The 57671-nt window shown below is 60.0% G+C and carries 50 protein-coding genes and 1 tRNA gene (2 of these 51 cut by a window edge); 12 read left to right on the forward strand and 39 right to left on the reverse strand.

From position 1 onward, the window contains the following. The 5 genes from ASD83_RS21095 to ASD83_RS05225 form a co-directional block, all read left to right on the forward strand. Positions 1-784 carry the 3' portion of a hypothetical protein gene (locus tag ASD83_RS21095; protein ID WP_162249124.1) on the forward strand. It extends 41 nt beyond the left edge of the window, so 784 of the gene's 825 nt are visible here — the last part of the coding sequence; its start codon lies beyond the left edge, outside the window; the stop codon is at positions 782-784. A gap of 133 nt (positions 785-917) precedes the next feature. Next, the gene (locus ASD83_RS05210; RefSeq protein WP_056308573.1) at positions 918-3251 is read left to right on the forward strand and encodes a DDE-type integrase/transposase/recombinase; all 2334 of its coding nucleotides are present in this window, start codon (positions 918-920) and stop codon (positions 3249-3251) included. A gap of 13 nt (positions 3252-3264) precedes the next feature. Then, positions 3265-4380 carry a hypothetical protein gene (locus tag ASD83_RS05215; RefSeq protein ID WP_056308576.1) on the forward strand — a complete coding sequence of 372 codons (1116 nt, stop codon included), beginning with the start codon at positions 3265-3267 and terminating at the stop codon, positions 4378-4380. Next, complete coding sequence (locus ASD83_RS05220) at positions 4380-6197, forward strand: TniQ family protein (protein ID WP_056308579.1); 1818 nt, start codon at positions 4380-4382, stop codon at positions 6195-6197. The genes ASD83_RS05215 and ASD83_RS05220 overlap by 1 nt, the downstream gene beginning before the upstream one ends. Before the next feature lie 616 nt (positions 6198-6813). Then, entirely contained in the window at positions 6814-7278 is a 465-nt protein-coding gene (locus tag ASD83_RS05225) for a hypothetical protein (RefSeq protein WP_056308581.1), read from the forward strand. 117 nt (positions 7279-7395) lie between these two features. On the opposite strand, the gene ASD83_RS21270 is transcribed toward ASD83_RS05225, so the two are convergent. Beyond that, positions 7396-9330: an alpha/beta fold hydrolase gene (locus ASD83_RS21270; protein WP_244489106.1), complete on the reverse strand. Its 1935-nt coding sequence runs from the start codon at positions 9328-9330 to the stop codon at positions 7396-7398. A 173-nt stretch (positions 9331-9503) separates the two neighbouring features. Between ASD83_RS21270 and hisD (ASD83_RS05240) the strand changes: the two genes are divergently transcribed. Further along, on the forward strand, positions 9504-10790 hold the full coding sequence (gene hisD / locus ASD83_RS05240) for a histidinol dehydrogenase (protein WP_056308583.1): 1287 nt from the start codon (positions 9504-9506) through the stop codon (positions 10788-10790). A 106-nt stretch (positions 10791-10896) separates the two neighbouring features. Here the strand turns inward: hisD (ASD83_RS05240) and ASD83_RS05245 are convergent, their stop codons facing one another. From ASD83_RS05245 to ASD83_RS05340, 20 genes are all read right to left on the reverse strand, one after another. Further along, positions 10897-11598: an RraA family protein gene (locus tag ASD83_RS05245; protein WP_056308585.1), complete on the reverse strand. Its 702-nt coding sequence runs from the start codon at positions 11596-11598 to the stop codon at positions 10897-10899. Between the two features lie 48 nt (positions 11599-11646). After that, a complete protein-coding gene (locus tag ASD83_RS05250) occupies positions 11647-12693 on the reverse strand; it encodes a cupin domain-containing protein (protein ID WP_056308587.1) in 1047 nt (348 codons plus the stop codon). Positions 12694-12789: 96 nt separating this feature from the next. Then, the gene (locus tag ASD83_RS05255) at positions 12790-13833 is read right to left on the reverse strand and encodes a LacI family DNA-binding transcriptional regulator (RefSeq protein ID WP_244489107.1); all 1044 of its coding nucleotides are present in this window, start codon (positions 13831-13833) and stop codon (positions 12790-12792) included. An 11-nt stretch (positions 13834-13844) separates the two neighbouring features. Then, positions 13845-14609, reverse strand: coding sequence for an SDR family NAD(P)-dependent oxidoreductase (locus tag ASD83_RS05260; RefSeq protein WP_056308591.1), 765 nt, complete (start codon positions 14607-14609; stop codon positions 13845-13847). Continuing rightward, a complete protein-coding gene (gene hisD / locus ASD83_RS05265) occupies positions 14610-15938 on the reverse strand; it encodes a histidinol dehydrogenase (protein ID WP_056308593.1) in 1329 nt (442 codons plus the stop codon). 94 nt (positions 15939-16032) lie between these two features. Then, positions 16033-17541: an amidase gene (locus tag ASD83_RS05270; protein ID WP_244489108.1), complete on the reverse strand. Its 1509-nt coding sequence runs from the start codon at positions 17539-17541 to the stop codon at positions 16033-16035. Next, on the reverse strand, positions 17542-18591 hold the full coding sequence (locus ASD83_RS05275) for an ABC transporter ATP-binding protein (protein ID WP_056308595.1): 1050 nt from the start codon (positions 18589-18591) through the stop codon (positions 17542-17544). It lies immediately after the preceding gene. A gap of 4 nt (positions 18592-18595) precedes the next feature. Continuing rightward, complete coding sequence (locus ASD83_RS05280; protein WP_056308597.1) at positions 18596-19486, reverse strand: carbohydrate ABC transporter permease; 891 nt, start codon at positions 19484-19486, stop codon at positions 18596-18598. A 1-nt stretch (position 19487) separates the two neighbouring features. Continuing rightward, entirely contained in the window at positions 19488-20519 is a 1032-nt protein-coding gene (locus tag ASD83_RS05285; RefSeq protein ID WP_056308599.1) for a carbohydrate ABC transporter permease, read from the reverse strand. 220 nt (positions 20520-20739) lie between these two features. Then, positions 20740-21975 (reverse strand): ABC transporter substrate-binding protein, encoded by a 1236-nt coding sequence (locus tag ASD83_RS05290; RefSeq protein WP_056308601.1) that lies wholly within the window; start codon positions 21973-21975, stop codon positions 20740-20742. A gap of 337 nt (positions 21976-22312) precedes the next feature. Beyond that, positions 22313-23293, reverse strand: a complete 981-nt coding sequence (locus tag ASD83_RS05295) for an SDR family oxidoreductase (protein WP_056308602.1) — start codon at positions 23291-23293, stop codon at positions 22313-22315. 35 nt (positions 23294-23328) lie between these two features. Next, complete coding sequence (locus ASD83_RS05300) at positions 23329-24195, reverse strand: sugar phosphate isomerase/epimerase family protein (protein WP_056308604.1); 867 nt, start codon at positions 24193-24195, stop codon at positions 23329-23331. Positions 24196-24326: 131 nt separating this feature from the next. Further along, entirely contained in the window at positions 24327-24566 is a 240-nt protein-coding gene (locus tag ASD83_RS05305; RefSeq protein WP_320409101.1) for a substrate-binding domain-containing protein, read from the reverse strand. Between the two features lie 465 nt (positions 24567-25031). Continuing rightward, positions 25032-26573, reverse strand: coding sequence for a hypothetical protein (locus ASD83_RS05310; protein WP_056308608.1), 1542 nt, complete (start codon positions 26571-26573; stop codon positions 25032-25034). Continuing rightward, positions 26570-27622 (reverse strand): ABC transporter ATP-binding protein, encoded by a 1053-nt coding sequence (locus ASD83_RS05315; RefSeq protein WP_056308610.1) that lies wholly within the window; start codon positions 27620-27622, stop codon positions 26570-26572. Before ASD83_RS05315 ends, ASD83_RS05310 begins: the two co-directional genes overlap by 4 nt. Continuing rightward, positions 27619-28665, reverse strand: coding sequence for an ABC transporter ATP-binding protein (locus ASD83_RS05320; protein ID WP_056308612.1), 1047 nt, complete (start codon positions 28663-28665; stop codon positions 27619-27621). Before ASD83_RS05320 ends, ASD83_RS05315 begins: the two co-directional genes overlap by 4 nt. A gap of 9 nt (positions 28666-28674) precedes the next feature. Next, entirely contained in the window at positions 28675-29814 is a 1140-nt protein-coding gene (locus ASD83_RS05325) for an ABC transporter permease (RefSeq protein WP_082560964.1), read from the reverse strand. Then, positions 29811-30788: an ABC transporter permease gene (locus ASD83_RS05330; RefSeq protein WP_056308615.1), complete on the reverse strand. Its 978-nt coding sequence runs from the start codon at positions 30786-30788 to the stop codon at positions 29811-29813. The genes ASD83_RS05325 and ASD83_RS05330 overlap by 4 nt, the downstream gene beginning before the upstream one ends. Positions 30789-30858: 70 nt before the next feature. Further along, positions 30859-32835 (reverse strand): ABC transporter substrate-binding protein, encoded by a 1977-nt coding sequence (locus tag ASD83_RS05335; RefSeq protein ID WP_056308616.1) that lies wholly within the window; start codon positions 32833-32835, stop codon positions 30859-30861. Positions 32836-33000: 165 nt separating this feature from the next. Then, positions 33001-34395: a glycoside hydrolase family 4 gene (locus tag ASD83_RS05340; RefSeq protein WP_056308619.1), complete on the reverse strand. Its 1395-nt coding sequence runs from the start codon at positions 34393-34395 to the stop codon at positions 33001-33003. Positions 34396-34527: 132 nt separating this feature from the next. Between ASD83_RS05340 and ASD83_RS05345 the strand changes: the two genes are divergently transcribed. After that, complete coding sequence (locus ASD83_RS05345) at positions 34528-35397, forward strand: AraC family transcriptional regulator (RefSeq protein ID WP_156385758.1); 870 nt, start codon at positions 34528-34530, stop codon at positions 35395-35397. A 19-nt stretch (positions 35398-35416) separates the two neighbouring features. Here ASD83_RS05345 and ASD83_RS05350 read toward each other — a convergent pair whose 3' ends face one another. The 6 genes from ASD83_RS05350 to ASD83_RS05375 form a co-directional block, all read right to left on the reverse strand. Then, positions 35417-36433 (reverse strand): ABC transporter ATP-binding protein, encoded by a 1017-nt coding sequence (locus tag ASD83_RS05350; RefSeq protein ID WP_244489109.1) that lies wholly within the window; start codon positions 36431-36433, stop codon positions 35417-35419. After that, positions 36415-37386 (reverse strand): ABC transporter ATP-binding protein, encoded by a 972-nt coding sequence (locus ASD83_RS05355; protein WP_056308626.1) that lies wholly within the window; start codon positions 37384-37386, stop codon positions 36415-36417. The genes ASD83_RS05350 and ASD83_RS05355 overlap by 19 nt, the downstream gene beginning before the upstream one ends. After that, positions 37376-38413, reverse strand: coding sequence for an ABC transporter permease (locus ASD83_RS05360; RefSeq protein WP_244489110.1), 1038 nt, complete (start codon positions 38411-38413; stop codon positions 37376-37378). Before ASD83_RS05360 ends, ASD83_RS05355 begins: the two co-directional genes overlap by 11 nt. A 3-nt stretch (positions 38414-38416) precedes the next feature. After that, positions 38417-39391, reverse strand: coding sequence for an ABC transporter permease (locus tag ASD83_RS05365; protein ID WP_056308628.1), 975 nt, complete (start codon positions 39389-39391; stop codon positions 38417-38419). Positions 39392-39525: 134 nt separating this feature from the next. Further along, positions 39526-41208, reverse strand: a complete 1683-nt coding sequence (locus ASD83_RS05370; protein WP_056308630.1) for an ABC transporter substrate-binding protein — start codon at positions 41206-41208, stop codon at positions 39526-39528. 85 nt (positions 41209-41293) lie between these two features. Further along, entirely contained in the window at positions 41294-42316 is a 1023-nt protein-coding gene (locus ASD83_RS05375) for a LacI family DNA-binding transcriptional regulator (protein ID WP_056308632.1), read from the reverse strand. 310 nt (positions 42317-42626) lie between these two features. Here ASD83_RS05375 and ASD83_RS05380 point away from each other — a divergent pair, with 310 nt between their 5' ends. Both ASD83_RS05380 and ASD83_RS05385 read left to right on the forward strand, forming a co-directional pair. Beyond that, entirely contained in the window at positions 42627-42932 is a 306-nt protein-coding gene (locus ASD83_RS05380; RefSeq protein ID WP_056308634.1) for an ETC complex I subunit, read from the forward strand. Positions 42933-43056: 124 nt separating this feature from the next. Next, positions 43057-43923, forward strand: a complete 867-nt coding sequence (locus ASD83_RS05385) for a TraB/GumN family protein (protein ID WP_056308636.1) — start codon at positions 43057-43059, stop codon at positions 43921-43923. 35 nt (positions 43924-43958) lie between these two features. Here the strand turns inward: ASD83_RS05385 and ASD83_RS05390 are convergent, their stop codons facing one another. The 10 genes from ASD83_RS05390 to ASD83_RS05435 all read right to left on the reverse strand — a co-directional run bounded on the left by ASD83_RS05390 (position 43959) and on the right by ASD83_RS05435 (position 53575). After that, entirely contained in the window at positions 43959-45110 is a 1152-nt protein-coding gene (locus ASD83_RS05390; RefSeq protein ID WP_056308638.1) for a Gfo/Idh/MocA family protein, read from the reverse strand. An 80-nt stretch (positions 45111-45190) separates the two neighbouring features. Beyond that, positions 45191-46249 (reverse strand): sugar phosphate isomerase/epimerase family protein, encoded by a 1059-nt coding sequence (locus ASD83_RS05395; protein WP_056308640.1) that lies wholly within the window; start codon positions 46247-46249, stop codon positions 45191-45193. 228 nt (positions 46250-46477) lie between these two features. Continuing rightward, on the reverse strand, positions 46478-46774 hold the full coding sequence (locus ASD83_RS05400) for an addiction module antidote protein (protein WP_056308642.1): 297 nt from the start codon (positions 46772-46774) through the stop codon (positions 46478-46480). Position 46775: 1 nt separating this feature from the next. After that, entirely contained in the window at positions 46776-47063 is a 288-nt protein-coding gene (locus ASD83_RS05405; protein WP_056308643.1) for a type II toxin-antitoxin system RelE/ParE family toxin, read from the reverse strand. Between the two features lie 156 nt (positions 47064-47219). Beyond that, positions 47220-48362 (reverse strand): Gfo/Idh/MocA family protein, encoded by a 1143-nt coding sequence (locus ASD83_RS05410; protein ID WP_056308645.1) that lies wholly within the window; start codon positions 48360-48362, stop codon positions 47220-47222. A gap of 1 nt (position 48363) precedes the next feature. Next, a complete protein-coding gene (locus ASD83_RS05415) occupies positions 48364-49113 on the reverse strand; it encodes a sugar phosphate isomerase/epimerase family protein (RefSeq protein ID WP_200946459.1) in 750 nt (249 codons plus the stop codon). Between the two features lie 168 nt (positions 49114-49281). Beyond that, positions 49282-50364 carry an ABC transporter ATP-binding protein gene (locus ASD83_RS05420; protein ID WP_056308649.1) on the reverse strand — a complete coding sequence of 361 codons (1083 nt, stop codon included), beginning with the start codon at positions 50362-50364 and terminating at the stop codon, positions 49282-49284. A 4-nt stretch (positions 50365-50368) separates the two neighbouring features. Beyond that, positions 50369-51283, reverse strand: coding sequence for a carbohydrate ABC transporter permease (locus ASD83_RS05425; RefSeq protein WP_056309898.1), 915 nt, complete (start codon positions 51281-51283; stop codon positions 50369-50371). Positions 51284-51297: 14 nt separating this feature from the next. Further along, a complete protein-coding gene (locus tag ASD83_RS05430) occupies positions 51298-52218 on the reverse strand; it encodes a carbohydrate ABC transporter permease (protein WP_056309899.1) in 921 nt (306 codons plus the stop codon). 115 nt (positions 52219-52333) lie between these two features. Continuing rightward, entirely contained in the window at positions 52334-53575 is a 1242-nt protein-coding gene (locus ASD83_RS05435; protein WP_056308651.1) for an ABC transporter substrate-binding protein, read from the reverse strand. Between the two features lie 234 nt (positions 53576-53809). Here ASD83_RS05435 and ASD83_RS05440 point away from each other — a divergent pair, with 234 nt between their 5' ends. The 3 genes from ASD83_RS05440 to fabZ all read left to right on the forward strand — a co-directional run bounded on the left by ASD83_RS05440 (position 53810) and on the right by fabZ (position 55588). After that, the gene (locus ASD83_RS05440) at positions 53810-54868 is read left to right on the forward strand and encodes a LacI family DNA-binding transcriptional regulator (protein WP_056308654.1); all 1059 of its coding nucleotides are present in this window, start codon (positions 53810-53812) and stop codon (positions 54866-54868) included. 50 nt (positions 54869-54918) lie between these two features. Then, positions 54919-54995, forward strand: a tRNA-Arg gene (locus ASD83_RS05445). A gap of 149 nt (positions 54996-55144) precedes the next feature. Continuing rightward, on the forward strand, positions 55145-55588 hold the full coding sequence (fabZ, locus tag ASD83_RS05450; protein WP_056308655.1) for a 3-hydroxyacyl-ACP dehydratase FabZ: 444 nt from the start codon (positions 55145-55147) through the stop codon (positions 55586-55588). 236 nt (positions 55589-55824) lie between these two features. On the opposite strand, the gene ASD83_RS05455 is transcribed toward fabZ, so the two are convergent. Both ASD83_RS05455 and ASD83_RS05460 read right to left on the reverse strand, forming a co-directional pair. Then, positions 55825-56724 carry a response regulator gene (locus ASD83_RS05455; RefSeq protein WP_056308657.1) on the reverse strand — a complete coding sequence of 300 codons (900 nt, stop codon included), beginning with the start codon at positions 56722-56724 and terminating at the stop codon, positions 55825-55827. After that, a protein-coding gene (locus ASD83_RS05460) for an ATP-binding protein (protein WP_056308658.1) crosses the window boundary here: on the reverse strand, positions 56721-57671 show its 3' portion. 2223 nt of this gene lie beyond the right edge of the window; 951 of the gene's 3174 nt are visible here — the last part of the coding sequence; the start codon falls outside the window, past its right edge; the stop codon is at positions 56721-56723. The genes ASD83_RS05455 and ASD83_RS05460 overlap by 4 nt, the downstream gene beginning before the upstream one ends.

A 57671-nucleotide genomic window follows, 5' to 3' on the forward strand; every position in this document is an offset into this window, starting at 1 on the left:
CGGCTGGAGCTTCCCAATGCCAGTCAGCAGTGACTTTTCCTTCCTGCCACCCGATATGCCCGATCGTAGCATTCTGCTTGCGCCGGCAATCCGCGACACCCTCGCAATCCGAAAGATCGCCAAGCGATCGAAAGGGTCAAAGATTGGCGGACTTGTGTGTCCGGCGACCTTCCGATTGATCCGGACTGAGAGCGAGATCGAGCATGCCGCAACACAGCACTGCTATGCCGACCGCGCCGTAGCAACGGTGCGTGAACAAGCTGCCCGCATTGTGGGGCAGACACCCGAAGGGGACAAATTCACCCACATCCTCGACCTCGTCGCCATCACGTTCAAGGGCCTGAAACTCGGGCTCGTGGTCAAGCACTCGAGCAAGGCCGCCAAGATGAGGCTTTGCGACTTCGTCGCGACACTTGCTCCATGGACGCCAAAGCGCGTGGCAGACCGGGTTCTGCCACTCACAAATCGCGACCTGCCCGAGTTTCATGTTCGCAACGCCCAGCATTTTCTTTCTGTGCGGCGCGATCAGCGGAATGTCTTCGATGATTTGGTCCGGGAGGCGGCGCCTTTGGTGGTTGAACCCACTACCATCCGCGAGTTCACGGCCCAATTTGGCGGCGGTGAATTCGCCTTCCGTCCGGTGCTGCGAGCCATCTTTTTCGGGACGTTCGTGCGGCTCGAAGACGGCCTCATCGACGCCGACACCGAAATCCAGTTCTCGGGCTCCGTCGAGCCCGATCTGGATCAGGACCGCCGCTACCCAATGCCCGGCAAGGCGCACTAAGCGACGCCACTCCCTCCCACTAGGCCGGGCGCTCAGCTACCAGGTTCCTACGAGCGTTCGCAGGAACCTACGACAACACAGCCAGCGCACCTACAGCGCTGCAACCCCGCATTCCTTGAACTTGGATATCGCCATGCGCAACACTCACTCTCAGACCTCCGCTTCGGTAGGGACGCTCGCCACCACCTCGCGCTTCCTGATGGAGGGCTACCGCTGGAGGATCAGCGAAGAACGAGAGGATCGTTACTTCCTTGTCGACGCCGATGGCACTGACACACACCTCGAGGTTCTTCGCCTGCACGTGCCTAATCTCGTGGCCACCGGCGCTCTAATCGTCGAGAAGGACTTTTACAACGAGGATGGAAGCGTTGCCCCCCGGGCAGCTGCCAACGCCTTGCTCTCGGGCATGACCGATGAGGAGCGGTACTACTGCCATCTGATGATGGGATACCTTCTCCCATTCGACAAGGCGTACCGGTCCGGCAGGGTCAAGCTCCACAAGAAGTCGATCGAGGCCCATTTTTCGGGCCCGATCGCCGACGCCAATGCTCGAGAATACGCCCTCACTCAAATGGGGTGGCTGGACCGCGTTAAAGTCAGGAAGGGGCAATCCAGCATCCCCCATCACAACCCACCTGGGGCATCCGATTTGAAGCGGATGTACCAGAAGTTCCGTCAGCCGGGTTTCCACTTCCAGGACCTTCGGAAGCGCACCGACGCGTGCATCCATGGTGGCAAACGCCTCGATGACTTCGTCGCGCTGACGACGGAAAACGTCATCCTCCAGGATCACGCGGATGAGAAACGCATGAACATTGCCGCAGTCCAACGCACTGTCGGGGCGCTCATCAACGATGGAAAACCGAGTGGCCACTGGACCACGCAGCCTCCGTCGCACAAGGCGATCAAGAACATCATCAAGCGGCTCATGGAGAGCCGGCTTATCGGCGCGCGCCTTGGGGTTGATGCCATGGAGGATGAAACCGGATCTTGGACCGGGGGGCCTCATTACACCCAGGTTGGCGAGATGGTCTACATGGACTGCTACAAGACCGACCTCATCGTCGATCTCACCAAGCGCGGCGTTTGGATGCACCTGTCTCAAAAGACGCAGGACTTGATCAAGAAGTTCCAGCGTCGCGTTTGGATCTGCGTGGCCATTGATGCAGCTACCCGCGTCGTTCTGGGGGTAAGCTTCGGTCTCGCCGAGGACACCGACTTGTCAGTTCGCACGCTCAGAATGGCGGTGACAGACAAGACGAAGTTTGCCGAAGTCGCTGAATGCGACGCTACGCCGCCTCGTGCTGTCGGCATCTCCGGTCTTGGGACGGATAGCGGCGTAGCGTTCCGAAATGCGCGCTTCCGGACCGTTGCCTATCATGTCACCGGCAATGCTCAGATCGGCATTGTCGGGAAACCAAATCTTCGCGGGGTTGTCGAGCGGCTGTTCAGGACCTTTCATGACCAGTTTCTCCCGTACTTCACCGGGCGAACCTTTTCCAATGTCGTCGAGCGTGGGGATTACGACCCTGAGGTACGCATGACGCTTTTTCTTGAGGAGTTCGGCAGCATGATGTTTCGTTGGTTCACCGACTGCTATCACCTCCAGAAGCACCGTGGTCTCCGTGGCCAGCCCCCGCTCAACCGCTTCAACCAGACCATCGGTGACACCGGGTACGCTCCCGCAATGTCGTCCGACGAACAACGGATCGCCTTCGGAATCGACGTTTGGCGTCTGTTGACACAAGGGGGGCTGCGCTATTGCGGCGTGCAGTACCCCGCCAATTGGTTGGCAGCTCGGTACAAGTCCAACGGCGGCGAGAAGATGCGGGTCAAGATCGATCCGGAAGATCTCGGCCGGATCAGCGTCCTCGTCGACGGGCAGTGGGCGACCCTGGCTGGTCCGGTCGAGATGCAGGGCATCCCATTGTCCCTTTGGCGTGCTCACTGCCGCAAACTCGCAGCAGAATACGGAGAACAGGCAACGATCAATTTTGAGACCGTGGCCAAGGCGCTGTTGAGTTTCCGCAAGCTGAGCGCCGAGGCGTTCTGTCGCGCCAAGCTTGAGGATCGCTCGTACAACAGCAAACACATCGAAGCTGCTGACGAACAGATCAAGCTGCGCTTCGTCTACCGCCCCAAGCCGGCAAGTCACGGTGGCCCCTTGAGCCTGACTGCGTCCATGACGGGCGCATATAAGACAGGCGCAAAGCTGGAACTTCCGGCGTGGGACGAGCCAGGTAAGGTTATGGATTTGGAGCGCGACGAAGCGAACGAGGTCGACCAAAACACCCTCGACGACAAGTTGGTCGCGGACAACGACAACGACGGCGACGACCCGCTTCCCGGTCATGATGACGTTGATGCCGCTTCGCCCACGCCGCCGACCACGTCACAGAAGCCCAAGCGTGCTCCTGTGAACACCAAGCCGATGCCCCAAGTGAAATTCGGCAACTACAAGAAGTAAGGAGCTGTCGAGCATGACAATTGACACCGGAACCGCCGACATCTCCAGCCTCCAGGACGTCCTGGGGGCAATGCAGAGCGCGAAATATCATCGCAATCTGCGGCAACTCATGGGGCGAATGCCCTTCGAAACACCTCAGTTGAAACTGGTGCAGGCAAGCATTCACCGCCTGCACCTGGAGGCAGGCGCAGTCCTGAACGAGGGCGACGAGTGGGGTGAAGGCAACCGGAAACCCTCTAGGGGGGTGATCATAGTCGGGGACAACGGGGCATCCAAAAGCTATTCAATCCAGTATGCCCTCGCCAGTCTGCCGCCCATAACCCTCAAGGGGGGCGGCAGGCACCCTCCAAATCCGCTCTATTGGGAGGCATCGAACGGCGAAGCGCGTGCGTGGCTGAGGGACCTCCTGGCCAAGCTTGGATACCCCACCACGCGCATGCCATCGCCCGAACTTGCTATGCCTCAGATCGCGGCACGTTTGCGTGGGCAGAAGCTGACAATGTTGGGCTGCGATGAGATTTCGCGCGTCCTGAATCCGCGAAATTTTCCGGGGCGGTCGAAGTTGGCGGCGCAGGCCGAGATCGTTTGGACGCAGATCATTCAGATGATTTCAGACCCGGTCTGGCCAACCCCAATCGTCGCAGCGGGCACGATGGAGCTTGTGGACACATTGCATCTGCTTCGTTCCGGCTCGAACGTGCCAGTCGCCCGTGGTGACCTTCTTCGCCGTTGCGACCTGATAGTGATGCCATCACTGACTATGGACGACGCCGATGCCCTGTGTGGATACATCGATGCTTACTGTACGGAGTTGAATGTCACCAATCACCTCAAGGAAGGGAGTGACGTTGGCAACCGCCTGGTCAACGCGTCGCGTCGAGGAATGGGAACGGCGCTTGAGATCGCCCAGCGCGCTGTCGCCTTGGCCTCTGTTCGCCGACGGGGCGCTCTGAGCATTAGGGATTTCGCCAACGTCCTGGCGGTTTTTACCTCCTGCTCTGAGGAGAACAATATTTTCCTGGCGAACGACTGGACAAGGATCGACTTCCAGAAGGTCGCAGCCGTGGACTTTGAAGACGCCCGAAACGCCACAAAATCCTCGAACGCAGATCTGGAGGGCCTGTTCTGATGACCAACTTTTATAATGTTGCCCCTCTCTCGGATTGCCTGCCGCTGTGCCCTCGCGAAACTGCGCTCAGCTACGTTTCGCGTCTGGCCCCCTATTTTGGGTGCCAGTCCACGTATCAGTTCTGCAAGGACTTCGACCTCGATCTGTCGAAGCTGATGGATGGTGACCACGACGCTCTGATGCACCTGTCTCGGCTCACCAATGCCGATTTTGGCGAACTTCAGCGCTGGTCCGCGATCACCCTGCCGAGCGGCCGGAAGTCAATCAACGGGCAGGTGCTGACGCACAGTCGGTCGTCACGTCGGACAATGGCATTTTGCCCCCTTTGCGCGTCAGAGGATATTGCTACCAATCCAAAGGTGACAGCGGATTTGGCCGTTTACGTGAGAGCTGAATGGCAGGCTTCGGACATCCGACATTGCGGAGCACACAGGGTCCCTCTCCTTCGATACGTAGTAGATAATCGGCGATCGCGCACCGACCTGGGCAATTTTATTGGCCAGTTCATGGCTGACTACGAGGGCGCAGCGACAGCAGAGAGCAATGTTGGTGACCTGGAAACATATTCCCTGAGCCGACTTATTGGGACTGATCAGTCGCCAATTCCTCACCTGGACGATCTTGACCTCTGGCAGGTTGTCTCTCTTTCAAGGTCGATGGGGGCAGCGATGGTCAACGAGGTAAGGCAGTTTAAGCTTCTTGACCTTCGTCGCCTCGATGAACTCGGCGCTATCGGATTCGCTGCGCTTTACGGCGGCATTGAAACTATTGAAGTGGCTTTTCAGGGCATTCGGTCCAACCACTGGAAGGATCGTGAAGTTGGGGCGCTCAAGCGTGTCGAGCGCTTCTTCAAAAACAGCGTCAGAACCGAAGCAATTGCGCGTATCTCGGGGCTGATAGCCGAAGCCGCGTTTGCAACCTTCCCGTACAAGTTGGGTGAGCGTTTCTGCGGCGTAACGTGTGAGACTGTCAGCGTGCAACCCAGCGGTGTAGCGAGGGAGTCACTCGGAATTCCGAAATCCATCTGGCACGCGTTTGTCTCGGCCAAGCCGGCTTGGGTGGTACACGAGGGTGGCCACTCTCGACATACCTTAGTCGAACTTGAAGCTGCTCGTGCATTCTTCAGGAACTACATCCTCGTCGATTCGCTGCCCGACCTCGCTAGGCAGCACGATCTCAGCCGGCAACATCTCCAGCACCTCAAGCTCGGAGGGGCGATCGCGCCGACCGCCTTTGCAAATCTTCCGAACGTGGTCGAACTTTATTCGAGGTCGGAGGTCGAAGAGGCGATCGTTAGAGCGCAACGCTTCCAAACCATTGCGGCCAATGACAACGAAATCCCCGTCGGATATCTAAATCTGTTGCAGGTGAGCAAAGTCCACGCCATCGGAATCCAGCAGCTTCTGGATGAGATTCATGCCGGAACTATTCACTGTGTCCGAACGGAAGGGGGCTCGAACGCGAACCTCACAACCTGGATCGATCCAGTGGAAGCCATGAAGAAAATTTTCGGATTCGATACACCTATGACCTTGCAAGGGGCTTCGGACTTCATCGGTCTCCACATCAATCATGTGAGGATTTTGGCGCAGCACGGGATTTTGCCGAGCCGCTCTCGGCCACGTGGAAACGGCATCTTCCTTACCTTCGAGCGAGCAGATGTTGAAGCATTTGTCACCAAGTACGTCACGACCGGCGAAGTGACGAGGCGAAAACTAAAAATTCCGACCTCTGTTTCCGCTGTCGAAATTAGGCACCCAAGCTGGAACACAGCTCCCGTTCGACTTTACGAACGCGCGAACCTGGCGGCAGCCTGACCGCGCCTGATATCTTTGGCGATGCAAGCCGCTGCCTCCTTAGGTGCAGCGGCTTTCGTGTTTTTCGAGCTCCACCATCCAGATTTTCTCAGATTTGATTTTCAGCTTTTCCTTCAGCTTGGATCAATCTATACGTTCAGATCAGTGCTCTAGAGTCTAGGGATTCCGGGCGTTTTCGGACCCCATGGATAATTCTAATAGCGAACTTAGAGCATCTCTAGGTTGTTGCCCGTTGGAACTATCCAAGGCGTGACGCGAGAGGCGCGAAACCAGCGCATTTTCTCAGGATTTTTGGGTTTTTTGGGCACGCTCGGCCTGGCCAAAGCCCGCACTGGCCTCCCAATGCTTCGTGTCCACCGGGGTTCGGTGTCTTTAGCTGCCCGAGTTTGATCTCCTGGCCGCATTTGCCTCGCCATCAGCGCTCTTCAGTTCAAAAAAACACCGTAACGCGGTGTCCTCAAAACCCTCCGCAGCTCAGTCGTCCATGAGCCGCTGCGCGCCTTCTGCAGATGAACCGCACCTAAACCTCTGGTTCACGGCAGCGTGAACTCGGCTTCGTTATTACCGCCGTCATCGAAAAACGCACTCACCCAGTGCAGAAACCAAGGATGACGAAATGACCAAAATCTTCTCGACCACCATTTCCCTCGTTGTGGCCATGGCCGGCATTGCGGCCGTCGCCACGCCGGCCCAGGCGGCGACCCGCCTGATGAGCAGCACCGTCGATGCTTTCGAATATCGGTGCGAACGCCACGATGGCATTTTCTCGGCTGCCGGTCAGTCCGTAAGCTGTCAAACGCCCACCGTTGCAGTCTCCTGCGACTACTTCGATGTTCGCCAGGCCGTCTGTGCCTGGCCGGGAATTGAAAATCAGATCGCCGTCATTCGCGTGATTGGCACCATTCCGGCCGGCTACACGGCGTCGCTCTCGAGCGATGACGACTCCGCCATTGCAGACGCCCCCGGCAACGGCGGTGGCGGTGGCGGTGGCTTCATGGGGCCTAAGGACATCCAGGACGCACCGAATAACGATCCGAAGCCGAACTGGGATGGTCCGAAGGACTTCCAGATGGCCCCTTGAGCGGACCGATGCGGAAGGCGATCCTTTGGGTCGCCTCTCCCATTGTTCGCTTTCGCGAAGAGCACCAAACGAAAAGGGCCGGTGCGCGGCACCGGCCCCAGTCCAACTCGCAGAACCCTACTGAGCGGCGCCTGCGTCTGCCGCCAGTTGCCCGAGTTTGACCTGAACAAGCAGGCTCAACTCGTCATAGACGTTCCATTCATCGACGATCTTGCCATTCTTCCAATGGTAGTGGCTCATGCCCATCACCTGCACGCGCTTGCCGGTCGGGTCGCCCAGCGTGCCCAAAATGCCATAGCCAAGGTGATGGCCTTCCATCAGCCAGCGCACCGCGACCTTGGTGCCGCCCTCTTCGCAGGGGTTGGACGCCACATGCTGCACTTCAAACGACGCGTCGGGCAGCGAACCGATCAGGCCCAGATGCTGATGAATGATGGCCGCCTGGCCATAAAGCTCCTTCATCAGCGGCCCATGATATTGCGCGTTCGGCGCATAGTCCTGAGCGATGCGGCCGAACATGCGCTTGGTGAAAACCTCATGCAGCATTTCAATCGTCTGCGCCTCGATGTCGTTATGCGCAAGCGAGGTATCGGCCTTTTCGTTCGGCGGCGTCTGGCCGAGGAACCGGCGATTTTCGCCGATGTCGAGCGAGATCAAACCGGCGTCGAACTTCGCCTTGGCCGTCTTCATCGCAAAATGATGCGGGTCGAGCCCAAGCTGCTGAATGATCGCCATGGTGTCGGCCACCACCCATTCGCGATAGATCTTGTTTTCAAAGATCATGCAGTCGGCAATGGTGCGCGAAACGAAGGGGCGCCCCGTCGGCTGGCCAAGATGACCATATTGGGTATGACGGCCCGAACCGGTCACGAGATGGCTGGTATAAAAGCCGTCCTTATCGTCGCCGTTCCAGATCACCTGCGTGCCCATGCCGCGGCGTTCGGGGAAGGAAACGAGACGCTGAATGGTGTCGCGCACCACGTCTTCACGATTATAGATCGTGCCGGTGGTGCCATAGAGCACGCAGTTATGCGTGTAATGGGTATAGATCAGTCCGATATCGCGCTCGTCCCAGATCTTGTGGGTGCAGCGGATGATGTAATCGACGATGTCGGTATAGATATCGTCAAAACCGTTCAGCGACTGGCTGCGCGGCCTGTTGGTCGGCGCCAGGTCGGGATAGTCGTGCCGCTCCACCTGCAGCACGTTTTCCACCGCGACGGGCGAAGCGCCCTTGGTCTTGGGATTGCTCGTTGCGTCGCTCATTTCCGCTCCTTGGGTCTGTGACGGCTCTATCGAGAGTTTTTCTGTCGTCCAATCCAGCCAATCACTGACATGACGCGCCACTGCGGCTGGATTTTCAAGCGGGCTGAAATGCCCGGCTTTTGGAATGATAAAATAGCGGGCGCCGGCAATCCCGGCCGCTAATTCCTCATGCGCGGCAAGCGGGCAAACCTGCTCGTCCGCGCCGGCAAGGATTAGTGTCGGTACCCGGATCGCACCAAGCCGCGGCCGGCTATCGGCGCGGCAGATCGCCACTTCGGACTGATCGGCCAGAACCCCCGCCCCAGCATCGACCGCCATGGCAAGAATGGTCTCGCGCAGTTTTTCGTTTGCCGCATTTTCAGGCGAAACCAGCCGGTCCCAGCTATCAAGAATATAGCCACCCATCCCCTCGCCCCGCGCCTTGTCGACAGCGGCACGTCGCATCCCGGCATTGGCTTCCGGATCCGGTCGCGCCGTCGTGTCGATCAGTGCCAGCCCGGCAATCCGCTCCGGCGCCAGCGCCGCCATTTCCAGCGCCACGATGCCGCCGAGCGAAAATCCGAGCAGCGCAAATCGCTCCGGTGCCATCGCCAGCAGCTTGACCGCAAGGTCCTGCGTCGTCCTCGCTCCGGTCATCGGCAACACGCTGATATCGGGATGGTTGAGCGCCGCCAGCAAAGGCGCAAACAGCCTCTCGTCGCATACCGTGCCGGGCAGCAATAGCAGCGGCATGGCATTCGCTTCTGCACTGTCCCGCTTCAGATCGGCGTTGGCTTGGCTATTCATCTCTACCGGATCACGGCTTGGCCCCGACGAAAGATCGAGGCCCCTCTCACCAAAAAACACTGGCGCATTTTGACTACGTATGCAAGATCATTCTCAGCCTATTGGAGACGCTCGATGTTAGCAGTCTGCTAACCAATTGCCGTCTCGCGTTGTCGTTTCGGAGACCGATGCTAATGACAAATTCCCCCTTCCCCGGCGTCACCTATGTGAAGGCCCCAGAGCGTTCCTCGATCAGCGACAACGCCCCAGTCGAAACCCTGGTCGCCGAAATCATCGCCAATGTCCGCAAGAACGGCGACAAGGCGGTCCGAGAATATTCGGCAAAATTCGACAAATCCGACATCGACGTTTTCGAAGTCACCGCTGCCGAACGCGAAGCGGCCCTTGCCGAACTCGATCCGCAAACGCGTCGGGATACCGAGTTTGCCATTGAAAACGTTCGCAAATTTGCCCAGGCGCAGCTTGCGACCATCCTGCCGCTCGAAGTCGAAACCCTGCCCGGCGTCCATATGGGTCACCGCGTCATCCCCATCCAGCGCGTCGGCTGCTACGTCCCCGGCGGCCGCTACCCCCTTCTCTCCGCCCCGATCATGACCATCGTCCCGGCCACGGTCGCCGGCGTCGATGAAATCATCGCCTGCCTGCCGCCCAATGCCCACAAGGCCATGATCGCCGGCTGCCATCTCTCTGGTGCGACACGGATTTTCCGCATCGGCGGCGCCCAGGCCATCGCGGCCATGGCCTACGGAACCGAGACCGTTCCGGCCGTCAACAAGATCGTCGGCCCCGGCAATGCCTTCGTCAACGAAGCCAAGCGCCAGGTTTTCGGCCCGGTCGGAATCGATCAACTCGCTGGCCCGTCTGAGATTTTTGTCGTCGCGGACAAAACCGGCGATGCCGAAATGATCGCCACCGACCTCCTCGCCCAGGCCGAACACGACATCCGCACCCGCGTCGGCCTCATCACCACCGACAAGGCCCTCGCCGAAGCGGTGTTGAAGGAAGTCGAAGCCCAGCTCCAGACGCTGTCGACGGCCAACACCGCCCGCGAAGCCTGGATCAACTATGGCGAGATCACCGTCTGCGATAGTGAAGCCGCGATGATCGCCTATTCCGATCTCATCGCCGCCGAACACCTGCAGGTGCACACCGCCGACGCCAAGGGCTTTGCCAAAAAGCTGAGGAATTACGGTAGCTTGTTCATCGGCGAGCTCGCGAGCGTCGTCTATTCCGACAAGTGCTCGGGTACCAATCATACCCTCCCCACCATGGGCGCCGGCGCCTATACCGGCGGCCTATGGGTCGGCGCCTATGTCAAAATCGCCACCCACCAGTGGCTCGACGAAGAAGGCGTCAAGCAGGTCGCCCCACCCGCCGCCCGCCAATCCGCCAGCGAAGGCCTAGAAGGCCACCGCCGCGCCGCCCAGCTCCGCCTCGATCGCATGCAGGCGAAGAACTAAGCAAAGGGCCGGTGGAAACACCGGCCCTTTTCATCTCTGATCTCTCGGTAGCCTCATGGTGAGGCGGGAGCATAGCGACCCTCGAACCACGAGGCGTGGCAATGGCTTAGCTAATCTTGTCCGCCTCAAGCCAAGCCGCCCGCAGTTTCTCGATCGTGAACCCTGGCGCCCGCGCCGCCGACAAAATCGGCACTTCCTTGCGCATCACCACGTCGATTGCCCAAGGCATACGCTCAATGTGCTCTGCCGGAATAACCACCGCCCCATGACGATCCGCATGGATCAGGTCATCGGGCCGCACCGTCATCCCAAACACCGTCACCGGGCAATCGAGCTCCGTCACATGCACAAAAGCATGGCTCGGCCCCACAGCCCCCGCGATCACCTGATAGCCCTCATCGAGCATCCCAAGATCGCGCAACACGCCATTGGTCACGGTTCCGGCAACCCCCAGCCCCTTATGCTGGGCCACCTGCATCTCGCCCCAAAAACCGCCAATCACATGCGGCCAATCGGTATCTTCGATGACTGCGACGGTTGGCCCCTCGCCGCCCGAAACATACTCATAGTACTGCATTCGCAAGGCACGAACCTCGGCGGCCGGCTTCTGCGCCGGAGATGATGCCCGGATCTTTGCCGTACGCGCAAAACCCACAACCGGCGGCAGTGAGGGGTCAGCGCAAACCACCGGTATTTTGGTGAAACCCTCCGCCGTGCGCCCACCCATAACGTGTTCGAGCGCATTGCAAACAGTTGGTGTGTCAACCTTTTTCAGGGCCGCCAGTGCCTCAGACGATATCTTTGCCATTGTCCCTCCAGTTCCGCCGCCTCTTCGCTGTCCCCATGGTGAGAGGCATTACTCCGCAGCCTGAGCGGTTGCGAATTGCGGCGCGGCCGGCGAGGCGGCACCGCGGATAACGAAGATGATCGCATCGGCCGAGGCCGGATTGCGGAAGCCGTGCATCAGGCCAACCGGCACGGTCAGCGTATCGCCGGCACCGAGAATGAGCGAACCGCCATCCCAGTTAAATTCCAGCGTGCCAGACTGCACAAACAGCACTTCCTGCTCGGAACGCGCATGCGCCGGCACAGTCGCGCCGGTTTCGAGCTTCAGGCGACGCACAGTGAAGTCATGCTTCCAGTGACCGACAATGGGGCCGGCCTTGACGCCGTCCTGCCCATCGACATCGCCGATAACGCCAGCTTCTTCAACGCCTTCGCCGGATAGCGGTGAATTAACATCGCCCTTGATGTCAGCCGCCTTGATGGCATATTTCGACAGCTCGGACATCGGCGGGGTCGCCAGTTCCTGCATCTTGGCCGCGTCAGGCGGCAGTTCGAGCTCAGCGCCTTCCGGCACCTTTTCGCCCAGCGTCGTATCGACCAGCTTGCCGCCCTTGAGCAGCTTCAGACCAAAATCCTCAGCCATCTTGAAGACGCTCGGCGCCCAAACGACCTTGCCCGGGTCGTCGTGTCCAAGCACCACGGCGAGGAAGCCAGTGCCCTCATCAAGCTTTTCAAAGCCGCGGAACATATGCGTCGGGACAGTCGCCACGTCGCCCGGCTCAACGTCGAGATAGCCCTCGTCCTTGTTGGCGCCGAACACAAACCGCCACTTGCCCGTATGGACGAGAAACGTCTCGGCGGTCAGGTGCGAGTGCTGCGAATTGGTGCAGCCGAACGGCTGGCGCGCCGCGCCGAAATTGAAGCCGTGGGCCTCAGGGATATGCACCACCTGCGCCTTGTTCTCGGAAACACCGGGCCCAATGATGGTGAAGTTTTCCTTGCGGTCCGAACCCGGCGTCCGCGCGTCGATGAACGCGTTGCGCAGACCCTTCAGATCCGCATAGCGCACCAGGCGCTTTTCCATTTCGGCCTGGGTCCAAGTCTTGCTCTGAGTCATGGTGACATCCTCTTTCCAGTGGCAGAATAACAGTTTTGCATTCGTATGCAATATGGGTCGCAATAGGGGCGGAAGCATGTCGCAGGAGACATGCTGTCAGCTCTTTGCGGGTTTGAAAATGCGCCGTCCATCGACGTCGATGACGCCGGTTTTGGGCAGGCGAGCCGAGGTTCTCACCACCAGTTCGCCGTTGAGAATCCGGTGCTCAGCCTCGATTTCACCGCTCGAAATCTGCTCCATCAGGATGCTGACGGTCGCCTCAACCATGCGCTTCAGCGGCTGGCTCATTGAGGTAATGCCATAAGAGGTCCAGCGCGCCGGGCCCACGTCATCATAGCCGACGATGGATAGATCCTCGGGCACAGCAAGCCCGAGCTCATGCCGCGCCACGTCCATCACCGCCACGGCCATGTGGTCATTCGCGACAAACAGCGCGTCCGGCCGATCCTCTCGCGAAAGCATCTTTCGCGCCGCCGCTTCGGCTTCAGCGCGATCATAGTTCGCAACTTCGACCATGATCTCGGTGTGCCCGGCCTCGGCGAGGCCTTCCTTGTATCCAGCAAAGCGGTCGCGGTTCGTGGAAGAACTTTCGAGCCCGGAAATATAGCCGAACTTCTTGTGGCCACCGGCCACGAGGAACTCCGCCACACGCCGTCCGCCCTCGCGATTGCGCGTTGTCACGCTCGAAACCGCATCGCGCTCAGTTGTTCGATTGAACAGCACAACAGGAATACCAGCCGCCGCGCATTCTTCGGAAAGCTCGGACGACAGCGAGGTCGAGGCCAAGACGATCCCATCGACGCGATATTGCATCAGTTGATCGAAAATCGGGTCGCTATCGCGATCCATGAAGCCGGTGAACAGCAGCAGCCGATAGTTTTCCTTGGCCAGCAGCCGGCCGAGTTCTTCGAGCACGTCGGGGTAAAACAGGTTTTCGAGATAAGCCATCACCACCGCGATGATGCGCGAGCGATTGGTGATCAGCGAGCGGGCAATGGCATTGGGCCGATAGCCCAGCTCCTTGGCAGCGGCCATCACCTTGGCGCGGGTCTTGGGCGAAATGGAAGCGCCGGGCGTAAAAGTGCGGGAAACAGCCGATTGCGACACGCCTGCGCGGCGCGCCACCTGTGACGACGTCACCCCGGACTTTTTTACTCCGCTGTCCATCCACCATCCACCAAGAGCGCAGTGCCGGTAATCAGCCCCGCCGCCTCCGAGGCCAAAAAGACGATTGGCCCCATAATGTCCTCCACCCGACCCAATCGTCCGAGCTTAATCTTGGACAGAACCCAGGAGCGAAAATCAGGGTCGCTCAAGGTCTTGGCCGTCAGCTCGGTTTCGATAAATGTCGGACACACCGTGTTCACACGAATATTGCTGGCGCCCAGCTCAATAGCCATGGCCTTTGTCAGGCCTTCAACAGCATGTTTGCTGGCGGCATAAACCGCGCGATTGGGCCCACCGACATGGCCCATCTGCGAGGAGACATTAATGATTGAGCCGCCCTGCCCCGTCGCCTGCAATCTCCCCACGACGGCCTGGGAAACAAAGATCGTCGCAGCGAGGTTGAGCTGCATTACGGCCTGATAATCCGGCTCGGTGATGCCGCCGATAGACGAGTGCCGCGCCGTGCCGGCCGAGTTGACGAGAATATGGTAGGGCTCGCTCTCTTCCACAAAAGCGCGAACGGCGTCGAAATCAGTGATGTCGATGGCCACGCCTTCTGCCGCAAGGCCGGCGTCGGCCAGGGCATTGACGACCTTTTCGACATCGCCCGCCGTGCGCGCTGCCACCGTCACCGCGGCGCCGGCTTCAGCCAGAGCCACGGACGCCCCGAGCCCGATGCCGCGCGTTCCCCCGGTAACGAGGGCACGCTTTCCATCGAGGCGAAATGTCGGCGTCCGCGGCAGGTTCATTTATTCAGCAGCCTTCGTGGTTGGTACAGCGGCGGTACCATAAGGCACGTTGCGACCGCCATAGCGACGCACGCGGATATTGGCCTGTTCGGCATGGCCGACAAAGCCCTCGAGCATCGACAGGCGCGAACCATAGGCACCAATCGTGGCCGAAGCCTCGTCTGATGTCACCGTCTGCCACGTGCAGGTCTTCATGAATTTGCCCACCCAGAGGCCCCCGGTATAGCGCGCTGCCTTCATCGTGGGGAGAGTGTGATTGGTGCCGATAACCTTGTCGCCATAAGCCACATTGGTGCGCGGCCCGAGAAACAGCGCGCCATAGTTGGACAGGTTATCGCGGAACCACATATCGCGGTCGGTCATGACCTGCACATGTTCGGAGGCAATGCGATCGGCCTCGGCCAGCATTTCCTCGTAAGACTCGCAGACGATGACTTCACCGAAATCGGCCCAGGACTTTTTCGCGATGTCAGCCGTGGGCAGGATCGTCAGCAAACGCTCGATCTCAGCCATCGTGTCGCGCGCCAGCTTCTCCGAATTGGTGAGGAGAATCGCCGGGCTCGTCGGACCATGCTCGGCCTGGCCGAGAAGGTCGGTGGCGCAGAGTTCGCCGTCGACGGTTTCGTCGGCAATGACCAGTGTTTCGGTCGGACCCGCAAACAGATCAATGCCAACGCGACCATAAAGCTGGCGCTTGGCTTCAGCGACAAAAGCATTGCCGGGGCCAACAAGCATATCGACCGGCTTGATGCTCTCTGTGCCGATGGCCATCGCCCCAATCGCCTGGATACCGCCGAGCACGTAGATTTCGTCAGCGCCAGCCATGGCCTGCGCCGCAACGATTGCCGGCGCGGCTTTGCCATGGAACGGCGGCGCGCAGGTGATGACGCGGGGGCAACCGGCAACCTTGGCGGTAAGAACCGACATATGGGCCGAGGCCAGCAGCGGATATTTGCCGCCCGGCACGTAGCACCCTACGGCCGAAATTGGCACGTGCTTATGACCAAGGATCACACCTGGCATGGTCTCGACTTCGAGGTCGAGCATCGTCGCCTTCTGCTTCTGCGCGAAGTTACGAACCTGGGTCTGCGCGAATTCGATGTCGTGCAGATCCTGATCGGTCAGCTGCGCCTTGCAGTCGTCGATTTCCTTCTGACTCAGCCGGAAGTCCTTGCGGTCCCACCTGTCGAACTTGATGGAGAGATCGCGCACGGCCTCGTCGCCGCGCTTTTCGATATCGCCGAGAATGCCTTCGACCGTTGCGCGAACCTGGCGATCCGCCTCCGCCCGCTCCTCGACATCCTTACCGCGCTTCAGCCAAACTGGCATGGGACGCTCCTCTTATGGTTCGATTTAGCATAATGAATACGTATGCAATATTGCAAGTGTGTATCCGGTGTTACCGTGATTTTTGCCGCGTGAACTAAGGTTGCGGCGGGCGTTGCAGGCTGAAATCGGTGGCTTGTTCGAAGGCATGTCCAAACTGAACTACCCGCGCCTCGTCGTGATGCCGCCCCACGATTTGCATGCCAATGGGCAGGCCCTCATGGAAGCCAACTGGCAAAGCTAATACCGGATGGCCGGAAACGTTGAACCCGATGGTGCGCATCGGTGTCCATACCGCCTCTTTTTCGAATGGTGCAGCTTCAAGAGCCGTGGTCAGCGCGCCAACGGTGATGATGACATCCTGGGCGGCGAGCAGCCGGTTGACCGCCTGGGTGAAATCGCTGCCGATCTGCCGCGCTACTGCCAGTTCCGCATCGGTGATGGCAAAGCCGGCGGCTAGACTGAGGAAGGCGCGACGGCCATAGGCGTCGGGGTGATTGCGCAGCTCGTCGGTGTGGAAATCGAAGCTTTCCTTGTGAAGGATCGCTGCCGCAGCGATTTCAATGGTCGGATAATCCGGCAGTTCGATCTCGGTGACGATAGCGCCAAGCTGGGTCAGTTGCGAGACGGCGGCGTCCATTGCCGTAACCACTGCGGGCATCACTTGTTGATCACTGGCAAACCAGTTGCGGGCATAGCCGATCTTCAATCCAGCGACGGGCTGGCCGAGCAGGCGCGTCGCAGCGCCCTCCCCGCTTTTGCCTGCGATGATGTCTAAGGTTAGCGCCGCCTCAGCGACAGTGCGGCTCATGGGGCCGATATGATCCATGCTTGGCGACATGGTCAGTGCGCCGTCCTTGGAGATCGAACCAACGGTCGGCTTGAAACCAACGACGCCGCAATAGAATGCGGGACCACGCAGGGAGCCCCCGGTATCGGAGCCTATCGTGGTGCGGAGCAGCCCGCCGGCCACCGCCACGGCGCAGCCGGACGACGAGCCGCCAGTGATGTGCTCCAGGCTCCAGGGATTGCGCGCAGGCGGAAAAAGCCCGCTCTTATCGGGGCCAACCGTGCCCCATTCATAGGTCGCAAGCTTACCTAGGATGACAGCGCCCGCCTCGCGCAAGCGTCTTACGACTTCACTGTCCTCTGTCGCCAGGGCATCGCGGCGCCCCGGTGCATTTGCCGTGGTGGCAAGGCCGGTTACATCGATCATGTCCTTGATGCCGACAGGAATGCCATGTAGCGGACCGCGATCCCGCCCGGCCGCTAACTCGTCGTCGGCCGTCTTTGCATCCGCCCTCGCCTGCTCGGACGCCACCACGTAGAAAGCTAAATAGGCGGCGTCGCGCACCTCGATCCGGCGCAGCGTCGCCTCCACCAGCGCCACGGACGTCAGCCGTCCATCACGCAGGCGACGACCGAGTTCGACGATATCGAGATCAAGCACATGGTCATCCGACGCGGCGACGACGGGGCCGGCGAGACCGTCGCTCATCCACGCAGCCAGGCCAAACAGCCCCTTGGCCTCAGTCTCGGTCAGGCCAAGCCCTGCCGCTGCCGCCCGCTCGCGAAAATAGGCGGTCTGGTCGGACGTATCGGCCATTTATGAAATCCGGGCGCCAGTTGAATGATCGAAGAGATGGCAAGCCGAAGCGGGAATGGCCACCCGCGCCATGTCGCCAATTTCGGCGCGATAATCCTTGCTGACCTTGATGGACACCAGTTCGCCTGCCACGCGCATCGACAGCATGGTCGCTTCGCCCAGCAACTCCACCGTGTAGATCGGCGCCTCGATCTGCCCATTGGCCTCAGCAAGCGTCGCATCCTCGGCGCGGAAGCCAAGCGTCACCGGCCCCTTCACTGAAGGCGTCAGTCCCTCGATGCGAATGCCCGCAGCGGTGAAGACGCCGCCTTCGATACTGCCCTTGATCAGGTTCATTGCCGGCGAGCCAATAAAGCTCGCGACAAAAGTATTGGCCGGGCGATCATAGATCTCCATCGGCGTACCGACCTGCTGCACCAGCCCCTTGTTCATCACCACCACGCGGTCGGCTAGCGTCATGGCTTCGATCTGGTCGTGGGTCACGTAGATGGTGGTGCGCTTGAGCGTATGGTGCAGGTTCTTGATCTGGGCACGCGTCGAAACACGCAGCTTGGCGTCAAGGTTCGACAGCGGCTCGTCCATCAGAAACGCGTTGGGCTCGCGCACGATGGCGCGAGCCAAGGCAACACGCTGGCGCTGCCCACCAGAAAGCGCCGCGGGGCGGCGTTGCAGGAAATCGTCAAGCTCGACCATCTTGCTCGCCGCCATGACGCGTTCATGGTGCTGTTCCTGCGACACTTTCCGCACCTTCAGCGGAAAGCGGATGTTTTCGTAAACCGTCATGTTCGGGTAGAGGCCATAGCTCTGGAACACCATTGAGATGTCCCGATCCTTGGGCTCGAGCTTGTTGACCAGCCGGTCGCCGATCCAGATTTCACCCTCGGTGATCTCCTCGAGCCCGGCGATCATCCGCATGGTCGTAGTCTTGCCGCAGCCCGAGGGGCCGAGCAGCACCAGAAATTCCTGGTCGGCGATATCGAGGTTGAAATTATCGACGCCGACAAAATTGTTCCAGCGCTTCGAAACGTTCTTGAGACGGATCTGGGCCATGATTTTATCCTTTCACCGCGCCGGCCGTGAGGCCCGAAACGATCTGGCGTTGGAAGAAGAGCACGAGAATGAAGAGCGGCACGGTGGCCGACACAACTGCCGCCACGGCAAACATGACATTGCCCTGTTCTTGCACCGAACCGAGGAAGCTCGAGATTTTCGGCACCATGGTCTGGTTGTCGGCGCTGAGCAGCATCGAGGTCACGGCAAAATCGTTGTAGGCGAGGAGGAAGCTGAAGAGCCCCGTCGTCACCACGCCCGGCCACATCACCGGAATAATGACGCGGCGGAAAGCCTCGAAGCGTGAGCACCCGTCGACCATGGCACTTTCGTCGAGATCCTTAGGGATCGAGAGGAAGAACGAGTGCAGCATCCAGAGCGTAAAGGGCTGATTAATGGCGACCAGCACGATGATCGAAGTGGGCAGCACGCCCCAGATATTGAGCTGGAAGAACGGCAGCAGATAGCCCGAAACCAGGGTGATATGTGGCATGGCGCGAAACACCAGCGCCAGGATCAAGATCCAGAATGCGTAGCGCTGTCCCGACCGCGCCAGTGCGTAGCCGCCAAGCGTGCCGAGAGTGAGCGAGATCACGGTGACCGAGACGGTGACGATGGCCGTATTGAACACCGCACGCCAGAATTCCTTGGTCACCCAGGCACCATAGTAGCCCGAGCCAGTAAATGAAGAACCGTCATTCTGGCGCTGGGTATAGGTGCCGAGAATGGCGTTCCACCAGCTCTCGCGGGAGAAGAAATCGGGCTCGACCTTGAACGAACCCCAAACCGTCCAGAGGAACGGAAAGGCAGCCAGGATCACCCAGATCACGATGAAGCCCACGATCAGGATATTCAGGCCCAGCGGGCGCTTGTGAGAAAGCGTGGCTTCGGACATGTCAGACCACCTTGTGGTTGAATTCGCGCCAAGTGCGGACCAGCACCGGCATGAGCAGGATTACGACGCCGATAATTGTCAGCACTGAAGTCGCACCGGCCGAGCCGAAAAGCTGCGCGTCGCCCGCGAGATCATTGAAAATCATCCAGCTCAGCGAGGTCGCATTGGCCTCGGCCGAGAAACCAACGATCGGCTCGAACACGCGGAAATTGTCCATCAACTGCACCAGCGCCACGAAGGTCGCGAGCGGGGCAAGATGGGGAATGACGATGTAGCGAATGCGCTCCCAGCGCGACGCGCCGTCAATCATCGCCGATTCCAGCGTATCGGCCGGCACGGTTTGCAGGCCAGCATAGAAGACCACGAAACTGAACGGCGCATTGGTCCAGACGCCGTAAAACAGCAGCGAGAACCACGTCAGCTGGGGCGATTGACGCAGCGACAGTGTCGGGTCGCTAAAAATGTGCCGCAGGCTGGCGCCGATAATGCCATTGGGCTGGATCATCCAATAAAGGATCAGCGAGCCGATCAGCGGCGTGATGATCATGGGCAAGAGTGAGAAAAAGATCACTGGCCCCTTGGTCACCTTGGGCAGCGTGTTCACCGCCAGCGCAATGGCAAAACCCAGCGCCATGGCGAGCGGCGTCACCACGAAACAGAACACCAGCGTAAAGCTCAGCGCCTTGTAGAAAGGCAGATTGTAGATGCGGGTAACGACGTCGCCAAAGCCATTGTTATTGGCCAGGATGGCGCCAATTTCGTTCACCGCGAGATGCCCGCGATTGAGATAGGTCCCAAAACCGTTGAACTGGCCCATCGGCTGCTCGGCCTTGAGCGCAGCCATGGCAGCGGTATCGACGCGCGTTTCCTTGGTGCAGCCACCAAACGGCTGGCAGCTTTCCACCTCGACGAGAATGCGCCCATGCTCGACGTGAAAGCTCTGCACCACCACCGAAACAATCGGCAGCGCGATAAACAGCACCATCGCGATCAGCGAGGGGAGAATGAAGGCAAAGAATGTCTTGTGCGGCATCGAGGCCTCCGGAGACAGAGCTGAGGAGTATGCGCTGAGTTTTCCGCGTTTTAGACGCGATGTCTCAGTCGACACCCTCCCCCTTGTGGGGAGGGATCAAGGGTGGGGTGGGAGCCCCGATATTTTGGGCTCTCGTCACCCCCTCCCAACCTCCCCCATCAAGGGGGAGGTGCCGTTCGGTGGATGAGGGAACAACGGAGCCCGCATCAGGATGGCAACCTTACAGGTAGCCGCCTTCCTTGGCAGCAGTGTCATAGGCCGCCTTCACGTCGGACAGAGCCTGAGTGGCATCTTCGCTACCAGCCATGAATTCGGCCAATTCCGAGGACAGCGCGGTGTGCAGCAGGCCCATATAGGGCTGCATCGGGTAGGCACGGGCACCAGCATTTGCCGTGGCGATCACGCCGACCGCATTCGGGCCGGGCTCATAACCGGAAACCAGCCAAGTCGCGACGGTCGGGTTGGCGGCAACCATTTCTGGGCTGATACCATGCACCATGGCTTGGAACGAGGCAGCTGCGTCTTCGTCCGAGATATTCTTGGCAATGGTGAAGCCATCCCACCACAGCGCCACAGCCGGGATCGAACCGCCACCGATGGTCGGCGCACCAGCCATCACTGTATTCGCCACCACGCCTTCGGCAGCGCCTTCGCCCTTGAGCATATCGCCAGCGAGCGAACCCCATTGCACCATCATGGCAACCTTGCCGGCCTTGTATTCGGCCTGGATGCCATTGGCGTCAAAGGTCAGATAGTCCGGATCCATATAGGCGGTCAGCGCCTTCATGGTCTCGAGAACTTTCTGGCCATTTTCGTTGTCGATAGCCAGTTCAGCCGAACCCGGCGCAAAGAACTCGCCGCCGGTGCCGAGATAGGCATTGACGAATTCGGCAGCCAGATCCCAGCCGGGCTTATCGGAAGCGGCCAGCGGATATTCCATCAGACCCGCATCCTTGATCGCCTTGGCAGCGGCGAGAATGTCTTCATACGACTTTGGCTCGGCAATGCCGGCCTGATCCAAAATATCCTTGCGATAGAACAGGTGCTGGGCATTACCCATGAAGGCAACGGCCACGGTCTTGCCGTCGATCTTGATCAACTGGTTCGGCTGCAGCGAAGCGCCGTATTCGGCAACCAGATCATCGAGCGGACGGATCAGATCAGCGTTCAGCAGCGGCACGATGGAATTGTTGGCAACCACGGCAACGGTATATTCGGCCGGATTGATCGAGAGCGCAGGAACCTGAAGATTTTTGTGCTCGGCAGTCGCGTTGGCGGTCACGGTCACGCCGTCGGCAGCGCACTCTGCGGCCGTGGTGTTGACGAGGCGTAGCGCTTCGAAATCATTGCTCAGAATTCGCACCGAACCGGCTTCGATGCCGCATTCGGCATAAGCGGCACCCGCCCCCAGGGCCAAGGCAACCGCCGAGACGGCTAGCGTAAGAAAGGGCTTCATATCGTTCTCCTGGCTTTGGGCAGCTACGTACCCTTGCAATGTTGCGGCAGCTCTCTCCGGCCAAACCGCACTTCCCTATGGCGTTCCCTGCCGATGCATACGTATGCATTTCTATTTTGCATTCGTATGCAATTTCTAGATAACCACATTGCTTCCGGTTCCGCAAGCGTTCTCCATGGAGGTAATTTCGGCGTTTCTATCCAAACGTTGTAAGAGGCACAGAAGGGCCAAGGTGGATTGTCCACCTCAGCCTAACTGCTTTTGGGCCTTAGCCTTTATGGATACTCGCGATGCCTATTCGGTGATGCCACCGAGAAATTAATCGCCGAGCCGGCGACTAACCTAATGCCGCCTGAGCCGCGCAGATGCGGTCTACCAAAGCGTCGAAATCGCCTTTGGGAGGGCGGTTCGTGGCCAGTCGCTGCTTTAGGTGCGCAATGGGCTCGGCCAGAATCTCATCCAGGCTCTCTGCGCAGGAAAAGTCGCCGACCACGCTCTTTATCTTGGAGTTGTCGAAGATCGCTGTCCAGGCTTTGTCGCCGAGCAAGGGGCCGATCCATTCGGGATTGTAGCGGATCAAGGTGTCGGTCGGAACATGCACGATCTTGGCCTCGACGCCGAGAAGGCGGCCGATAGCCTTCTGGATATCGTCCCAGATGTGGGCGCGATCGTTGGTGATATGGAAAGTGTCGTTGAGAGCGGCCGCTTTGCCGAAAAGGCGGACGAAGGGCACCGCGAAATCGACTGAGCGTGTCAACGTCCAGGGCGTGTTGCCGTCTCCGGCAACAATGGTGGGTTCGCCCTCGAGCATACGGCGGGCCATGACATCGCTGTCGCCCATCATGATGGGGAGGCCGGTGCGCACGGTATGGCTGGGCCGCACCACGGTCCAAGGCAGGCTATCCGACTTTGCCAGCAACTGTTCGCAAGCGATCTTGGCCTGGCTATAGGGCCAGTAGGGATTGATGGCCGGCGTCTTCTCGGTGATCACATAGTGACGCGCCGGCTTTTCGTAGACCGAGGCGGACGAGATGAAGATGTATTGACCACAATGCCCGGTGAATACCTCGATGTCCCTGGCCACCTGGTCGGGCGTGAAGGCGATGAACTGGCAAACGACGTCGTATTTGGCTTTGGCAAGTTCGGCATATTCCGGCCCGGCCAGTTCGCCGACGATCGACGTCACGCCTTTGGGCAAGGCGTCGGGTCGCTTGCCTCGATTGTAGACGCTGACATTGTGTCCTTGAGCCACCGCTTCGGCTACGCAGGGGTAGGAAATCTGGCCAGTGCCGCCGATGAAGAGGATAGTCAAAGCCATGGAAAACCTCGAAATCTGAATGGAAGATGCATCCGCTAAACAGCGGCGCCTGCAATGTTTTTGATGTAAGCGAGACCGCGTTTATATTCGGGCACGCCAAAATGTTCGAGCATCAGCGGAACGTCGCGCCCCAGTTTACGGATCTCTGCTACATAAGCGCCATAGTCGAGATTGCCCTCGCCCGGCGGCACTTCATCGAAATGGAACGAGATCGTTCCCGGCCCACCCTGCATCACGATATCCTTGGCGTGGCACGACACAACCCATGGCCCGAGCAAATCAAACGCCTCGCGGATCATGCGTCCGGTATTGAAGTAGAGACGCGGGCTGATCACCATATTTGCTGCATCGATATGCGCGCCGAATTGCGGACGGTCGATTGCCTTGAGCAGCTTGAGATAGTTTTCCGCCGTGTCGGTCACAAGCCAGGGCACCATTTCCAATGAGAATTTGGTGCGCTTGGGCTTTACCGCATCGATGACATAGCGCGCCGTATCCACCGCCCGCTGAAACCCCGCTTCGCTCTGATTGTCGGGATGCGGACCATAGTCGTAATTGTCGCTCAATTGCCAAGGGTCGCCCGCATGACCCACGGTGCCGTGAAAGGCAACGCAGGCCCGCGCGCCCAGCTCGTCCGCCAGCGCCAATTGATGGACGGCGTAGTCTAGATTGGCCTGCTGCTGGCTCGCGTCATGGGCGATCAGGTTCTTCCACGCGCCCGCCTCCGCAATGATCACGTCTGCATCGGCCATCGCCTTGGTGATACCAGTGATTTCATCGCGATTGTCCACGCTGATATTGGGCATGTAGGCCGCATTGTAGCCGAAGGCGACATGCTCTCGGGCATAGGCTTCCGGATCGCCCCTATAGTCGATGCCGTAGCCGCCGAGTCTCATCGTCATGCGCGGTCCTCCCCCTGCTGCCCGGGATAAAGCAGCACCTTCCGGCGGCGTCCCGACTCTTCGCGCCCGCCAGTAATCTCTACGCTTAGAATTTTCGTCTCCTCCTCAGAAAACCAAAGTCGTTTGTGGGATTAGTCTCCCCCGCCCGTGGTGCTGTCGCAAACAATCAATCGGGGTCGACTTGGTGACACGCGGCTCAGGCAAGCCGTCGGCGCCGCGATCAGTTGCAGCAGGCGCTCCACCGCCAGCTCGGTCACCAAATCGACCTCGTATTTGACCGAGGAGATGGGCATGGCCGCGTGCTCGACAAATTCGATATTGTCAAAGCCCATGATGGCAACATCTTGGGGCACGCGCAGATTGTTTTCTATTCCTCGTCGAGATCGTCATTTTAGGTCGCAAAGAGCGTGGAATAGCCGCGCTCGGATAAAAGCATCTCGACGGGTTGGGCCACTTGCGTCAAAGCCGGGTCGCTGCCGCAGTCAGCGGCCTACCCGACATCGAGGACCATGCTATGGTGGCCGCCGCATTGCAATACATCCGGCTTGGGCTAGGAGCACCTTGATGGAGACCGAACTTTACTGGTCAAAACCTGTTCGGCTTCCTGCCCAATAGTCGCTTCCCTTTGCTGCTTCATCGCAACGCTGTGCCTGCGGCGAGGATGCGCTAATCGACCGCTTCCGCGGCAATTCTGGCTCAACAACTGGCGCTACCCGGGCGTCTATATCTATCCACATTTTCATTCGACGACGCACGAGTGCCTTGGCTGCGCCAGCGATTGGATGGACGTGGAACTGTTCGGCCCCGGCGGAAAGTGTGCTGCCGGCCTCGTCGTTTCAGCTCCTGGCCCCGGTGATCGCCGACACATCGATCACATGGATCTGCCGCTGCCCGGTATGTGCTGAATCTATGCTGACCTTTCTCCCATCGCGGCTCCAGCGGGGGTGAAGGTCACATCGAATCTCATTTTTAAGCTCGGGCGGCGAAAAGAACTTTCCGATATCGACACGCCGGCCGGTGGCCATTTCGTAGAGGATCAAAATCCGATTGCTCTCGGCGTCAGGATAGGTGTCGGTCAACATCCACTTGCGATCAGGCGAGAAGGAGCAGTGCCCGTCCGACGAGAAAACCTCCTGCCCGATCGGGGTAAACTTGTCCTCGTAGAGGTCATAGAGCGCATACTCGTCGGTGTCCGTGCCCGGCGTTCGGGCATAGGCAACGATGGTCCGTTCGTCGAAATAACCGAAGTGCGAGAAGTAGGTGTTGTCGTGAACCAGCCTTATGTCCTTCCCATCTGGCGAAGATCGATAAAAGCGATCGTTGAAACGCACTTTGGGATCGAATTGGCAGCGATTGAGAAAGACAAAATTGCTCCCGTCCGGGGAGATCGTCAGATGGTTGACCCAATGCGGTCCCAGATGCATGCGCGGAATGGTCTGCGTTTCGAAGAGGCGTTGTAGCGAGATGATGAGTTCGCTTTCGCCGGTCTTGAGATCGATGCGATAAACGCCGTCATGATCGGGATGCGGGTCGGGCAAGGTGTTTTCGGCGCCATCCGGATACCCATACCCGGGCCGCGTATGATGAAGCCGGGCATAGTTGAGACCTACCGCATAGTCTTCGGCGACCGCGTAGAAGCTGCGCGACAGGCGTCGCTTCTCGTCCGTCACGACGTTGTGGATCACCGCATAAAATCGATCGTCCTCCCGCACGTTGTAGATGATCGTATCTTCAGGAGACGACGGCAGCCACTGCAGCATTGTGCCCTGTTGCCAACTCCAGGCGCTGGTCTCGGCAAGGGGAATCCAACGATTGCCGTCCTCCGTATCAATCATCCCGATGACGGCGACGTCGTCCCGGGTCGGCTGGCGATCGACGAAGTCCGTCTCAAGGGCGAGGTGGTAGCGGCCCGACTGGTTCCAGGGATACTTGTCGTAATAGCCGAAGAAATGATGTTTGCCGGAGGTGATCGGCCTGACTTCGAGCGGGTGCTGCTCGATCTTGTTCGATTGCGTGGCCGCAGGGCCGGCTCCGCTTTGGGCGGCCGGAGCACCGCCGAGCGACAACGGAAGTCGATGTTCTATCTGGGTCATGGAATAGTACTCGGCCAATGGTGGGGTAATGACGACCTCAAAGTCGCCGAGGGGAAGATTGTGGGTGGCGGCGAGCGGGATACGCGTCACCTCGGGCGAGAGCTGGACGTCGCGTTGCGCATAGGTGCGGCCGCTTTCGTGCACGAGCCGGAGTGTGATGTCGCAGAGCTCAGCCATTGGCGGGTCGATCCCGATGACGATGCCTTCGCCCGGCTGCGGCTCCAACAAGGCGAGCCGCGGCAGGATGCGCTGGAATTTTTCCAGTCTTTGCTGATCAGTGCTCATGCCGGCACCTGCTCGGTTGGTGCGCCAACCCCGGCGAGTGCGAGTGTCTCGGCATAGTGGCAACGGGCCTGATGGTTGGGGCCGACCTCGCGCAGAACCGGAACTTCGCTGATACAGCGCCGACCATCATTGAAATTGCATCTTGTGTGGAATGGGCAGCCGCTTGGCCGGGCGAAAGGATCGGGCACGGTTCCGCGGATGGGCTCGAGCCGTTGGCCAGTCGTGCGCTGTCCCAGGCGTGGAATGGAATGTAGCAAAGCGTGGGTGTAGGGATGCTTGGGGGCGAAAAAGATGTCGTCGACCGAGGCCGCTTCGACTACCTGCCCCATATACATGACCACGACATATTCGGTCATCTGCGCCACTACGCCCAGATCGTGCGTCACAAACAGGATCGCCATGCCGAACTCGGCCTGCAACTTGCGCATCAAGGCAAGGATTTGCGCCTGGGTGGTCACGTCGAGAGCCGTCGTCGGCTCATCGGCGATCAACAGCCGCGGTTCGCAGGACAGTGCCATGGCGATCATCGCTCTCTGGCGCATGCCGCCGGAGATTTCATACGGATATTGATCGATGATCTGCTCAGGCCGCGGCATGGCGACCTTGGCGAGAATGTCGATGGCCATTTTGCGCGCTTGAGCCGCCGGCACCTTTTTGTGGAGTTGAATGGCCTCCATGATCTGATCGCCGATGGTGTGCACCGGGGAGAGTGAACTCATCGGCTCCTGAAAGATCATCGCGATCTCGCCGCCCCGAATGTCGCGGATGGGTCGTCCGTTCGCATCCATGCCGGTCAGATCGACCATCTCGCCGGTCTTGCGGCGGAAGCGGATTTTGCCCGAGGCGATCTGCCCGGGTTTCGGCACGATCCTCAGGATGGACCTGAGCATCACCGATTTGCCGCAGCCGCTTTCCCCAACGATGCCGACCGCCTGGCCCTCGCGCACGGTGAGGCTGGCGCCTTCGACGGCTTTCACGATCCCCTGGGGGGTATGGTAGTGGGTCTTGAGTTCATCGATCTCAAGGAGCAGATGGCGATCGTCGGTCATGCGCCTGCCTCCGCAAGTTCGGCGACCCCATCGAGCCGCAATTCCTCGGCCCGATGGCAGCGGACGAAGCGTCCGGGTGAGAACTCGCGCAGCTCGGGCTCCTCGGTCCGGCAGCGCTCCACGCAATAGCCGCAACGGGGATGGAAGTGACATCCTGGCGGAAGGTTTGCCGCGTTTGCGAGATCCCCCTCCAACAGGCGGGGCTGACTGGCGGCGCGTGGATTTGCCGGCGGCACCGCCGACATCAATGCTTCCGTATAAGGGTGCAGCGGGCGGGCGAAGAGATCGCTGGTTTCGGCAAGCTCCACCACCTGACCCACATACATCACCGCAACCCGATCGCAGAGATATTCGACAACGCCAAGATCGTGGGCGATGAACAGGTAGGTCAGGTTCTTTTCCGCCTGCAGATCCTGCAGGAGATTGAGGATTTGCGCCTGCACGGAGACGTCGAGTGCCGACACCGGTTCATCGCAGACGATCACGCGAGGATTAAGCGCCAGGGCTCTGGCGATGCCGATGCGCTGACGCTGCCCACCGGAAAAGGCATGGGGATAGCGGACCATATATTCGGCCCGCAGGCCCACGCGTTCCAGCAACTCGCCAACGCGGCGAGCGACTTCCTTGCCGCGGGCCAGGCCATTCACCACCATCGGCTCGCCGATAATGTCGAGCAGCGTCATGCGCGGATTGAGCGACGAGATCGGGTCCTGGAAAATCATCTGTACATCTTGCCGATATGGCTTGAGTTGCCGCGGCGAGAGCGTCGCAAGGTCGATGTCGCGACCATCCTCGGGCGAATAGATGATTTCGCCGTCGGTTGGGTCGAGGGCACGAGCGATGCAGCGGCCGAGTGTGGTTTTGCCGCAGCCGCTTTCGCCCACAAGCCCGAAGGTTTCGCCTTCGTAGATCGTGAAAGTGACACCATCCACGGCGCGGATGGCTTTGCTGACGGCACCAGTCCAGTGCTTCTTGCCGCCATAGTGCTTTTTCAGATCACGTATGGCGAGGATGGGATCGGCGGTGGCAATGGGGGGTTGCATCGCGGCCTCCTAGCGAGAGAATGGATCGGCGGCGTCGCGCGCGCCGTCACCGACAAAATTAAAGGCCAACACAACCGACACCACGCACGCCGCCGGACCGATCCAGAGCCAGGGATAGAACTGGATGATCTGGACCTTCTGGGACTCCTGCAAAAGCACGCCCCAACTGACGGTCGGCACCTTGAGACCCACACCCAGAAAGCTGAGTGCGGTTTCGCCGATGATGATGCCCGGGATGGCCAGGGTCAGCGTGACGATGACGTAGCTCATCAGGTTGGGGACGAGGTGCTTGGCAATGATCCTCGTCTGGCTCGCGCCATAGACGCGAGCCGCGGTGACGAAGTCCTGCTCTCGCAGGGCCAGGAACCGGCCGCGAGCCACGCGTGCAGTGCTGGTCCATGAGATCAGCGAGAGCACAACGAGGATGGCGAAATACTGGTAGAGCGGCGGCCAATCCCGCGGCACGGCGGCCGCAAGCCCAAGCCAGAGGGGGATGGTGGGAATGGCGATGATCGCTTCGATCAGACGCTGGATAAAATTGTCGATCCAGCCTCCGTAAAGCCCTGAAATACCGCCGATGAGCAGCCCCAGGACGAGGCTCAGGAAAACAGAAATGATACCCACCGAGAGTGAAATCTGCGCTCCATAGACCAGGCGCGTGAAGAGATCGCGCCCAAAATGGTCGGTGCCCGCCAGATGGAAGTAGCCTTCATCGACGCCGAAGAGATGCCTGTCTGCGTCAATCAACCCGAAGAGCTTATAGGGTTCACCTTGAACGAAGAGCCGGAGTGGAAATTTCTGGGTGGTGTCGGCAACATAGACTGGGCTCAGCGTTTTCAGATCGCGCGTCATCTTCCAGCCATAGACGAACGGCTGGAGGTGAAATTGCCCGGTCTCGTCGACGAAATTGATGCCTTGGGGTGGCGCGTAGAGATTCCGCGATCGGGAAGCGGGATCGTAGGGCGCAACGAAGCCGGCAAAAATGGTGGCGAGATAGGCAAGGATCAGGAAGATCGCGGAAGCCACGGCGAGCTTGTGCTTGCGGAACTTCCACCACATCAGTCGCCGCGGCGAAATGATGCGGACGGCAACCCCGTCTGATGTCGCGACTGGCGCCGGGGCGACTGGCGTGGTGGCTTCGGCTGTCATAGCTTGATCCTCGGGTCGGCCCAGACGAGCAACAGGTCGGAAATGAACGTGCCGATCACGGTCAGAATGCTGAGAACGAAGATGATCGAGGCCGCCAGAAACATGTCCTGGGAACGAACGGCGTTGAGCAGCAAGGGTCCGGTCGTGGGGATATTGAGCACAGTCGCGGTAATTTCCGTTCCCGAGATCAACGCGGGAAGCACGAAGCCAATTGTGGACAGCACAGGCGAAACGGCGACCCGCACCGGATATTTCATGATCAGGCGCCACTCGCTAAGGCCCTTGGCCCGCGCCGTTTCCACATAGGCCTGGCTCAACTCGTCGAGCAGCATGCCGCGCATGACGCGCATGGTGGCTGCCACGCCGCCGGTCCCGATGATCAGGATGGCCAGCGACATGTTTTGCAGCATGTTGAGCACCTTGCCCAACGACCAGGGCGCCAGCTCGTATTCGGGGGAGAAGAGGCCGCCAACGCTGCCACCGAAATATCGATAGCCGATATAGATCGCGATGATGGCGATAAGGAAATTGGGGATCGCGAGGAAGATGAACCCCACAAAGGACAGCAGATAGTCTGTGGGCGAATATTGCCGCACCGCCGAATAAATGCCGATCGGAATAGCGACGAGATAGACAAAGATCGCGGTCGGGATGGTGATCGCCAGGGTCAGGGGCAGCCGCTCTCCCAACAGGTCCAATACCGTGCGCTGGTATTGGAAGGAGATGCCCATATTGCCCTGGAGCAGATTGGTGAACCAGCGCCAGTATTGGACGACGATGTTCTCATCGAGCCCGAATTGGGAGCGAAGCGCGATAATCGCATCCTGGGTGACAATGTTACCGCCGGACAGGGTTGCGAGATAGGAATTGACGAAATCGCCCGGTGGCAACTGGATCACGACGAACGCGATCACGCTGATCACGAACACGGTGACCAGCATCTGCCCTGAGCGTCGGATGGCATAGTTCAGCATCGGCACACCTTACCAATAGGGGTGTCGAGGGCGGCGGGAGGTGATCCGCCCTCGCTCTGGGGAGGTCGTGTCAGTTGCGCTCGCCGGACCAAGCACCGCCTTCGAAATAGGTCTGCTCGATGTGGTAATTGTAGTTGCCGAGCCAGGAGAAGCCGGTGAAGCCCTCTTCGGGATAGTTCTTGAAATTGCTCCCAAGGATCACAGGGATCGGGACCTGGCCGACATCGCCGATATTCCAGAGGTTATTGATGTTGAGCTCGAGGATTTCGTTGCCGATCTCAAGACGACGGGCTTCGTCGACCGTGATCTGCATCTCGTCGAAGAGATCCTGAACCCGCTTGGCGTCACCCTGCGGCTCCTCGCCCTGCTGACCCTTGGAGGCGTACCACTGCGCCCATGCCATGCCCCAAACGTTCCACCCCGTGGTGAGGTAGGGAACGTGCCATTCCGGCGAATGCGGGAACATGGCGTCAGAGCATTTGTCGCCGATCCAGATACCCACTTCCATGTCATTGTTGTCGATCAGCGCGCGGATCTGCTCGCGGGCGATGGTGCGGACGTTGAAGGTAATGCCGACCTCCCGCATGAACTCGATGATCAGCTCTGCCACTGCGAGACTGCCAGGATCGTCGACGGGAAGGTCCATGTTGAGGATCAGGGGCTTGCCATCCGAACGTTGGCGGACGCCTTGTCCGTCGCGGTTGGAAAGGCCGGCCTCATCGAGGAGAGCATTGGCGCCATCGGGGTCGTATTCGGTATCGCGTACCGCCCAATCTTCATTGCGCCACTTTGAACCTGGTATCATCTGCAGCTGGGATGGCACGGCGAAGCCGAGATAGACAGTATCAGCGATCTGCTGCCGATCGAGCGCAAGGGAGAATGCGCGCTTGAAGCGAATATCGTTGTAGAGTTCGCGCAGCACCGGGTCTTTGGCGGAGTGGTTGAACATGATCGTGTGTTCGGCCGCGCGGTCGGTGAGCCAAAGCTTGACCGAATAGTTCCCGCGCTCCTCACCTTCGCGATAAAGCGGCAGATTGGTGAAGGTGGTATCGGTATTGACCCAGTTCATCTCGCCGGCAGCGATCGCGGCGTCGCGCACCTCACCGCTCTCGTAATTGGTCAAGACGACATCGTCGATATAGGGGAGCTGCTGCCCCTCGGTATCCACTTTCCAGTAGAAGGGATTGCGATCGGCGACGAGGACATTGAGCTGCATCGACCGGCCCAACTTGAAGGGCAGGAGCGTAGGCATGTCCGGATTATCGAAGGGCATCAACCATTGCACGTTGGAGCGGTTGTTGAACAACTCGGCCCAAGTCGAAAAGCCTGCAGCCGAAACGCGGCCTTTGAGTTCTGTCTCGTCAGCGAAGTCAGCATGGAACTGCTCGAGATAGTGCCGCGGCAAGTAGCGCGGAATGGTGCCCCCTGGCCCGTGCGCCAGAAGTGCCGGCAGGTTGGCGTGTGGCGCTACGAAGGTCCACTGCACGGTATAGTCGTCGACCATTTCAAAGGTCGGCACTTCGCCCTGCACCATGAACTGCGCCATGGGCGCTGGGCTCAGGGACGTATTGAGGTTGACGTGGTTCCACCAGAAATCGAAGCCGGACGCATCAAAGGGCTCGCCATCGGACCATTTGATGCCGCGGCGGAGATGCAAAACGAAGGTTTTGCCATCGTTGGTATATTCCCAACTTTCCGCCAGGTTCGGTTCGACCGATTGGCCATCCCGGCTGATGCGCAGGATGGGCTCCGGGCCCCATGCCGAGCGGGCCTGAAAACCACGGTTTTGGATGATGCCCGTGCGCAGATGTCCCCCATAGGTCCCCACCGATTCAAACGGCTCGATCACGACGGGGTTTTCCGGCAGGCGCTGCTCGACCGGGGGCAAGCTTCCGGCGGCCACCATTTCTGCAAGCTGCGGCGCTTCCTTATATTGGGACGCCTGAGCGAAGGCCCGGCCGGTAAGGCCCGATACCGCGATCGTCGTGGCGGCAGCGCCACCGAGCTTGAGAAACTGACGGCGTGTAGGCGCAAATGTTCTGATCATGCTTCCTCCCGTTCCGGACCATGGCTTCCTCAAGCGCGGTCCAATCCTCCTTGGGCGCGTGGGCTCATCTTGTTGTGAGCACTCACGCACCAGTAGCCTAAGGTAACCGGCCAGAACTCGTCGTTCGACTTTCTGGCCGGAGAATTTTATACAAATGTCAGTCCACTAGCCTGCGGCGCGCAACGAGCCTTGTCCGCCATACCAATGCTGGGGAATGATATCGCGCTCCGCATCGAGCAGATCCTCGATCAGCGCTTCCGTATCGCCGATAGAGTTGGTGAGCGGATCGACGAGGAGTGCCCGGCGCAACAGCGCTCTGTCGCCCGTCGCAACGGCTTCGGCGGTAAGCTCGTGGGTGTCGAGAACGATCTCCTGCATGGAACGCAGACCGCGCGGCATGTCTCCGACAGGCCTCGGCTTCGGCCCGTTCATGTCAACATCGCACAAGAGTTCGAGATAGGCATCGTCCGCCATATTGGCGACCGCTCCATCGTTGTACGTGTTGATGTAGAAGGGCTTTCCGAGACCGCCGACCATGTTTTCGATGATATCGGTGGCGTGATCGGGGCCGAAGGTCTTCATGTAATCCCCGATCGGGGTGGCGCCCGAAATGAAGCCGTCGATCTGCTCCCACATCTCGCGATGGCGAGCGTAGCGCGCTTCAGTCTCCCACAAGGACAGTTCGGGAATCTCTTCCTCGGTCACGCCATGGCCCTGCCAATAGCGCACATATTCTTTGGTGTGGGCGACGCAGGCTGGCACCTTATCGAACATCTGGAAAAGCTTGTACCCGATGGCGTCGTTGTTGATCGCCTTGGCGCCCTTGTCGCCACCGTCGGTTTCCGTGGCGGCCCGGCGTCCGACGGCTTCTCCAATATCCGCCATCACGTTCTTGCCATCATATTCGGCCTTCAGCACCCAGGTGAAGTGATTGACGCCGGCGATGCGCAGATCGAATTTCGCATCCTGTTCGGCCGTGAGTTTCTCGCCCGGCGCCACGAGCCCGGCACGCTCCGCGTAGAGCCGCTTGACGTGGGGCATATGCAGGCTGTCGCAGAGACCAAAGCTCTTCAGGTTGGGTGCGAAGCGCTTGAGGGCCATGCCATTGACGGTCGATGGGTTGATGTAATTGATCACCCAGGCATCCGGGCAAAGTTCCTCGACATCCCGGGCGCAATCGAGGATTTTAGGAAGTTCGCGCATCGCACGGAACACCCCACCCGGCCCGATCGTATCGCCAGAGCACATGCGAATGCCGTATTTCTCGGAGATCACCGTATCGAGGCCCCGGTAGCGCACCGTGTCCTTGGCAAAAGACAGGACAACGAAGTCCGATCCCGGAAGCACTTCGCGACGATCAAGGCTCGCTTCGATCTTGAGCGATACGCCTTCGCTTGCCACGACCATCTTGGCGAGCTTTTCGAGTTTTTCGAGACGCACCGGATCGGTATCGACCAGCGCGAGCGTGCCGGTATTCAGGTGAGGCGAATGCACCATCTGCCAGATCGCCTGGCGACCGAAAAACAGACTGCCAGCACCTATCACCGTTACCTTGGCCATTGCCTACTCCTCCATGCGGTTCGCGCCGTTTCCGCGGTGGGGCCGAGCCCCGATGTTTGACAAAATTGCGCGTTGCCCCATGAGTAGGTGATCGACAAGAATGCTGTCTTTCGAATTCGGAGCCTGAGAAATTTGAACATCGAGACATTCGAAATGTATCGACGCCCCGATTTCGTGCTCGTGCCGGAACTGGAAAGCCTCGGCCAATTCATCACCGCTGAATCGCGTCTGGGCGGTGCCCGCCAAGACGGATCGATCGGCATGGAGTTGGGGTATCTCGAAAAGGGCAGCGTCGAGTGGTGGGATGGGGGGCATCTCCAGGAAGCGGCGCCTCACAGCGTTCTCATTGATCAGCCAGGGGACTGGCAAGGAGGCGCCAGCGCCATTGTTCACCCCTGCCACCGGTATTGGCTACGCTTCCGCTTCCCAAACGAAGGGGCGTTGCCGGGCCTCACCGAGGAGACGACGCTTGCGCTGGCTCAGGCGTTCCGGGCGATCAAGGTGCATCACTTTCCCGGCAGCCCTGCTTTGCGGGATTTGTTTGTCGGGCTCCTGGAGCAACAGCGCGATCCCGCGCGTTTTTCCGAAGAATACTCCCGGGCACTCTTTCACCAGATATTGATACTGATGTTGCGCGACTACGAACGAAACCAGCAAAAGCAGGTTTCCAGCACCACGCGTCGCGCCGTCGCTTACCTTTCGGCCAATGTGGAACGAGAGGTGCATGTCGATGAAGTGTCCAAGCTCGTGCAATTGAGCACCGGCTATTTCCATGAGCTCTTTCACAAAGAAACGGGAATGCCCCCTGCCCGCTATCATCAGCGGCTAAGGATTACCGCAGCCAAGCACATGCTTATCGAACACGATCTAACGATAACCGATGTCGCGATGAATCTGGGCTTCTCGTCGAGCCAATATTTCTCGACCATCTTCAAGAAGGTGGTCGGCCTGACGCCGCAGCGATATCGCAGCCTTAGATCAAAGGTATCGAATCCTCGCTAAAGCCTGACCCCGATCAATTTTATACATGGTGACAGCGAGCGGTGTGACCTGGCCCGACCAGGATGGGCTCGGGCATGGTCTCCGAGCAGATCGAAGTGGCTTTGGGGCAGCGGCTGACGAAGGGGCAACCGCGGCTCGACCGGGTTCTGAGCGGAATGTCGGTGGCGCGCCGGCCGGGCGCGACGCCGATCTTGCGGTGCGGATTAGGGACAGCCTCGATCAGCAGTTGCGTATAGGGATGGCGGGGATTGTCGGTGATCTCCTGGCTCGGCCCCTGCTCCACAATGTGACCGGCATACATGACCGCGGCCTCCTCGGCGAAATAGCGAGCCGTGGCAATGTCGTGGGTGATGTAGAGCGCGGCGAGTTGGCGCTGTTGTTTCAAATCTTCGAGTAGATTGAGGATGCCAAGGCGAACCGATACGTCGAGCATCGATGTGGGTTCGTCGGCCAGCAATACGTGCGGCTGCACCGATAGCGCGCGGGCGATGGCGACGCGCTGGCGCTGACCGCCCGACAGCTCATGTGGGCGCCGCGTCAGATAGTCGGCGGCAGGCCTGAGGCCAACACTTTCGAGGAGGGAAAGCATCTCCGCTTCGATCGCTGCCCGGCCGTGCAGGTCGGGCCGATGCAGCCGCAGCGGTCTTTCCAGATGATAGCCGATGCTCTGCGTGGGATTGAGCGAGCCGAACGGATCCTGGAACACCATCTGCACTTCGGCCCGATAGCGCTGCAGGCGCTGACCCTTGAACTGGCTGATATCCTCGCCGTGGAAACGGATAGCGCCGCCGGTAGGCTCATAGGCGCGGGCCAGCATGCGGGCGCAGGTGGATTTACCCGAACCCGACTCGCCGACCAGGGCCAGAGCCTTGCCGCGATAGAGCCGCAGCGAAACGCCGGACAATGCCTTCAAAAAGGTCTGGTTCAGGAAGGCGCCGCCGAGGACGAATTCCTTATCGACCGCGTCCATTTCGATGACCGGCGCCTCAATACCTGACGTCACCGCAAGGGGCATTTCTAGTTCAGCAAGTGACATGCGGCCTCGCTTCGAAGTTCTGGATAGGCGCGTAGCTCGGGGGCGACCGAGCGGCAGACGTCCATAGCGTGTGGGCAGCGCGGGGCGAAACGGCAGCCTTCGGGCAGTGAGCGCAGGTCCGGCGGGGTGCCGGGAATGCCTTCCATGCGCAGGCGCGGACCGATCAACGGCGGAAAGCTGTTGCCCAACGCCCGGGTATAGGGGTGACGCGGATTGGTCAGGATCGCTTCGGCCGGTGCAACTTCGACAAGCTCGCCCGAATACATGACGCCGATGCGGTCGCAGAATTCGATCATCAGGCCCAGGTCATGGGTGATGAACAGCACCGAAAAGCCCAAGCGGCCTTTGAGCTCGACGATCTGTTCGATGATGTCGCGCTGCACGACGACGTCAAGCGCTGTGGTCGGTTCGTCCATGATGATGAGGCGCGGCTGCAGCGCCAATGCGATGGCGATGCAAATGCGCTGGCGCATGCCGCCCGAAAACTGGTGCGGGTAGTCGTCGAGGCGCCTGGAGGGGATACCGACCAGATCAAATAGCTCGGACGCACGCTTGCGGGCGCCTTCGGCGCCAAGATCGGGCTGGTGTGTCTCGATGACGTCCATGATCTGCTCGCTGACCGGAATGACCGGGTTGAGTGCGTTCATGGCGGACTGGAAAACGAAGCTCACCTCGTTCCAGCGATAGGCTTTGAGCCGGGCCTTATCGAACTTGAGAACGTCCTCGCCATTGAGCCGAACCTCGCCGCCGGAGACGAGGCCCGGGAGACGGGTCAGCCGCGCCAGGGCGAAGGCCACGGTGGACTTGCCACAGCCCGATTCCCCGGCAAGCCCGAAGGCCTCGCCTTCCCTGATATCGAAGTCGATGCCGTTGACGGCGCGCGCCACGGAATGGTCGCCGACATAGTCGACCGTCAGGTTACGCACCTGCATGAGGACGCGATCAGAATACATCGGCGCTTCTCCCCCGGCGCGCGAGGAAGCGGCGAATGCGGCCGATCTTTCGCGATGCTTTGAGCTGTGGATTGGTGATTTCATCGACGGCGAAATTGATCATCACCAGCGCTGCGCCAGTGAGCATGATGGCAATGGCCGGCGGCCAGATTTCCCACCAGGCGCCGACCTGCAGCGCCATATTATTCTGCGCCCAATAGAGCATGGTGCCCCAGGTGACCGCATTGGAGTCACCGAGGCCTATAAAGCTCAGCGCCGCTTCGGCAAGGATCGCCGCGATGGTGCCGAGCACTAGGCCTCCCATGAAGAAGCTCAGCATATTGGGGAAGATTTCCTTGAGGATGATGCGCCACTTCTTTTCGCCCATGAGCTCGGCGGCGAGGATGAATTCGCGGGTGCGGAGCGACATGGTTTGCGTTCGGATCGTACGAGCCGGCCAGCCCCAGCCGGTCAATGCCAGCACGATGCCGATCACCAGGGGCCCGGCACTATCCACCAGGCTGGCTATGACGATAATCAGCGGCAGACCCGGTAACACCAGCACCACATTGACGAGGAAAGTCAGCACATCGTCGATGCGGCCGCCGAAATAGCCGGCGGAAATACCGACGGCGAGGCCGATCAGCGCCGCGGCAAGGCCTGCGCCAAACCCGACGGCAAGGCTCATGCGGCCGCCATAGGCGAGCTGGGTATAGACGTCCTTGCCCATGCGGGTGGTACCCATGACGTGCTCGTAACCCGGCGCCACATGCGGCTTTCCGGCCCGGCGCTGCGGATTGTACTCGCTGAAAACCGGCCCCAGGAGGGCGAAAAGGATCAACCCGAGAAGCACGATGACGCCGGTCATGCCCTTTGGATTGGTGACGAAAGCGGCCAGCGACGGCGGCAATTTGCTGGTCCATCCGGGCCGCCCCTTGATGCGCAGTTCACGCATGAGTTCGGCCTGGCTGGGCGCGGCGCTGGCGATTGCCGCCTCGTCGAGACGGTCCAGCAGCGTCAAGGGCGGTGTGTGGGTGATGTCAGCCATGGATCAGCCCTTTCGCAAGCGTGGATCGAGTATGACATTGGCGATGTCGGAGAGAAGATTGGCCACCAATGCCGACATAGTCAGAAGCAGCAATTGCGCCTGGATGAAGGAATAGTCGCGGCTTTCGATGGCGGTGACGGTGAATTTGCCGAGGCCGGGATAATTGAACACCTGCTCGGTCACGAGTGCCCCCCCGAGAAGGAAGCCGACCGAAAGGGCCAGCGAGGTAATCTGCGGCAGGATGGCGTTGCGCGCGACGTAGCGGTAGCGGATGCGGCGATCACTCAGGCCCTTGGCGCGCGCCAGGATCACAAAATCCTCGTTGAGAAGATTGATCATGACGTTGCGCATGCCCAGGTGCCAGCCGCCAAAGCTGACGATCAGAATGGACAGCACCGGCAGCGTCGCGTGATAGAGGACATTGCCGATGAACTGCGGATCCCAGGAGGGAACAAGTCCCGTCGAATGCGCTCGGCCCAGCGGAAACCACTGTAATTGCAAGGAAAACGCGTAGAACAACAGCAGCGCAACAACGGCTGGCGTGAAGGCGTTGAGCATGACATTGATCGGCGTAAAGACGCTGTCGAAAAACCCACCGCGGTTCCAGGCGGCGTGAATGCCCATCATCGTGCCAATCAGAAAGGCCAGCGTGATGGCAATGCCCACGAGCACCAGGGTCCAGGTCGCGCCATAGAAGAGCAGTGACGAGGTTGGTTCGGGGAACTGGACGGTCGAAATGCCGAAATCCATGCGCAGCACCTGGCCGACGTAGCCGATATATTGCTCCCATAGAGAACCGGTGGTGCCGTAGGAGGCACGGATGGCTTCGACCTGGGCATCGTTGAGACGGCCCTGAAACGAGGCAATGATGCGTGCCGATGGGTCGCCCGGCATGATGCGCGGGATGAAGAAATTGAGCGTCACCGCCACGAAGAAGGCTGCCAGGTAAAAGGCGACGCGCCGCAAGATATATATCATCTGTCCAATCCTCGCGTAGCCGGGCGGGGCCTGGGGAACAACACCCGCCGCAGCTCCTGATCGTACGGAACCCGAAGGTCCCGGACAGTTTGAGCAGCGAGCCGCCCCTCGCGCAGAGAGGCGGCTCGTTTTTGCTAGGGGCTGACCGGCTTGAGCGAGAGGGCGTGAATCACGCGCTCACGAGTGCCTTCGAACACCGTCGGGCGGACATAGGGATTTTCCTCAGTCACCCAGCCTTCGAAATTGCGGGTGGAGTACTCGTACCAAGTCGGGTTGGCGAAGAGCCCGATGACCGGGAGGTTTTCGGCCACAGCGGTATGAATAGTGTTCATATGCTGCATCTGCTCGTTGCGATCCGCGGTGCTGCGGAAGGCCTGGAGAGCCTCCTCGACTTCGGGCAGCCGCATCTGGTGCATGGCCTGATAATCCACGCGGCCCGCCTCCATGTTCCGCGGATTGAACATGGGATTGTAGGTGTTGTACGGGGTCGGCCCGCCATTGGTCCACATGAGGTAGCTGTCGAAATCGCCCGTACGCGCCTTATCGTTCCAGGCCCCCTGGTCCATGGTCCGGACGATGGCGTTGATGCCCACATCCTGCAGGTTTTCCGAAATGGTCTGTCCGGTATTGATCCAGTCCGTCCAGCCATTGGGGATGTTGATTTCGAAGGCGATCGGCGTGCCATCGGGATTGTCGCGGAAGCCGTCATTGTCCGCATCGACGAACCCGGCGGCGTCGAGCAATTCAATGGCCCGGTCGGGGTCATATTGCATCAGCCAGGTATAGGGTTCGAGCGCTTCTGCATTGAACCAGGTGGCATAGGTCTCGCCCGTACCCACCGGGAAGCGGGTGTGGGTGGTCAGGCCGAAGGTCGAGATATCAACGATGGTATCGCGGTCGATGGCGACCGAGAGCGCCTTGCGGAACTCGAGGTCGTTGAACGGCGCCTTGGTGGTATTGATCTGCAGGTTGACGTCGCCGCCGGGGGGCAGCCAGTAGTTATTGAACTCGCTTTGCGGGGTGAAGGTGATTTCCGGATCGGTAAGGCCGGTGCCGAGCCAATCCACTTCGCCCGCCGACATCGCGGCAATGATCTGCTCGTTGCCGTTAAGCTGCAGGAAGCGCAGGCAGTCGATGGCGTTTTCCGCGTTGTAGCGGCTGGTTTCATTTCGGCAGAGTTCGACCGAGGAGCGCGAGAAATTTTCGACTTTCGTCCAGGGGCCGGTCGCCACGATCTCGGTATTAGCGAAGTTCTTGGGATCTTCGACGCTGGCCCAGATGTGCTCGGGCAAGGGATAGATGCCGCCCAGCGCAAAGCGTGCCAGCGCGTCGGGTTCCTTGAGATTGAACTTGACCGTGTAGTCGTCGATCTTTTCGGCACTGACCACCATGCCGGTGTCGGTTGCCTCGACATAGACATCAATGCCCATCGGGTAATCCTGATTGGCTTTGGCGTATTCGAAGGTGAAGATCACGTCGTCGGCGTTGAAATCCTCTCCGTCGTTCCACTTGACGCCTTGGCGCAGCGTGTAGGTGATCGACATCAGGTCGTCGGAGATTTCGTAGGCCGTTGCCAGGGCCGGATAGTCCTTGTCCGGATTCCAGATATTGTCGATCCAGAGCGGTTCATACGCGAAGTCGCGGACCATCTGCTGGGGTCCGGTGGGGTTATTGGGGTTGAAATTCTCGACCAGTGCATCGCTGTCGATGGGGTGAAGGGTCAGCACCACCCGGTCGGCCTGCGCCATAGCCGGCATGGTCAGGGCGAGCGTCGCCAGGCCTGCCGTCATCAGGGCCAAATGCCTGATCTTGTTCATCTTCGTTCCTCCCACTTATTTCTCCTCCCTAGAGAATAGCTTCGTTGACAATCATCGACCCCTGCGCCGGCCGACAGGCGTGCGGCTATGCGACCTCCTTGGCCAGATGTGGCATGGCCACGCTGGAGCGGACCACAAGCGAGGTTCCGACCAGTGATTGCAGCGGTCCGGTTTCGGAACCCGTCAGCAAACTGAGAAGTTGGTTTGCCGCCTCCCTGCCCAGCGCGTCGGGCTCCTGCCGGATGGTGGTGAGCGGCGGCGACATGAACTTGGCGTGGTAGCCATCGTCGAACCCGATGACCGAAATATCCTGAGGCACCCGCAGGCCTGCTTCGCCAAGCGCGAGATAGAAGCCCGCCGCGATCACATCGGCGCCGGCGAAAACGGCGGTGAAATCACGCCGCCGCCGCAATAGTGCGCGGCCGGCCTCATGGCCGAAATCTTCGTGAAACAGCCCCGCCTGCACTTCGATGTCATCGAGCGTCATGCCGATTTCGGCCAGTGCGGCCTCGACACCGCGGAGCCGATCCTTGGCATCGCCGATTTCTGGATCACCCGAGAGGTAGACGATGTTGCGGTGGCCTTGGTCGAGCAGATAGCGCATCGCCGTGCGGGCGCCTTCGAAATTGTCGAGCAGAACCCGGCCGCCGGAAAGTGGGCAATGATCGTGGCCGATGGACACAACGGGAATCTTGGCCTTGCGCACGATCTCGACGACATCGGGACGCATGGGACGCTCGAGATAAAGCACGATGCCATCGCAGGAGCGATCAACCATTTCGACGATGGCCCGCGCTTCCTGTTCCTGGTCGGCATAGCCCGACGAGACCATCAGCGACTTGCCGGCAGGGCGAATAGCGCGCTGCACGCCAAAAATAATATTGGCAAAGTAAGGCGTGCCGATATCGACCACGACCGCCCCGATAACGTTGGAACGATTGGAACGCAGGGCCCGCGCCATGGTGTTGGGGCGGTATCCGAGCTCGGCAATAACCACCTCGATAGTTTTGCGGTTGGCCTCGGACACGTAGCCATTGCCCGACACCACGCGCGAGACGGTGGAGCGGGAAACGCCGGCACGTTTCGATACGTCCGAGATGGTGGCCATAAGCCGATTTCCTCCGCCGGCCTCTTGTGGGACCGATCCCACACAGAATGGGATCGATTTCATTCCCGCGTCAAGCCCGCTTTTGATGCTTGGCGGCTAAGGCAACAGGCCGACCGCACACAACGTATCGGACCGGCATCCCGAGACGAACCGACCAATCGTGTGGCTTCCTGGCAAATTCGGGTACCCCTGGCGCCTCTTGCCATTCGTCGGCAAAAAGGAAAGAAGGACTCGAAAGAGGACGAAAAAAACCTTATGTTTCGGTCGCTTTTGGGAAAGACGATTCAAAAGCTTCAGTTGAGGACTTTGCATGACCGCCCGTATCTATCGCCCTGCCCGCAACGCCATGCAGTCCGGCAAGGGCAAGTCCAAGCAATGGATTCTGGTTCACGAGCCAACCACCGCACGCGCGATCGAGCCGCTGATGGGCTATACGAGCAGCTCCGATATGCGTCAGCAGATCAAGCTGTCCTTTGCTACGCTGGAAGAAGCCGAGGCCTACGCCCAGCGCAATGGCATCGAATACAGCGTGCAGCCGGCGCATGACGCCACGCCCAAGCGCGTCAGCTATCCCGACAACTTCAAGTCCGATCGCAAGACGCCCTGGACGCACTGACCTCAGAGTCAGCAAGAGATTCCGCAAAGCGCCACAAGCGATTGTGGCGCTTTTGTTTTTGGTCGCTCAAACCGGTCTTTGCCGTTATCGTTCGGAGACAAGTCCGACGACAAGGAGAGCCCGTTTGTTCATTCGCCGCAGCCTCGCCGTTCTGGCCATCGCGCTTGTTTTTGCCGGCAGCGCCCTAGCGGCACCCGCGATCTGGAAGGTCAGCGACGAAGACAGTTCCATCTGGCTTTTCGGCTCGATCCACCTGCTGCCGCCGGGAACGGCGTGGCGCACCGACCTGTTCGAGAGCCTGATCGATGAGGCGGACCGAGTCTATTTCGAGACGGACCTTGGCCCGGAGGCACAGCCGAAAATCATTGCGCTCACCATGGAGCGTGGCTTTGCGCGGGATGGGCGGCTGCTCAACCAAAGAATCAGCGACAAGCTGATGGGCAAGGTTCGCTCGGCTGCGGAGAGATTTGCGGTGCCGGTGCCGACGCTTCTGGCCATGCAGCCCTGGATGGCGGCGAGCACCATTTCTATCTCGGCCCTGGTAGAGGCGGGTTATGATCCCAATGCCGGGGTCGATACCGAACTGCAACTGGGCATTCCGGCGGATCGCCAGGGTTTTCTGGAGACGGCGGAACAGCAAATCGAGGTCATCGCCGGTGGGACCGAGGCCGACCAGATCATCATGCTCGAAGCGACGCTGGCGGAGGTCGAGCGCATCGTCATCATGATCGACGAGATGAAAGAAGCCTGGCTTGGCGGCACGCCCGAAACGCTGGCCGACCTGTTCCTTGCTGAAATGGGCGCCTATGGCGAGGGTTTCATGGAACGGCTGATCGTTGACCGCAACAGGAACTGGGTCGAACAGATCGAGGTCATGCTGGCGGAGAACGAGGCGGCATTTCTGGTGGTCGGCGCTGGCCATCTCGTGGGCGAGCACAGTGTCGTCAAGCTATTGGAACAGCAGGGGTTTTCGAGCGAACGCGTGCAGTAGGAAGTCGCCCGGCCCTGGGGCCGGGCGACTAGAGGTCAGACGTCGGCCAGACGCGTCCACTTGCTGTCGTTCTCGCTGGATTTCACCGAGGCGGTGATGAACTGCATGCCTTCGACGCCATCGGCGAGGGAGGGGAGCAGGCCTTCATAGGCTGCGCCTTCGCCGCGAATGATGGCAGCGAACTGGCTGTAGAGCGTCGCAAAGGCTTCGAGATAGCCTTCCGGATGGCCCGAGGGAATGCGGACATTCATGGTCGAGGCGGCGTTTCCGGAGATGGCGCCGCCGCGGGTAAGTAGCTGGCGCGGCTTGCCAAATTCGGTGAACCACATGTAGTTCGGATTATCCTGACGCCATTCGAGCCCGCCCTTGTCGCCATAGACCCGCAGCTGCAAACCGTTCTCGCAGCCCACGGCGACTTGGCTGGCCCAGAGCATTCCTTTAGCGCCGCCTTCGAAGCGGAGCATGATGTGGACGTTGTCGTCGAGCTGGCGGCCGGGGACGAAGGCGGTCAGATCGGCGGAAACTGCCTCTGTTTTCAAGCCTGTAACGAAACGGGCGAGGTTATAGGCGTGGGTGCCGATGTCGCCGATGGCGCCGCCGGCGCCGGAGCGGGCGGGGTCGGTGCGCCAGGAGGCCTGCTTGTTATCGTCGGTCGTGGCTTCGGTGAGCCAATCCTGCGGGTACTCCGCCTGGACGACGCGGATCTTGCCGAGAGCACCGGAAGCGACGAGTTCGCGGGCCTGACGGATCAGCGGATAGCCGGTGTAGTTATGCGTAAGGAGGAATTTGGCGCCGTTTTTCGGCTTTATTTCCAAGAGCTTACGCGCATCTTCGAGGGTCGAGGTAACCGGCTTGTCGCAGATGACGTGGATGCCGGCTTCGAGGAAGGCTTTGGCCGGGCCGAAGTGCATGTGGTTGGGCGTGACGATCGAAACGGCTTGGATGCCGTCGGGGCGGGCGGCTTCGGCTTTGGCCATTTCTTCGTAGGACGTGTAGATGCGGTCTTCGGCAAGGCCGAGGTTTTTGCCGGATTCCCGGGCGATTTCGGGGCGCGAGGAGAGTGCGCCGGCCACGAGATCATAGTCGCCATCGAGGCGGGCGGCGATCCGGTGGACGTAGCCGATGAAGGCTCCGGTACCGCCGCCGACCATGCCGAGACGAATGCGCTTTGCGCCGTTTTCAGCCATTTTAGGCTCCTTAAACGTTAGCAGACTGTTGGCATCGAGCGGGTCATTAGCGCGAATGCGTCAATGACCCGCTGTTCGGCTTAGCTGAGGCCAAGCATTTTGCGGTTTGCCGCCTTGTCGGTCCCGCCCGAGGCGAAATCGTCGAAGGCTTTTTCGGTGACGCGGATGATATAGCTCTGGATCAACTCAGCGCCTTCGCGGGCACCATCTTCGGGGTGCTTGAGGGCGCATTCCCATTCGAGCACGGCCCAGCCCTTAAACTCGTTCGCCGCCATCTTGGCAAAGATTGCCGGGAAATCGACCTGGCCATCGCCGATGGAGCGGAAGCGCCCTGCCCGGTTCACCCAGGACTGGAAACCACCATAGACGCCCTGACGGCCGGTCGGGTTGAACTCGGCGTCCTTCACGTGGAAGGCCTTGATACGATCCTTGTAGATGTCGATGTAGTCGAGATAGTCGAGCTGCTGCAGCACGAAGTGGCTGGGATCATAGAGCAGGTTGGCGCGCGGGTGGTTTTTCACGCGCTCGAGGAACATCTCGTAGGAGACGCCATCGTGGAGGTCCTCGCCGGGATGAATTTCGTAGCAGACGTCAACGCCGGCATCGTCGAAGGCGTTTAGGATCGGGGTCCAGCGGCGGGCCAGTTCGTCAAAGGCTTCTTCGACGAGACCGGCGGGGCGCTGCGGCCAAGGATAAATGTAGGGCCAGGCGAGCGAGCCAGAGAAGGTCGCGTGAGCGTTGAGACCGAGGTTCTTCGAGGCCTTGGCGGCGTTCAGAAGAGTCTGGACGGCCCATTCCTGGCGGGCTTTGGGATTGCCGTGCACAGAGGCCGGGGCGAAGCCATCGAAGGCTGTGTCATAGGCGGGATGAACGGCGACGAGCTGGCCCTGCAAATGGGTCGACAGTTCGGTGATTTCGAGGCCATGGCTATTGACGATGCCCTTGATCTCGTCTGCATAAGTCTTGGAATTTGCAGCCTTTTCGAGATCGATGAAGCTCGATACCCAGGTCGGAATTTGCACGCCCTTATAGCCAAGGCCGGCAGCCCAGCGGCAGATATTGTCGAGCGTATCGAACGGAGCCGTGTCGCCCGCGAACTGGGCCAAAAAGATTGCTGGGCCCTTGATGGTGGTGGCCATGAGATTCTCCTCGTGTGGCCCCGTAACCGCCTCAGCCGGGGCTCCTGTTTATGACAGAGGGCGACGATTGCTCGCCGCCCTGACATCTGCATTTTTTCCGATGCCACGCCCTCGTGGTTCGAGGCTTTGCTCTCGCAAAGCACCTCACCATGAGGGCTACTGGGACAAGTCTTGACCGGCACAACAAGCCTGTCAATGATGTACGTTCATCAGACTTCGCTCAACCTCTCATTCTGCCGGCGCGACGGGGACAGCAGTCAGCCGTACACCCAATCCCTTCATCACGCCCAAGAGGGTAGACAGCTTCGGATCGCCCTTCTCGCTCAGTGCACGGTAGAGCGCTTCGCGGGTCACCCCTGCATCGCGGGCAACGTTGCTCATGCCGCGAGCACGAGCGACAACGCCGAGAGCGTTGGCGACGAATGCCGCATCGCCCGTTTCAAAGGCTTCGGCAAGAAACTCGGCCTGGGATTGCTCTTCGCTGAGATATTCGGCGGCATCGAACGGAAGCGTTTCGAGAGCCATTTCAAATCTCCTTTGCCATCTGCTTTGCTCTGGCGATATCGCGGTCCTGAGACCCCTTGTCGCCACCGCAGAGCAGCACGATCAGCACATTGCCCTGCTGCACGAAATAGACCCGGTATCCGGGCCCGTAATCGATGCGGAGTTCGCCAATGCCATCGAACAATTTTACATCGCCCATCAGCCCGGACTGGATGCGAACAACCCGCCGGGCGATGATTTCAGTCGCCTTGCGATCCTTCAGGGACTGCATCCATTTCTGAAAGATCAGCGTTTGGCGGACTTCGACCATGTGTGAACTATAGGTTACATATTTACGATGTGCAAGGTGGTCCTATCTGCCCAATTGTCCGCCGTGCTTGCCGACACCCCCTCCCATCCTCCCCCATCAAGGGGGAGGTGTTGTATCGCGTTGGTGGAGATGACTGCGCAAGCACAGTCCCTCCCATCAAGCCTTTAGCAAGGCCTTGGCTTCTTCGATGCCGAGGGCCAGGGGGCGTTCGCAGGTGGTCTGGAGCGTCAGGACCTGGCCGGTTTCGCCGGCTTTGAGGAGACCCGTCATCACTTCGACGACGTGGAGGGCCACGTCGAGGCCGCAGCGGGCGTTCTGGCCGTTTTCGATCGAGAGCATCATGTCGGCAAGGCCGGCGCAACGGTAGTTGGCGCGCGGGACTTCCTTGTCGAGGTCCTGGTTCGGCTTGCCGAAGGGGTGGTCCCATGGCGTGACTGCCGTGCGGATGCCTTCGATGCCGGTGGTGGTGAGATCACCGCCGAAGAAGTTCGGATCGGGCACAAAGATCGAGCCGTCGGTGCCGTAAAGCTCGATATTGTGGTGGCCGTGGGCCGCCACGTCCCAGCTGGCGCCAATGGTGATGATGGCGCCGGAGTGGAATTCGAGCACGCCGTGGATCGTGGTCGGGGTGCCAACCTTGATCGCGGTGCCCTTATAGGGACCTTCGGCGGTGACGATACGTTCGGCGCGGGCGCTGCCGGTAAAGGCAGAGAGGCGCTTCACCGGACCGAGCAGGTGCACGAGATCGGTGATGTAGTAGGGACCGAGATCGAGGATCGGGCCGCCGCCGGGCTGGAAGAAGAAGTCCGGGTTCGGATGCCAGTGTTCCATGCCGCGGCTCATGACGTGGGTCGTGCCGCTCATGATCTTGCCGAGCTTGCCCGAGTCGATGATTTCGCGGGCCTGCTGGTGGGCGCCGCCGAGGAAGGTATCGGGAGCCGAACCAACTTTCAGACCGCGCTCGTCGGCTGCCTTCTTGAGGGCGAGACCCTCTTCGACGGAGAGAACGAAGGGCTTTTCGGAATAGGCGTGCTTGCCGGCCGAAACAATGTCGGACGACACCTTGTAGTGGGTCGCCGGGATCGTGAGGTTCACGATCACGTCGATTTCGCTGTTCTTCAGCAGCTCGTCGGGCGTCTGAGCGGCAACGCCGAATTCGTCAGCGCGCTTCTTGGCGGCTTCGGGCAGGATGTCGGCCACGGCGCGAATTTCGAGGCCCTTGAACAGGGGCGCGAGGCGCAGATAGGCGGCAGAAATATTGCCGGCACCCATGATGCCGACGCCATAGGTCTTTGCCATCTTAGACTCCGTAGCCCTTGAGAGCGGCAGCCGCATTGCGTGCAAAACGAATGGCGTCACTCGGCTTGTCATGCTCGGCGACGAAGTAGCGCGCCTTGGTCTTGGCTTTGATCTGGTTGATGTAATTCGGCCAGTCGAGCGTGCCGGTGCCGACGTCGGCCCAGCCATCTTCGTCGGTCTTTTCGCCGGCGGGAGCGATATCCTTGACGTGGACGGCCGTGATGCGGCTACCGAGCTTATCGATCCAGAAGAGAGGATCTTCATTGGCACGGACGACCCAGGCGAGGTCCATTTCCCACTGCGTGTCCGGGGAGGCGTCGAGGATCAGTTCCACCGGCGTCTTGCCATTGGCGTCCTTGATGAACTCCCAATGGTGATTGTGATAGCCAAAGCCCTTGCCGGCGGCCTTGAAGGCGGCAGCGATCCTGGCGAGGCCAGCGGCAAAACCCTGCCAATCGCCAGTGCCATTGCGATAGTCTTCGGACGGCGGAGCGGGGCAATAGACCGTCTCGATGCCGACGGTTTCAACGATGCGCAGGGCCGCGTCGGTATCTTCGAGCTGGGCATAGCCCATATGGGCGGTCGGCATGGTCAGGCCGGCATTCTTGAGGCTCGTGGCCAGGGCGGCAGGATCGGCAAACTGACCGCCCCAACCTTCGACCTGGGTATAGCCAAGCCCGGCAAGGGTCTTGAGCGTTTCGTCCAGCGACGCTTCATTGCGCGCGCTGTAAAGCTGATAGGAAAAGTCCATCACAGGCCTCTTTAGTGTGTTGCATGCGACTGCATCGAGAGATGCCAGATAACCAGACCGGGCGGCGCGTTCGCGTCACAAGGGCAGGTCTATTGCCGCAAAAGTAAGCCGCCGGCCGTCCGGCGGACAAAGCGGCGCCAGAGATGGCGCCGCCTGAAGATGTAAACGTCAGAGACGGTTTTCGGTCTCGGCGTTGAACAGCGAGCCGCGGGCGATATCGAAGCCGACATTGACCTTATCGCCGACAGCGAGCGGAATATCGCTGCTGCAACGGAAGGTGACCGGCACACCGGCAACCTTGGTCCAGGCCAGGGTTTCCGAGCCCATGGGCTCGACGATTTCGATTTCGGCAGCGGTTATGAACGGCATGCCTTGGGCAGCGTCGCCCAGAAGAATGTGTTCGGGACGAACGCCGAGGACCGCCTTGAGCGAGCCAGCGGGCGAGGCAACGAAATCATAGGCCCCGACCGGGATCTTGGTGCCATCAGCGGCGGTGAAGGTGCCGCCATCGACCGCGCCGTTGATGAAGTTCATCGAGGGAGAGCCGATGAAGCCGGCCACATAGAGATTGGTCGGCTTGTTATAGATGGTGTGCGGATCGGCCAGCTGCTGAATGACACCATTCTTCATGATGGCGATACGATCGGCCAGCGTGAGGGCTTCGATCTGGTCGTGGGTCACGTAGATCATGGTGTTCTTCAGGCGCTGGTGAAGGCGCTTGATCTCGACGCGCAGATCGCTGCGGAGCTTGGCGTCAAGGTTGGACAGCGGCTCGTCGAACAGGAACACGTCCACGTCCCGCACGAGGGCACGGCCGATGGCGACGCGCTGGCGCTGACCACCGGAGAGATTGGCCGGCTTGCGATTCAGAAGCGGCTGGATCTGCAGGATTTCTGCGGCGCGGGCAACGCGGCGGGCGATCTCGTCCTTGGGCATGCCAGAGACGCGCAGACCAAAGGAGAGGTTCCGCTCCACCGACATCTGGGGGTAAAGCGCATAGGACTGGAACACCATGCCGATGCCGCGGTCCTTGGGCTCAAGCCAGGTGACGTTCTTGCCACCGATGAAGATCTGGCCGTCGGAGACTTCGAGGAGGCCCGCAATGCAATTGAGCAAGGTCGACTTACCGCAGCCCGAAGGCCCGAGCAGCACGATGAATTCGCCCTGCGCGATATCGAGGTTGAGGTGCTCAAGCACCTTCACATTGCCGAAATTGAGCGAGAGGTCCTTAATGGAAACACTGTGTTGCATTGGGTTATCCCTTCACCGCACCAGCGGCAATGCCGCGAACGAACCACTTGCCGGATATGAAATAGACGGCGAGCGGCACAAGGCCGGTCAGTACGGTGGCGGCCATGTTCACGTTGTATTCGGGCGTGCCCTGGGCCGAGTTGACGATATTGTTGAGCTGGACGGTCATCGGGGCGTTCTGCGTGCCGGCGAAGACGACGCCGAACAGGAAGTCGTTCCAGATGCCGGTGATCTGCAGGATCAGCGCCACGACGAAGATCGGCAGCGACATGGGGAGCATGATCTCGAAGAAAATGCGCCAGAACCCTGCCCCATCGACGCGAGCCGCCTTGAACAATTCCTGCGGCAGCGAGGCAAAATAATTACGGAACAGCAGGGTCAGGATCGGCATGCCGAAGACGGTGTGGATCAGAATGACGGCCTGAAGAGTGCCGAAAATCTTCATCTCACGCGTGATCATCACCAGCGGATAGAGCATCACCTGATAGGGGATGAACGAGCCGAAGATCAGAATGGCGAAGAAGATTTCGGAGCCCTTGAAACGCCAGTTGATCAGCGCATAGCCGTTTACCGCGGCAATGAAGATCGAGACGATGGTGGAGGGAATGGTGATCTTCACCGAGTTCCAGAAGCCGGGGGAAAGACCCTGGCAATTGAGACCCGTACAGGCGCTGCTCCAGGCTTTTACCCAGGCATCGAAATTGGGCGCCTGCGGCAGAGCAAAGATATTGCCGAAGCGGATTTCCGGCATGGTCTTGAGCGAGGTCACGACCATCACGTAGAGCGGGAAGAGGTAGTAGAGCGAGAAGAAGAACAGTACCGAGTAGATGACGATCTTACGCGGGGTGAAGAACGGCTTGGGACGCGGGCCACGGGCTTCGACGACTTCGCCTGAGGTTGCGGGCGCGGAACCGGCCATGGTTGCGGTCTGGCTCATGTGCGTTTCCCCTTGCCGCCGAATTCGAGATAGGCCCACGGGACCATGATGATCAGAACGGTGAGCAGCATCATGGTGGCAGCGGCCAGACCCTGGCCGATATTGCCGCCCGAGAACATGTAGTTGAAAACGTATTTTGCCGGCACTTCCGAGGAAATGCCCGGACCGCCATTGGTCAGCGCCACGACAAGATCATAAAGACGGACAACGCCCGAGCCGAGGATCACGATGGCGGTGATGAGCACGCCGCGCATCATCGGAATGACGATGGAGATATAGGTGCGCCAGGTGGGGATGCCGTCAACGCGCGCGGCTTTCCACACTTCGTCATCGACGCCGCGGAGCCCGGCGAGCATCAGCACCATGCAAAAGCCCGTGCCGTGCCAGAGGCCGGCAATGAGCATGGCAAACAGCACCATGCGCGGATTGGCGATCCAATCGAAGGAGAAATTGGTCCAGCCCAAGTTTCGCAGGGTGCCCTGCAGGCCCAGGGTTGGGTTCATGATCCACTGCCACACAAGGCCCGTCACGATGAACGAGAGGGCGAAGGGGTAGAGCATGATGGTGCGGAAGGCGCTTTCGAAGCGGATTTTCTGATCGATCAGAACGGCGAGAAGAAAGCCGATGACCAGCGTGAAAACCAGCGACATCGAGCCGTAGAGAACCAGGTTCCAGACCGACACGTTCCAGCGCGAAGTGGCGAAAAGGCGCTCGTATTGGTCAAAGCCGACGAACTTGCCGGTGGGCAGGAGCTTGGAATTGGTGAACGAATAGTAGACCGTCCAGATGGTACAGCCGACGAACACCACCAGCACCGTTGCCACCATGGGCAGAGCTGCAATTTTGGCGGGCAGGTTGTGGAAGAATAATCTTTGCAGCAGGCCGGGACGATCTACCGTCTCGATGCCAGCCTCCATGGGAGCGGCAGTGTCCGCCATGTGTCTCTCCAAGAGCACGTGGCCGACCTTGTCGAGCAAGGCCGACCACGGATTTCAAAGGCGGGAGCGTACTCCCGCCAGGCTAGACGACGGCTTAGTCAGCCGACTCGATGATCGAGGCATAGCGCTCGATGTAATCATCGACAGTGATGCTGTCGTCGGCGAGGAACTCGGTGTTGAGATCCTGCGTCTGCTGCTGGGTGTCGCTCGAGAGCGCGAAGTCACCGGAGGGCAGCAGGCCGTTCTTGAGGAGGCCGAGAGCCTTCTGCATGCACGGATTGGCAGCCGAGAGGTCGATGTCCGTACGGATCGGCATGGAACCCTTGACCAAGTTGAACTTGAGCTGGGCTTCAGGCGAGATCAGGATACGGGCAAGCTGGTTCTGGGCTTCGATCACGGCCGGGTCAGTGCCTTCAGGCAGAACCGGGAAGTAGAACGAGTCGCCGCCGCCGGTCAGCTGGTCACCCAGGCCAAGAGCGGGGAGACATTCGTAGTCCTTGCCGGGGACGCCGCCAGCAACCTGAAGGTCGCCCTGCAGCCAGTCGCCGTGGATGTTGCCGGCAGCAGTGCCTTCGAGCAGCTGCGTACCAACGTCGCCGAAGGACGGCACCATGGTTTCAGGCGAGATCACCTTGCGCAGCTCGTCGAGAGCCACGGCAACCTTGCGGAATTCCGGCCCGCGAACGGCTTCGGCATCCTTGTCGCGGTTGATGGCGAGGACGAGGTCCGAACCACCAAGACCCGACATCAGAACGCCCGGAATGCCCGAGAACGGCCAGCCGGTGGCAAGGCCGAACGGCAGGATGCCGGCTTCTTCGAGAGCAGGCCAGGAGGCAACATATTCGTCCCAATTGGTCGGAACGGGCTGGCCGATCTTTTCATAGGCCTTGGTGGAGAGCCACAGCCAATCCCACGAGTGGATATTGATCGGCAGGCAGTAGAGACCACCTTCGTAGCGGCACGGCTCGAGCAGGCTCTGATCGACGTAGAAGCTGTCGATATCCATGTCAGCAACGACGTCGGTCAGGTCGCGGATCAGGCCGGCCTGGATGAGCTCTTCGGCGTCACGGCCGGTGTTCATCTGCGTTGCGCCCATCGGGTCGCCACCGATGATACGGCTGATGATGACCGGGTTGGCGCCAGTGCCGGAACCGGCAAGCGCGGAGTCGACCCAGGTATTGCCGGTTTCGGCTTCAAAAACCTTGGCAAACTCGGCGATGGCAGCGGCTTCACCAGCCGACGTCCACCAGTGAGTCACTTCGAGATCGACGGCAAATGCAGACGTCGAACCGAGCAGCGCGGTTGCCATTGCGGCAACCACTGCAAACTTCTTCATAGGAATGTCCTCCCAACGAACACGAGGGGCTATGTACCCCATTCATGCCGCCGACCTGCGGGTCCCCGTTTCCTCCAGACACCCCGACCGGCCGCGTGTAATCGATTGCATAACTAATCGAAACTGGTTGTGCAATCGATTTCAGGAGTTTCATACACGTCTTGCGGACCTGTCAAGATCGTTTTAGACAGAATGCCATCCTGACAGCGAGAGGGGGCGCTGCCGGACGTGACTATGGAAAGAAAAACACCGACGATTCAAGACGTTGCGCGATTCGCCAACGTCTCAACAGCCACGGTCAGCCGTGCGCTCTCCTCGCCCGAAAAGGTGAGCGAGGGAACCCGTGCCCGCGTTTCCGAGGCTGTGCGTGTAACCGGTTACACGCTCAACCAAGCCGGCCGCTCATTGCGGCAGCGCTCGGCAAAGACCATCCTCGTCGCCCTGCCCGATATTAGGAATCCTTTCTTCTCGTCCATCCTCGATGCGATCGAGCGCGAGGCGGCGACGCGTGGTTATGGCGTGCTGGTGCTGAACCTTTATTTCGGACACGAAACCATCCGCCGGCTGCAGGATTTTCTGCTTTCGAACCGGGCCGACGGATTGCTGCTGCTGGATGGTTCGGTGGACACTTACCTGCTCCAGACACTCTCGAGTCAGGCCGGGGCCATCCCCATCGTCGTTGCGTGCGAAGAAATCCCCAATTCGGGTTTTCATACCGTACTCACCGACAATGTGGATGCCGCCGAGCGGGCGACGCAACACCTGATCGACCTCGGTCACCGGCGAATCGGTCATCTCCTGGGGCCGGAGCATAATGTCGTGTCGCGTGAGCGGTTTACCGGGTTTGCGCGGGCCCTCGCCGCCGCCGGGCTATCTCCCGTTCCCGAGTGGAATTTTCGGGGGAATTTCGACATGGAAAGCGGCTTTTCCGCTGCGGCGCGTTTTCTCTCGATGACGGAGCGGCCCACCGCCATTTTTGCGGCCAATGACGAATCGGCCATCGGCTTTCTCTCCGGCCTGCGGCAGCACGGGATCATCTGTCCGCGCGACATTTCCGTGGTGGGTTTCGACGACCTCGGAGTGGCGCCGCATTATGTGCCGCCACTGACGACGATGCGCCAGCCGCGCGAGGCCCTGGGCCGTATGGCTGCGGAGGCGCTGATCGATGTCGTGGAGGATCCCGAAGCCCTCGGCATGCCGCTCAGGATCGTGCTGCGCTCTGAACTGGTGGTGCGGGAAAGCACGGCGAGAATGGCCCGTGTGGATATGGAAGGCGGGAACCGCTCTTCTTGAGCGCGCAGGCATTTCCTTTTTCGCCAGATCAGCTAAAGGAAAGCGCGTGCGGTCCCGTAGCTCAGCTGGATAGAGCAGCAGCCTTCTAAGCTGAAGGTCACAGGTTCGAGTCCTGTCGGGATCGCCAGATTTTCCGATCTTCTTTGATTTTGTTGGGCAAACCGGTCATTTTCCGTGCAACTTGCCGGCGGTGTCGCATTGCGGCCGTGGCAATGAACGATGGTGCGCCGCGCGGGCGGACCTCGAAAACGACGTGAATTTAGGAGACTTGCTGAAATGGCCGAGCTGAGTGCAATGGAGATCAACGAACTCCTCAGCGTGCTGCCGCACCGCTTTCCCATGCTGATGCTGGACCGGATCATCGAGATCGACGGCGACGACAGCGCCATCGGGGTAAAATGCATCACCATCAATGAACCCTGGGCGCAGGGGCATTTTCCGGGCCAGCCCATCTTTCCGGGCGTGCTGATCATCGAGGCCATTGCCCAAACGGCAGGCGCAATAGCCATGCGCGGGGCGGACGACACCGCCAATTCCATGCTGCTGCTTGGCGTGGATCAGGCCAAATTCAGGAGCCCGGCGCTTCCCGGCGACGTGCTGCATTTTCATGTGACCAAGGAACAGCGCCGCCGGCAGGTTGGCCGCTATCGCGGCATCGCCAAGGTCGGCGAGCGCGTTGTCGCCGAGGCGCTTATCACGGCCATGTTTGTCCCGAGCTAGGTTTCGGCGAAGCCGAGGCATGGTTCCGACCGTCTTTGATCGCCGCGAAGCCGAGGGCTGTTTCCAGGCGGGCCTGTAGAGCGTTTCACTGTTCAAACGTAACGCTTCCGGGTGAAATTCCAGCTGTCATCCCGGGCTCGACCCGGGATCCGTCCTGAAATCTCGAGATGGGCCCCGGCGTAAAGCCGGGGTGACAATCCGAGTTGGTGGGGGCATCGGACGGAAAGGGAAGGGATCTAGTCCCACAATACCCTTACGGACATGGTTGCCGCGGCGGTGCGGTTTTCGATGCCGAGTTTTTCGAAGATTTGCTCGAGGTGCTTGTTGATGGTGCGGGGGGAAAGCTGGAGGATTTCGGCGATTTCCTTGTTGGACTTGCCGTGGGTGAGCCAAAGCAGAACTTCAGCTTCCCGCAGGCTGATGTCGAAGGCGGCGACGAGACGCTCCTCGCCGGTGCCGACGGCGCGGTCGATGAGGCGCAGGAGCGTGGTGCCTTCGCCGCGCCGTTCCATGATGCGGAATTCCACCGCGCGATCGAAGCGCCGGTAGAGCCGCACGAGATCCTGGCTCTCCTTTTCGAGCATCCACTGCTTGAGTTCCCAGGGCAATGCCGCCCCTTCCTCGGGCCGGAGGCCGATGCGCGTCAGCAATTCCTGGGCCTGGGGCGTGGCCCAGGCGATGGCGCCGGTATCATCCACCGCAACGATGCGCCGGCCGATGGAATCGAGCGCATCGCGGGCCGAACGCGTCTTGCGCGAATTGGCCAGGTGGACCCGCATGCGCGCGAAAAGCTCGCTCAGAATGATCGGCTTTGAGACGAAATCGACGCCGCCACAGGCCAGCGCCTTGACCACATGCTCGCTGTCATTGCGCCCGGTCATGAACACCACGGGCAAATCGGAAAGGCCCATTTCCGTCTTGAGCACCCGGCAGACTTCAAAGCCATCCATGCCGGGCATGATGGCATCGAGAAGGATGATATCGGGGCTGGTTTCGCCGATCATCGAAAGGGCACCGCGGCCATCGGCGGCCCGAAGCGGGGTCATGCCTTCGAATTCGAGCGCATCGGACAGCATTGTCAGCGTATCGGGCTGATCGTCGACGATGAGGACTTTTGGAGCACCAGCAGGCATCATCGAACAGGTATCTCCTCTAGTAGCCGCCGGGGCGGCACGTCTTCGTCCTCGATCCAGTTGAGGGCGAGCACCGCGCCGATCTGCTGCACCAGATCGTCGATCTTGAACGGCTTGATGAGGTAGCCGTCGTAAAGGGCGCCGTATTCGGGCTGCAGCCGTTCGGCGCCGGCATCGGCCGAAATCATGATGATGGGCAGGCGATCGATGACATCGCCGCGTAGCTTGCGGGCCACCTGCCAGCCATTGCGCCGGGGCATGGAGACATCGAGCAGCAGCAGGTCGGGCCGCTGCACGCGGATCGAGCGGAGGCATTCGACGCCATCGCGCACGGTGACGACATCAAAGCCCAGACCACCCAGCAGGTCCGAGAGCAGGTCGCGCTGCGCCGGATCGTCGTCGGCCACGAGGATCGAGCGGCGCGGGCCATAATAGCCGGTGATACGGGCGGTGGGATGCTTGGGTTCGTCCGGCATCCAGGTGGAGGACAGAAGCATTCGCACGGTGAAATGGGTGCCGGTGCCGAGTTTGCTGAAAACGGTAAGCTCGCCGCCCATGATCTCGACGAGAAGCTTGGTGATGGTGAGGCCCAGCCCCGTTCCGGGCTGTGGCTCCGCGCCCACCGGGCGGCTGCCGCGCTGGAACGGCAGGAACACCTTGTCCAGTTCATCGGGCGCAATGCCGCTGCCGGTATCGATGATCTCGAAGGTGGCGATCTGGCTGCGGTAGCTGAGGCGCAGGGTGGCCGAGCCGCGATCGGTGAACTTGATGGCGTTGGAAATGAGATTGATGAGAATCTGACGCAGGCGCTTTTCGTCGGTGAAGACATATTCGGGCACTGGCGTCGCCTGATCGAAGATGAAGTCGATGCCCTTGTCACGGGCCTGCAGCGAGAACATCTCGACCAGTTGGTTGAGGTTGGCCGGGAGTGCGGTCTTATCCCGGTAGAG

It is taken from the genome of Devosia sp. Root685, from assembly GCF_001427875.1.
In the GTDB taxonomy this organism is placed as follows: Bacteria; Pseudomonadota; Alphaproteobacteria; order Rhizobiales; family Devosiaceae; genus Devosia.

Excerpts from the sequence above, each read along its gene's own strand:
- ASD83_RS05340 (WP_056308619.1), bottom strand. The coding sequence starts at position 34,395 with ATGGCCAAGGTAACGGTGATAGGTGCTGGCAGTCTGTTTTTCGGTCGC.
- ASD83_RS05335 (WP_056308616.1), bottom strand. The coding sequence starts at position 32,835 with ATGATCAGAACATTTGCGCCTACACGCCGTCAGTTTCTCAAGCTCGGT.
- hisD (WP_056308583.1), top strand. The coding sequence starts at position 9,504 with ATGACAAATTCCCCCTTCCCCGGCGTCACCTATGTGAAGGCCCCAGAG.
- ASD83_RS05405 (WP_056308643.1), bottom strand. The coding sequence starts at position 47,063 with ATGGTCGAAGTCCGCCAAACGCTGATCTTTCAGAAATGGATGCAGTCC.
- ASD83_RS05285 (WP_056308599.1), bottom strand. The coding sequence starts at position 20,519 with ATGCCGCACAAGACATTCTTTGCCTTCATTCTCCCCTCGCTGATCGCG.
- ASD83_RS05220 (WP_056308579.1), top strand. The coding sequence starts at position 4,380 with ATGACCAACTTTTATAATGTTGCCCCTCTCTCGGATTGCCTGCCGCTG.
- ASD83_RS05215 (WP_056308576.1), top strand. The coding sequence starts at position 3,265 with ATGACAATTGACACCGGAACCGCCGACATCTCCAGCCTCCAGGACGTC.
- ASD83_RS05400 (WP_056308642.1), bottom strand. The coding sequence starts at position 46,774 with ATGGCTCTCGAAACGCTTCCGTTCGATGCCGCCGAATATCTCAGCGAA.
- ASD83_RS05275 (WP_056308595.1), bottom strand. The coding sequence starts at position 18,591 with ATGGCCCAGATCCGTCTCAAGAACGTTTCGAAGCGCTGGAACAATTTT.
- ASD83_RS05425 (WP_056309898.1), bottom strand. The coding sequence starts at position 51,283 with ATGGCCGGTTCCGCGCCCGCAACCTCAGGCGAAGTCGTCGAAGCCCGT.
- ASD83_RS05430 (WP_056309899.1), bottom strand. The coding sequence starts at position 52,218 with ATGGAGGCTGGCATCGAGACGGTAGATCGTCCCGGCCTGCTGCAAAGA.
- ASD83_RS05250 (WP_056308587.1), bottom strand. The coding sequence starts at position 12,693 with ATGACTCAGAGCAAGACTTGGACCCAGGCCGAAATGGAAAAGCGCCTG.
- ASD83_RS05290 (WP_056308601.1), bottom strand. The coding sequence starts at position 21,975 with ATGAAGCCCTTTCTTACGCTAGCCGTCTCGGCGGTTGCCTTGGCCCTG.
- ASD83_RS05315 (WP_056308610.1), bottom strand. The coding sequence starts at position 27,622 with ATGACCGACGATCGCCATCTGCTCCTTGAGATCGATGAACTCAAGACC.
- ASD83_RS05355 (WP_056308626.1), bottom strand. The coding sequence starts at position 37,386 with ATGTATTCTGATCGCGTCCTCATGCAGGTGCGTAACCTGACGGTCGAC.
- ASD83_RS05350 (WP_244489109.1), bottom strand. The coding sequence starts at position 36,433 with ATGTCACTTGCTGAACTAGAAATGCCCCTTGCGGTGACGTCAGGTATT.
- ASD83_RS05245 (WP_056308585.1), bottom strand. The coding sequence starts at position 11,598 with ATGGCAAAGATATCGTCTGAGGCACTGGCGGCCCTGAAAAAGGTTGAC.
- ASD83_RS05365 (WP_056308628.1), bottom strand. The coding sequence starts at position 39,391 with ATGATATATATCTTGCGGCGCGTCGCCTTTTACCTGGCAGCCTTCTTC.
- ASD83_RS05375 (WP_056308632.1), bottom strand. The coding sequence starts at position 42,316 with ATGGCCACCATCTCGGACGTATCGAAACGTGCCGGCGTTTCCCGCTCC.
- ASD83_RS05325 (WP_082560964.1), bottom strand. The coding sequence starts at position 29,814 with ATGACAGCCGAAGCCACCACGCCAGTCGCCCCGGCGCCAGTCGCGACA.
- ASD83_RS05320 (WP_056308612.1), bottom strand. The coding sequence starts at position 28,665 with ATGCAACCCCCCATTGCCACCGCCGATCCCATCCTCGCCATACGTGAT.
- ASD83_RS05360 (WP_244489110.1), bottom strand. The coding sequence starts at position 38,413 with ATGGCTGACATCACCCACACACCGCCCTTGACGCTGCTGGACCGTCTC.
- ASD83_RS05370 (WP_056308630.1), bottom strand. The coding sequence starts at position 41,208 with ATGAACAAGATCAGGCATTTGGCCCTGATGACGGCAGGCCTGGCGACG.
- ASD83_RS05410 (WP_056308645.1), bottom strand. The coding sequence starts at position 48,362 with ATGGCAAAGACCTATGGCGTCGGCATCATGGGTGCCGGCAATATTTCT.
- ASD83_RS05260 (WP_056308591.1), bottom strand. The coding sequence starts at position 14,609 with ATGAACCTGCCGCGGACGCCGACATTTCGCCTCGATGGAAAGCGTGCC.
- ASD83_RS05415 (WP_200946459.1), bottom strand. The coding sequence starts at position 49,113 with ATGGACTTTTCCTATCAGCTTTACAGCGCGCGCAATGAAGCGTCGCTG.
- ASD83_RS05390 (WP_056308638.1), bottom strand. The coding sequence starts at position 45,110 with ATGGCTGAAAACGGCGCAAAGCGCATTCGTCTCGGCATGGTCGGCGGC.
- ASD83_RS05210 (WP_056308573.1), top strand. The coding sequence starts at position 918 with ATGCGCAACACTCACTCTCAGACCTCCGCTTCGGTAGGGACGCTCGCC.
- ASD83_RS05455 (WP_056308657.1), bottom strand. The coding sequence starts at position 56,724 with ATGATGCCTGCTGGTGCTCCAAAAGTCCTCATCGTCGACGATCAGCCC.
- fabZ (WP_056308655.1), top strand. The coding sequence starts at position 55,145 with ATGGCCGAGCTGAGTGCAATGGAGATCAACGAACTCCTCAGCGTGCTG.
- ASD83_RS05395 (WP_056308640.1), bottom strand. The coding sequence starts at position 46,249 with ATGGCCACCACCATCAAGGGCCCAGCAATCTTTTTGGCCCAGTTCGCG.
- ASD83_RS21270 (WP_244489106.1), bottom strand. The coding sequence starts at position 9,330 with ATGAATAGCCAAGCCAACGCCGATCTGAAGCGGGACAGTGCAGAAGCG.
- hisD (WP_056308593.1), bottom strand. The coding sequence starts at position 15,938 with ATGCCAGTTTGGCTGAAGCGCGGTAAGGATGTCGAGGAGCGGGCGGAG.
- ASD83_RS05280 (WP_056308597.1), bottom strand. The coding sequence starts at position 19,486 with ATGTCCGAAGCCACGCTTTCTCACAAGCGCCCGCTGGGCCTGAATATC.
- ASD83_RS05420 (WP_056308649.1), bottom strand. The coding sequence starts at position 50,364 with ATGCAACACAGTGTTTCCATTAAGGACCTCTCGCTCAATTTCGGCAAT.
- ASD83_RS05295 (WP_056308602.1), bottom strand. The coding sequence starts at position 23,293 with ATGGCTTTGACTATCCTCTTCATCGGCGGCACTGGCCAGATTTCCTAC.
- ASD83_RS05310 (WP_056308608.1), bottom strand. The coding sequence starts at position 26,573 with ATGAGCACTGATCAGCAAAGACTGGAAAAATTCCAGCGCATCCTGCCG.
- ASD83_RS05270 (WP_244489108.1), bottom strand. The coding sequence starts at position 17,541 with ATGGCCGATACGTCCGACCAGACCGCCTATTTTCGCGAGCGGGCGGCA.
- ASD83_RS05300 (WP_056308604.1), bottom strand. The coding sequence starts at position 24,195 with ATGACGATGAGACTCGGCGGCTACGGCATCGACTATAGGGGCGATCCG.
- ASD83_RS05380 (WP_056308634.1), top strand. The coding sequence starts at position 42,627 with ATGACCGCCCGTATCTATCGCCCTGCCCGCAACGCCATGCAGTCCGGC.
- ASD83_RS05225 (WP_056308581.1), top strand. The coding sequence starts at position 6,814 with ATGACCAAAATCTTCTCGACCACCATTTCCCTCGTTGTGGCCATGGCC.
- ASD83_RS05435 (WP_056308651.1), bottom strand. The coding sequence starts at position 53,575 with ATGAAGAAGTTTGCAGTGGTTGCCGCAATGGCAACCGCGCTGCTCGGT.
- ASD83_RS05440 (WP_056308654.1), top strand. The coding sequence starts at position 53,810 with ATGGAAAGAAAAACACCGACGATTCAAGACGTTGCGCGATTCGCCAAC.
- ASD83_RS05330 (WP_056308615.1), bottom strand. The coding sequence starts at position 30,788 with ATGCTGAACTATGCCATCCGACGCTCAGGGCAGATGCTGGTCACCGTG.